48 protein-coding genes (1 of these 48 cut by a window edge) are annotated in these 57,671 nt (G+C 49.0%); 15 read left to right on the top strand and 33 right to left on the bottom strand.

Annotated elements, in window-relative coordinates:
* Positions 1-282: 282 nt before the first annotated feature.
* The 4 genes from ACYVC2_RS03435 to ACYVC2_RS03420 all read right to left on the bottom strand — a co-directional run bounded on the left by ACYVC2_RS03435 (position 283) and on the right by ACYVC2_RS03420 (position 6,917).
* Positions 283-1,164 (bottom strand): class I SAM-dependent methyltransferase, encoded by an 882-nt coding sequence (locus tag ACYVC2_RS03435; protein ID WP_461100877.1) that lies wholly within the window; start codon positions 1,162-1,164, stop codon positions 283-285.
* A 72-nt stretch (positions 1,165-1,236) separates the two neighbouring features.
* Complete coding sequence (mnmG, locus tag ACYVC2_RS03430; protein WP_461100890.1) at positions 1,237-3,099, bottom strand: tRNA uridine-5-carboxymethylaminomethyl(34) synthesis enzyme MnmG; 1,863 nt, start codon at positions 3,097-3,099, stop codon at positions 1,237-1,239.
* Between the two features lie 151 nt (positions 3,100-3,250).
* Positions 3,251-6,553 (bottom strand): DUF4175 family protein, encoded by a 3,303-nt coding sequence (locus tag ACYVC2_RS03425; protein ID WP_461100876.1) that lies wholly within the window; start codon positions 6,551-6,553, stop codon positions 3,251-3,253.
* 19 nt (positions 6,554-6,572) lie between these two features.
* Positions 6,573-6,917, bottom strand: a complete 345-nt coding sequence (locus ACYVC2_RS03420) for a hypothetical protein (protein WP_461100875.1) — start codon at positions 6,915-6,917, stop codon at positions 6,573-6,575.
* 66 nt (positions 6,918-6,983) lie between these two features.
* Here ACYVC2_RS03420 and ACYVC2_RS03415 point away from each other — a divergent pair, with 66 nt between their 5' ends.
* A complete protein-coding gene (locus ACYVC2_RS03415) occupies positions 6,984-7,691 on the top strand; it encodes a ComF family protein (RefSeq protein ID WP_461100874.1) in 708 nt (235 codons plus the stop codon).
* A gap of 82 nt (positions 7,692-7,773) precedes the next feature.
* Here the strand turns inward: ACYVC2_RS03415 and gldJ are convergent, their stop codons facing one another.
* From gldJ to pdhA, 7 genes are all read right to left on the bottom strand, one after another.
* Positions 7,774-9,030: a gliding motility lipoprotein GldJ gene (gene gldJ, locus ACYVC2_RS03410; protein WP_461100873.1), complete on the bottom strand. Its 1,257-nt coding sequence runs from the start codon at positions 9,028-9,030 to the stop codon at positions 7,774-7,776.
* Positions 9,031-9,069: 39 nt separating this feature from the next.
* On the bottom strand, positions 9,070-12,423 hold the full coding sequence (mfd, locus tag ACYVC2_RS03405; RefSeq protein WP_461100872.1) for a transcription-repair coupling factor: 3,354 nt from the start codon (positions 12,421-12,423) through the stop codon (positions 9,070-9,072).
* A 103-nt stretch (positions 12,424-12,526) separates the two neighbouring features.
* Complete coding sequence (locus tag ACYVC2_RS03400) at positions 12,527-12,976, bottom strand: barstar family protein (RefSeq protein WP_461100871.1); 450 nt, start codon at positions 12,974-12,976, stop codon at positions 12,527-12,529.
* Positions 12,977-13,168: 192 nt separating this feature from the next.
* Positions 13,169-13,465, bottom strand: a complete 297-nt coding sequence (locus tag ACYVC2_RS03395; protein ID WP_405516358.1) for a muconolactone Delta-isomerase family protein — start codon at positions 13,463-13,465, stop codon at positions 13,169-13,171.
* A 34-nt stretch (positions 13,466-13,499) separates the two neighbouring features.
* Positions 13,500-14,129 carry an alpha/beta hydrolase gene (locus ACYVC2_RS03390; RefSeq protein ID WP_461100870.1) on the bottom strand — a complete coding sequence of 210 codons (630 nt, stop codon included), beginning with the start codon at positions 14,127-14,129 and terminating at the stop codon, positions 13,500-13,502.
* Positions 14,130-14,187: 58 nt separating this feature from the next.
* Positions 14,188-15,126 (bottom strand): ring-cleaving dioxygenase, encoded by a 939-nt coding sequence (locus ACYVC2_RS03385; protein WP_461100869.1) that lies wholly within the window; start codon positions 15,124-15,126, stop codon positions 14,188-14,190.
* Positions 15,127-15,278: 152 nt separating this feature from the next.
* Entirely contained in the window at positions 15,279-16,322 is a 1,044-nt protein-coding gene (gene pdhA / locus ACYVC2_RS03380; protein WP_461100868.1) for a pyruvate dehydrogenase (acetyl-transferring) E1 component subunit alpha, read from the bottom strand.
* Positions 16,323-16,486: 164 nt separating this feature from the next.
* On the opposite strand from pdhA, the gene recF reads away from it, so the two are divergent.
* From recF to ACYVC2_RS03335, 9 genes are all read left to right on the top strand, one after another.
* Complete coding sequence (gene recF / locus ACYVC2_RS03375; protein ID WP_461100867.1) at positions 16,487-17,590, top strand: DNA replication/repair protein RecF; 1,104 nt, start codon at positions 16,487-16,489, stop codon at positions 17,588-17,590.
* A 195-nt stretch (positions 17,591-17,785) separates the two neighbouring features.
* The gene (locus ACYVC2_RS03370) at positions 17,786-18,397 is read left to right on the top strand and encodes a TetR/AcrR family transcriptional regulator (RefSeq protein WP_461100866.1); all 612 of its coding nucleotides are present in this window, start codon (positions 17,786-17,788) and stop codon (positions 18,395-18,397) included.
* A complete protein-coding gene (locus ACYVC2_RS03365; RefSeq protein WP_461100865.1) occupies positions 18,387-19,766 on the top strand; it encodes a TolC family protein in 1,380 nt (459 codons plus the stop codon). Before ACYVC2_RS03370 ends, ACYVC2_RS03365 begins: the two co-directional genes overlap by 11 nt.
* Before the next feature lie 100 nt (positions 19,767-19,866).
* Entirely contained in the window at positions 19,867-20,994 is a 1,128-nt protein-coding gene (locus tag ACYVC2_RS03360; protein WP_461100864.1) for an efflux RND transporter periplasmic adaptor subunit, read from the top strand.
* A 119-nt stretch (positions 20,995-21,113) separates the two neighbouring features.
* Positions 21,114-24,548: an efflux RND transporter permease subunit gene (locus ACYVC2_RS03355; protein ID WP_461100863.1), complete on the top strand. Its 3,435-nt coding sequence runs from the start codon at positions 21,114-21,116 to the stop codon at positions 24,546-24,548.
* 138 nt (positions 24,549-24,686) lie between these two features.
* On the top strand, positions 24,687-25,967 hold the full coding sequence (locus ACYVC2_RS03350) for a metallophosphoesterase (protein ID WP_461100862.1): 1,281 nt from the start codon (positions 24,687-24,689) through the stop codon (positions 25,965-25,967).
* A 150-nt stretch (positions 25,968-26,117) separates the two neighbouring features.
* Positions 26,118-26,978 (top strand): dienelactone hydrolase family protein, encoded by an 861-nt coding sequence (locus tag ACYVC2_RS03345; protein ID WP_461100861.1) that lies wholly within the window; start codon positions 26,118-26,120, stop codon positions 26,976-26,978.
* Between the two features lie 149 nt (positions 26,979-27,127).
* The gene (locus tag ACYVC2_RS03340; RefSeq protein ID WP_461100860.1) at positions 27,128-27,550 is read left to right on the top strand and encodes a hypothetical protein; all 423 of its coding nucleotides are present in this window, start codon (positions 27,128-27,130) and stop codon (positions 27,548-27,550) included.
* An 81-nt stretch (positions 27,551-27,631) separates the two neighbouring features.
* The gene (locus tag ACYVC2_RS03335; RefSeq protein WP_461100859.1) at positions 27,632-27,928 is read left to right on the top strand and encodes a hypothetical protein; all 297 of its coding nucleotides are present in this window, start codon (positions 27,632-27,634) and stop codon (positions 27,926-27,928) included.
* 81 nt (positions 27,929-28,009) lie between these two features.
* Here the strand turns inward: ACYVC2_RS03335 and ACYVC2_RS03330 are convergent, their stop codons facing one another.
* The gene (locus ACYVC2_RS03330) at positions 28,010-28,423 is read right to left on the bottom strand and encodes a gamma-glutamylcyclotransferase family protein (RefSeq protein ID WP_461100858.1); all 414 of its coding nucleotides are present in this window, start codon (positions 28,421-28,423) and stop codon (positions 28,010-28,012) included.
* Between the two features lie 85 nt (positions 28,424-28,508).
* Here ACYVC2_RS03330 and ACYVC2_RS03325 point away from each other — a divergent pair, with 85 nt between their 5' ends.
* Together ACYVC2_RS03325 and typA are read left to right on the top strand one after the other, a co-directional pair.
* Positions 28,509-28,715 carry a hypothetical protein gene (locus ACYVC2_RS03325; protein ID WP_461100857.1) on the top strand — a complete coding sequence of 69 codons (207 nt, stop codon included), beginning with the start codon at positions 28,509-28,511 and terminating at the stop codon, positions 28,713-28,715.
* 229 nt (positions 28,716-28,944) lie between these two features.
* Positions 28,945-30,759, top strand: coding sequence for a translational GTPase TypA (gene typA, locus ACYVC2_RS03320; RefSeq protein WP_461100856.1), 1,815 nt, complete (start codon positions 28,945-28,947; stop codon positions 30,757-30,759).
* An 83-nt stretch (positions 30,760-30,842) separates the two neighbouring features.
* On the opposite strand, the gene ACYVC2_RS03315 is transcribed toward typA, so the two are convergent.
* The 9 genes from ACYVC2_RS03315 to ACYVC2_RS03275 form a co-directional block, all read right to left on the bottom strand.
* Entirely contained in the window at positions 30,843-31,013 is a 171-nt protein-coding gene (locus ACYVC2_RS03315) for a hypothetical protein (RefSeq protein ID WP_461100855.1), read from the bottom strand.
* A gap of 255 nt (positions 31,014-31,268) precedes the next feature.
* Positions 31,269-31,847, bottom strand: a complete 579-nt coding sequence (locus tag ACYVC2_RS03310) for a hypothetical protein (protein ID WP_461100854.1) — start codon at positions 31,845-31,847, stop codon at positions 31,269-31,271.
* 7 nt (positions 31,848-31,854) lie between these two features.
* On the bottom strand, positions 31,855-33,141 hold the full coding sequence (locus ACYVC2_RS03305) for an LVIVD repeat-containing protein (protein ID WP_461100853.1): 1,287 nt from the start codon (positions 33,139-33,141) through the stop codon (positions 31,855-31,857).
* Between the two features lie 130 nt (positions 33,142-33,271).
* Positions 33,272-33,703 carry a hypothetical protein gene (locus ACYVC2_RS03300; protein WP_461100852.1) on the bottom strand — a complete coding sequence of 144 codons (432 nt, stop codon included), beginning with the start codon at positions 33,701-33,703 and terminating at the stop codon, positions 33,272-33,274.
* A 2-nt stretch (positions 33,704-33,705) separates the two neighbouring features.
* A complete protein-coding gene (locus ACYVC2_RS03295) occupies positions 33,706-34,164 on the bottom strand; it encodes an META domain-containing protein (RefSeq protein ID WP_461100851.1) in 459 nt (152 codons plus the stop codon).
* A 3-nt stretch (positions 34,165-34,167) separates the two neighbouring features.
* Positions 34,168-34,608, bottom strand: a complete 441-nt coding sequence (locus ACYVC2_RS03290; protein WP_461100850.1) for an META domain-containing protein — start codon at positions 34,606-34,608, stop codon at positions 34,168-34,170.
* Positions 34,608-35,852, bottom strand: coding sequence for a serpin family protein (locus ACYVC2_RS03285; RefSeq protein WP_461100849.1), 1,245 nt, complete (start codon positions 35,850-35,852; stop codon positions 34,608-34,610). The genes ACYVC2_RS03290 and ACYVC2_RS03285 overlap by 1 nt, the downstream gene beginning before the upstream one ends.
* Positions 35,853-35,959: 107 nt before the next feature.
* Positions 35,960-37,573, bottom strand: coding sequence for an anti-sigma factor (locus tag ACYVC2_RS03280; RefSeq protein WP_461100848.1), 1,614 nt, complete (start codon positions 37,571-37,573; stop codon positions 35,960-35,962).
* A gap of 15 nt (positions 37,574-37,588) precedes the next feature.
* Positions 37,589-38,143 carry an RNA polymerase sigma factor gene (locus tag ACYVC2_RS03275; RefSeq protein WP_461100847.1) on the bottom strand — a complete coding sequence of 185 codons (555 nt, stop codon included), beginning with the start codon at positions 38,141-38,143 and terminating at the stop codon, positions 37,589-37,591.
* A 157-nt stretch (positions 38,144-38,300) separates the two neighbouring features.
* Here ACYVC2_RS03275 and ACYVC2_RS03270 point away from each other — a divergent pair, with 157 nt between their 5' ends.
* Together ACYVC2_RS03270 and ACYVC2_RS03265 are read left to right on the top strand one after the other, a co-directional pair.
* Positions 38,301-39,158, top strand: coding sequence for a sugar phosphate isomerase/epimerase family protein (locus ACYVC2_RS03270; protein ID WP_461100846.1), 858 nt, complete (start codon positions 38,301-38,303; stop codon positions 39,156-39,158).
* Between the two features lie 53 nt (positions 39,159-39,211).
* Positions 39,212-42,352, top strand: coding sequence for a PVC-type heme-binding CxxCH protein (locus tag ACYVC2_RS03265; RefSeq protein WP_461100845.1), 3,141 nt, complete (start codon positions 39,212-39,214; stop codon positions 42,350-42,352).
* Between the two features lie 37 nt (positions 42,353-42,389).
* Here the strand turns inward: ACYVC2_RS03265 and ACYVC2_RS03260 are convergent, their stop codons facing one another.
* Entirely contained in the window at positions 42,390-42,971 is a 582-nt protein-coding gene (locus tag ACYVC2_RS03260) for a peptidylprolyl isomerase (protein ID WP_461100844.1), read from the bottom strand.
* 251 nt (positions 42,972-43,222) lie between these two features.
* Here ACYVC2_RS03260 and ACYVC2_RS03255 point away from each other — a divergent pair, with 251 nt between their 5' ends.
* Entirely contained in the window at positions 43,223-49,576 is a 6,354-nt protein-coding gene (locus ACYVC2_RS03255; protein ID WP_461100843.1) for an alpha-2-macroglobulin family protein, read from the top strand.
* An 8-nt stretch (positions 49,577-49,584) separates the two neighbouring features.
* Here ACYVC2_RS03255 and ACYVC2_RS03250 read toward each other — a convergent pair whose 3' ends face one another.
* The 11 genes from ACYVC2_RS03250 to trpD form a co-directional block, all read right to left on the bottom strand.
* Positions 49,585-49,959, bottom strand: coding sequence for a RidA family protein (locus ACYVC2_RS03250; protein WP_461100842.1), 375 nt, complete (start codon positions 49,957-49,959; stop codon positions 49,585-49,587).
* A gap of 40 nt (positions 49,960-49,999) precedes the next feature.
* Positions 50,000-51,373: a flavin monoamine oxidase family protein gene (locus ACYVC2_RS03245; RefSeq protein WP_461100841.1), complete on the bottom strand. Its 1,374-nt coding sequence runs from the start codon at positions 51,371-51,373 to the stop codon at positions 50,000-50,002.
* Between the two features lie 90 nt (positions 51,374-51,463).
* Complete coding sequence (locus ACYVC2_RS03240; protein ID WP_461100840.1) at positions 51,464-51,799, bottom strand: phage holin family protein; 336 nt, start codon at positions 51,797-51,799, stop codon at positions 51,464-51,466.
* Positions 51,800-51,883: 84 nt separating this feature from the next.
* Complete coding sequence (hisIE, locus tag ACYVC2_RS03235; protein ID WP_461100839.1) at positions 51,884-52,492, bottom strand: bifunctional phosphoribosyl-AMP cyclohydrolase/phosphoribosyl-ATP diphosphatase HisIE; 609 nt, start codon at positions 52,490-52,492, stop codon at positions 51,884-51,886.
* Positions 52,493-52,509: 17 nt separating this feature from the next.
* Positions 52,510-53,316: a tryptophan synthase subunit alpha gene (gene trpA / locus ACYVC2_RS03230; RefSeq protein WP_461100838.1), complete on the bottom strand. Its 807-nt coding sequence runs from the start codon at positions 53,314-53,316 to the stop codon at positions 52,510-52,512.
* An 85-nt stretch (positions 53,317-53,401) separates the two neighbouring features.
* A complete protein-coding gene (gene trpB, locus ACYVC2_RS03225) occupies positions 53,402-54,601 on the bottom strand; it encodes a tryptophan synthase subunit beta (protein ID WP_461100837.1) in 1,200 nt (399 codons plus the stop codon).
* 54 nt (positions 54,602-54,655) lie between these two features.
* Positions 54,656-54,871 carry a hypothetical protein gene (locus ACYVC2_RS03220; RefSeq protein ID WP_461100836.1) on the bottom strand — a complete coding sequence of 72 codons (216 nt, stop codon included), beginning with the start codon at positions 54,869-54,871 and terminating at the stop codon, positions 54,656-54,658.
* A gap of 140 nt (positions 54,872-55,011) precedes the next feature.
* Positions 55,012-55,230, bottom strand: coding sequence for a hypothetical protein (locus ACYVC2_RS03215; protein ID WP_461100835.1), 219 nt, complete (start codon positions 55,228-55,230; stop codon positions 55,012-55,014).
* Positions 55,231-55,286: 56 nt separating this feature from the next.
* Complete coding sequence (locus tag ACYVC2_RS03210; protein WP_461100834.1) at positions 55,287-55,925, bottom strand: phosphoribosylanthranilate isomerase; 639 nt, start codon at positions 55,923-55,925, stop codon at positions 55,287-55,289.
* On the bottom strand, positions 55,922-56,746 hold the full coding sequence (gene trpC / locus ACYVC2_RS03205; protein ID WP_461100833.1) for an indole-3-glycerol phosphate synthase TrpC: 825 nt from the start codon (positions 56,744-56,746) through the stop codon (positions 55,922-55,924). The genes ACYVC2_RS03210 and trpC overlap by 4 nt, the downstream gene beginning before the upstream one ends.
* A 5-nt stretch (positions 56,747-56,751) precedes the next feature.
* Positions 56,752-57,671: the 3' portion of an anthranilate phosphoribosyltransferase gene (gene trpD / locus ACYVC2_RS03200; protein WP_461100832.1), read on the bottom strand. It continues 67 nt past the right edge of the window; the window shows 920 of its 987 coding nt (coding positions 68-987); its start codon lies beyond the right edge, outside the window; it ends in the stop codon at positions 56,752-56,754.

The raw sequence follows: 57,671 nt of genomic DNA, 5'->3' as shown, positions 1-57,671 counted from the left end.
GATTTGTTAATAATTTCTGTGCACAATTTCTGCTGGGGAAAAACTGTGGAACTGATCGTGATATGTTGCCGTTTCTCCACAAAAACTTTAACCTTGCTAGGCACTGTGGATTACTTATTCATTCTTCCACACTCTATCGATACCATGTCAACAGATTTTCCACGAACATGCCATAGTTATACACAAGGTTATTCACATAAAATTTTCACTTTTTTAATTTAGAATTGACCTTTTACTTATCTAATCAAAAGGCGCTCACTTTACGTACAATCAGTACAATATCTATGCCTTCTTAAAGATGTATATCAAGCTGGATGAATCACCAGTATGTTTTGCTTCATTATTAGAAGTTAAACCGATTTGCACGCTCTTAACATAGTCGGTTTTACCAGTTTGATAGCGAGTGCTTAACATAGCAATGTAAAAAGCGTCGAAAACCATTGGCCTTTTCTGCATCAACGCGAAGCCATGTTTCTTGAAGAGTGGTTCAACTGTGGTGGGTGTAAAATGGTACAAATGACGAGGCACATCATAAGCGGCCCAATATTGTTTAAAGTAGCGAGCATCGTATGAATTAGAATTTGGTACTGCAATTAATAGATGGCCTTTACTTGCCAGCAACTTATTTAGTTGGGTTATCGATTCGTTTAAATCAGGTATATGTTCAAGTACATGCCAGAGTGTTATGATATCATAAGCATGAGACCTAGCTACAGCGCTTAAATTAGGTTTAAGCTCGATACCCAACTTGCTTTGTGCGATGGCTCTGGCGTCATTATCAGGTTCCATACCCATTACCTCCCATCCGCCTTTTTTACAGACTTCTAAAAAGGCACCCGTCCCGCTTCCAACATCTAATATACGGCCCTTACCCTTGTTAAGCTCGTTGATCAAACCTAGCTTGGATCGGAGCGTGTAATTTCGCACCAGTTTATAAGCCGTGTTGACTAAACCCTTACTTTCATCATTGTGGGAAATGTACTGCTCTGATTGGTAATACTGCCCTATTGAATTAGCATCTGGACGAGGATTTGTCAGACGGAAACCACATTGTTGGCACACTTGTATGCTAAAATCCTGATTGCTTACCAGATAATCCTTACAGATTAGAAATGGTAAGAATGATGTATTGTTACAAACAGGGCAGTTGCTTACGGTTTCCAAAATAGATGTTAGAGTTTAATAAAAAATAAAAGCCCATAACCTAGTTTAAGGTTATGGGCTAAGGTAGATACCTTATCGACCCATATAAACTAATAAAATTGAAACGTCCGATGGGCTTACCCCACTAATACGCGAAGCCTGGCCAATAGTTGACGGGCGTAACCGTTTCAATTTTTCTTTTCCTTCAAATGAAAGGGCTTTTAATCGATCATAATCGAATGTAGGATTTATGGAGAGGTTTTCCCATTTGTCCAGTTTCTCTGCAGTCTGTTTCTCCCGATTTAAATAATCTTCGTATTTTATTTCAATAACTGTCTGCTCAATTACCTCCTCCCCTACCCCATCAGGAACGTTTGGCACAAGTGATAGTAGAGCTGTCATGTCATTTAACCCTATTTCAGGACGTTTTAGTAAGGTATATAAACTCCCTTTTTCACGCAAAAGAGCACTTCCTTTAAGGGTAAGCCAGTCGTTAATCTCTTCGGGCTTAACTTTCGCTTGTCTAATCGATTCTGTTAATTGATTGGCTCCATTTCGTTTTTCAAGCATCGCTTCATATCGTTCCTGAGAAGCTAAGCCGATTCCATATCCTTTCTCAGTAAGCCGCAAATCGGCATTATCCTGTCTTAACAACGTTCGGTATTCAGCTCGAGAGGTAAACATACGATAGGGTTCCTCTGTACCTTTAGTTATTAGATCGTCAATCAGTACTCCAATATAGCCTTCAGATCGTTTGATCGTGAATTCGGCTTCGTCAATCGCATTTCTATGTGCGTTTATTCCTGCGATTAATCCTTGGCAGGCAGCTTCTTCATAGCCTGTAGTTCCATTGATCTGACCGGCGAAAAAAAGATTTTTGATCAATTGGGTTTCAAGGGTTGGCTTTAACTGCGTCGGCGGAAAAAAGTCATACTCAACTGCATAACCTGGGCGAAACATTCTTACATTTTCGAAACCTGGAATCTTGCGCAGTGCATTGTATTGTACCATTTCTGGCAGCGATGTTGAAAAACCGTTTACATACACTTCTACGGTATCCCATCCTTCGGGCTCGACAAATATTTGGTGACGATCTTTATCCGCAAACCGATTTATCTTATCCTCCACAGATGGGCAATACCGTGGCCCTAAACCTTTGATACGACCCGTGAACATGGGCGATTTTTCAAATCCTTTTTTTAATTCATTGTGTACGGCTTGGTTAGTATAAGTAATCCAGCAGCTACGTTGAGTTGTTAGTGCGGGAGTATTTGTATAAGAAAATTTTCCAGGATTTTCATCGCCTAACTGTTCTTCCATAACCTCATAATTCAAACTACGTCCATCGACACGAGGTGGCGTTCCTGTTTTCATACGTCCGGCTTCGAAGCCTAACTGGACAAGCTGTTCAGTCAATCCTGTAGCAGCCCGCTCAGCCGTTCTACCTCCACCAAAGACTTTTTCACCGATAAACATTTGGCCATTAAGGAAAGTCCCGTTTGTCAGTACAACTGCTTTTGCAGAGAACTCGACGCCCAGATTTGTTTTTACACCGACAACCTGGCCTTTCTTTATAATGATTTCATTAACTGTATCCTGCCAAAAATCAATATTTCTATTCTCTTCTAGTGTCTTACGCCATTCCCATGCAAACTGGTTTCGATCACTCTGGCATCTTGGGCTCCACATGGCTGGTCCTTTTGACCGATTTAGCATCCGAAATTGAATCATGCTTTTATCGCTGATAATACCGGACATCCCTCCGAGGGCATCGATTTCCCGTACTATTTGCCCTTTGGCCACCCCACCCATAGCTGGATTACAGGACATTTGGGCTATTGTTTGCATATTCATTGTAATAAGCAGAATACGCGATCCCATTCTTGCTGCAGCATGTGCGGCTTCACAGCCAGCATGTCCGGCGCCTACTACTATGACATCGTAATTGGAATGCATTTCTAATGATTTTGAAAAATGTTTCACGTGGAAACTTTTCACAAAATTGTTGAAAGTTGATGAAAAGTTAAAACCTCGTGGAGTGTGATAATTAGCCAACAAAAAACCGCTGACCTTTGTGCCAGATCAGCGGTTAAATAAAAACGAGCTCTTATTTACTCACTCGTTGCAAATATTGGTTCGCTTCTTTCTTATAGAATAAATTGTAGTTAGGCGTAACCGACCGAAGTACTTCAACTTGTTTAGTTTTGTTCTGGAGATTCACAGAATCAAAGAAAGGAGGAGTACTGTGCTTACTCGATTTCGCTGTTTCAGCTTGCCGCTTAGGGTCTTCTTCCTGTTGTTTAAGGGCTTTTTCAGATTCGAGTAAACGGGTTAGAATTTCGTTCTGCCGATTGATGAGATTCTGATTGACGCGTTTGTTGACTAAGTCGGTTTCAGATTCATCCATTTTTTCCATTAAATCTTTAATTTGCTTTTCCTGTTGCTTACCAGTCTCTGTACCTTTTGCATTTTCTTCAAGCTTCTTAAGCATTTGTCGGATCATAGCCTGTTCGGCCGCCATCTGAGACAATTCCTCAGAAAGCCCCCTACCCGATTTACCTCCTTTCTGAAGTTCCTGCATTTTGCCATTCAATTGCTTTTGCATTTCGCCTACGCCACTTGGATTGTCGCCTTTCTTGCTACCTTTTCCCTTACCGGGCATAGCCATCGCGTTCATCTGTTGCTGCATATTCTTCAATACATCGCTTAGCATTAAGGCAAGATTGTTAATCGATGTCATAGCAAACTGCTGCTTAGAAGAAGCCATACTCAAGCGTCTATCCCGGAGTTGCTGAACACTTTCGTCCATATAGGACTTCATATTCGTAAGCTCGCGGGTTACGAACGACTGGATTTGTACCACCCGGCTAGCTAAAGCGTTTAGACTGTCTTCTATAATTTTTGCATCATCCTGAAGCTTGAGCTGCTCCTGAGAAAGCTTCGTTACACGAGGATCCTGTAAACTCATCCCACGAAAATCTTTCATAACACGTTCCTGACCAAATGATAGGGTTATCAAGTTATCAAGGATATTACGCAGATCATCCATGTTTTCCTGCATCTCCTGCATTTCAGAAGATTGCATGGATTCTTTCATCGATTTGCTCATCTGCCGCATAGACTTGGCCGATTTTTGCTGTTTTGAGGAAGCTTGCTTACCCTGATTATTCTTCATATTCTTGGTAGCTTCCTGCATGTTGTTTTCAATATCCTGCTGCTCATTTTCCGAGGGTTCAGGTTTATTGAGGTCTTCTTTCTCTGCTTGCTTTTCTAGTTCTTTAAGTTGTTCCTGCGTGTTTTTAAAATCTTCCTGTGACTTTTCCTGCGCTTTTTGCTGATCCTGAGATGTTTCATTTTGCTTTGAATTTTCTTCAGCCTGCTTTTCTAGATTTTCGGCTTGTTTCTCAAGATTCTCAGCGATGTTGTTAACCTTCTGCTCCAACTGCATTTGTTTAAATAGCTTTAGAGCGCGGTCCAGATCTCGTTCCAGATTACGTTCTTTCCGACTAAGCTTATCGAGCATGTCCGACGCTTTCTCATCTTGTTTGCGCTCCAGCAACTGTTTGAGCTGTTCATACAACTGCTTTGATTCAGGATCAAGCAGGTCATTGAACAACTTTTTAAGTTGTTCCAATTTGTCCTGCATGGCCTGATTTTTCTCGGCAAACCGCTGTTGTGTATCGTTGGTTTGCTGGAACTGCTCCTGCAGTTTTTGAATTTCTTTGAGTAGCTCTTCACGCTTTTGTAAGATATCCTGGAGTTGTTTTTTGTCCTGAAAATCGGAAGATTTTTTAGTACGCATACGGTCTTCCAACTGACTCAACTCCTTCTTGATGGCCTGCGTCTTACTAAGTGCATTGTCAATTTGCTGCTCCGTCTTCTCCGCTGATTTGCTGACTTGTTCCTGAATTTCAGCATTCGAAGGCACGACAAAATTTAGCTGATTGGAGCGACTGGACTTTGGACCATTTACCCCATCATTATCCCAAACCTGAACAAAATATTCAAGCCGATCTTCCTGACCAAGCCTTAAGCTATCGAGTGACCAGTTATAAATAAAGTTCTGGCTCGTGGTGGATCGGTTGACCGGAATATCACGGCTGTATTGGGGAGAAGCCTTACCATTACGAGTGATTTTATAATTCAGACGGAGCTTTGAAAAACCGTAATCATCCGATACAAGTCCCGATAAAGCAATGTAGTTGTAGGTAACAGTGTCCTGAATTCGATCGACTGAAATTTGCGGAAAGCGATCAGGAATCACCTGAACATTGTATTGAATTACCGAAGGGGATGCAATCTGTTCGTTCTTTAGAGATACTGTATACAAGGAATTTTGCATTACCCGGCGGTTCAGCGCAAAAGTGTTATTATCAATTAATCGAGCAGAAACTGGCTTGGGGTCGGTATTAAAACGCAATAAGAGTGAGTCAGTATGATCGGCAGCAAACTCCCAGTTTACGACTGTTCCCTGTGGAACCAGTAGATTGCCTACATTAGAAAGCTGTTCGGTAGGCTTGTTCAGATAAGCCGGGTAAACGAGCCTGACGTTAAAGGATAAAACGGCTGGTCGATCAATCAATTGCACTTTATAACTTGATGAATTATATCCGGCTGCTTCCAGATGAAAATTCAAATCGCGCTGAAGATTATCGAAGGTATAATTAAACCGATCACCTGCCTGGTCTAATTTGAACCGGGTACCGTTAGCCACCACATAAACAGCCTGTGGAAGAGCACTACCCGTTAGCTTGACAGACAATGGGAAGTCTTCGTTTCGGAACGCCTTCAACGACTTATTCTGGACTACAAATTGAAAAGGAGCTTCATCAACAAACTCTTCATTATAATGAACAAGTCGGGTCGACGACTTTGCAAAAAAGGCTGGGTTAAGGATTAGAATCAGTAGAATTAAGGCCAGCGGAGGAATGGCATATTTTAAGAACTGTCGGTTACGACTGATCTGAATGGCACTCGCAAACCGATTGATGAGCAGTTGTTGTGACCGCTGATTAAGGCTGGCCTGAAGCAAATCACTTTGATCCGATGATATTCGCTGGAGCTGTAAAGTGTTTAGTAGCTTATCTCCTACTTCAGGAAAAAAAGTACCGATTTGCCGGGCAGCTTCATCGTTCGAGAGAGGTCTACTGAGCCCATATAAACTCATCAGTGGTCGAATAATCAAGAGATACAATCCGGCTAGAATACTGATTATAAAACCAAAGAATAGTGCGCCCCGGCCTATGGTATTGAAACGACCAATAAACTCAGCCGTGTTGATCAACAGGTATCCGGTACCAAGCAGAGCTATAAAAAAAAGACTGCCTTTCACCAACTGGTTCTGGAAGTAACGTTTTTTATACTCGTCAATACGTTGAAGTAACGTTGAATAAGCAGTTGATGATTGCATAGAATTCAGGTCTAAAAAGTTAAACCAAGAGGTTTTCGAAATACTGAATTACATACTGTTTTAAAAAATTTTCCTGAGCTAAAAGATCACCGTGTGGAACTGGCTTAAGTTGTAAATATTGGGGCCAGCCGTCTTTGTCATGTCCTTCAAGTTTGTAATAGCCATCCTGACTCAAGACCTGACAGACGGCTATATGCATTAAATCCTGTTTAGCTTCCTTTGAAAAACGTTTAGGCCCTGTGCCTAATTCTTGCACACCTATTAAAAACAAAACGGCATTTAAGTCCGCCGGTCGCTTACCAACCAGTGTCTGTAACTGATTAAGTAACTCTTCCCAGGATTTATTTATACTTTTTTCTTCCACAACGTTTTTTGAATTTTACTTCTCTCTAAATTACAACGATTTACGGTTATTTAACGAACAATTGGTATGTTTCGATTTATCAAAATGCTACTGGTTGATTTTATTGAGCTACTATTCCCGTCTTTATGCCTGGGATGTAATCAAATACTGAGTGCTAATGAAAAAATTCTTTGCGTTCATTGCCGGGTCAATCTACCTGAGACAGGACAACATCTTGAAGCAAATGATCGGCTTGTACTTAATAAGTTTGCCGGACGGCTATCTATCCGATTCTTAGTGTCTTACGCTTACTTTACCAAAGGCGGAATTGTTCAAAAACTAATTCATGCAATCAAGTACAAAAATCAGAAAGAAGCTGCAAAAGAGATTGCTAGCTGGTACGGCTCTCAGTTGAAAACGGAGAGCTGCCTAAGCAAAGAAATAGACGTGATTATCGGTGTTCCGTTGCACGAAAGCCGCTTGTTGCAGCGGGGCTATAACCAGGCGGACTGGATTGCTGAAGGGCTATCCGAAGTGCTCGATGTGCAGTGTCGAAAGGACGTGCTGATACGAACTCAATTCAAATCGTCTCAAACGCGCAAAAGTCGTTTGGAACGCTGGGAAAATGTAAAAACGGTATTCGCTGTGTCGAGCCCCGACATTATAAAAGACAAAAATGTTATGCTTGTCGATGACGTATTGACTACTGGAGCAACATTGGAAGCTTGTGCGCTGGAATTATTCAACTCAGGTTGCAAATCCGTAAGCATTGTTACATTGGCCGTTACGAAATAGGTACACCAGTTATTAAACGTGTTTCGAGCAAAATAAAAACGATCACCCATTGCTGAGTGATCGTTTTTATTTTGCTCAATTTCTATTTATTACGACCGACACCAATCATTGCGCAACGGAAGCCAATCATGGCAGTGGCTGAGTCCTGATCCAGGAACCGGCGTGTGCCAGGCGAAAGCCAGTAAGCTACGTCATTCCAGGAACCTCCTTTATAAACCCGCAGCTTGTCATCAATCAAAGACTGCTTGTTCTTGGTGTCATAGTTCTTCGATTCATCCAGATAGCCGTTCCGACGAATTGGGTTTAAGTCGTTCACGTCCTGATAAGATAACGGACGATACACGTCATAAACCCATTCGTTGACGTTTCCAGCCATGTTATACAGACCGAAGTCATTTGCCGGATAAGCGTATATCTCAGCCGTAATAATAGCCCCGTCATTCGACCGGCCAGCAATACCTGCATAGTCACCACGACCGCGTTTGAAGTTGGCCAGCATTTGACCTTGCTTACGTCCTTTTTTCGGATTACGAACCGACGAACCATCCCACGGATATATCCGCTGGTTGATTTGGTTTTCGTCCATGTACTGAGTACCTATCAATGCTTTGGCCGCATATTCCCATTCTGCTTCCGTTGGAAGCCGATAGTCAGGTAAAATCATACCACTCTCAAGACTTGGCTTGGCTGGAGCAGCTGATGCTTCAGCAAGTGCAGGTTCTTCGGCCGCTTTTGATTTTCGCTTCAACGAGAAACCTCCTCCTTTCTTCTTAGGGGCTCCTCCTTTTGCCAGTTCATTATTTACCGCATTGGATCGCCAAACCGCGTAGTCGCTTGCCTGAACCCAGGATACACCCACAACAGGATAGTAGCGGAAAGCAGGATAACGGAGATACTGGGTTACGTAAGAGTCATTAAATGAAAGTGGATTCGCCCAAACAGTCGTATCCGGTAGGGCAGCTTTAACCACTTCTTCCGACGAATCACGAGAAATAGCATTCAAGTATTCGAGGTAATGGACGTTGGCCATTTCGGTTTCGTCCATATAAAATGACTGAATTGAAACGGTCCGCTCACGGTTGTCGCGGCTATTCATGACATCTTCTTCGAGGGCACCCATCGTGAAACGACCGCCTTCAATGAAAACGAGGTTTGGGCCTGCTTTCTGCCCAGCAAATTTTTTAACCTGGAAACCGTCTTTCTGGTTGTAAGCAATCCCCGTCGCCGTACTCTTCTTGCCAGGCTGCACACTGGTCGGGTGCTTGGACTTACAGGATGCCAGGGCCGCCGTTGCCAGCAGCACATAAGCCGCTCGTTGCAGGTGATACTTTTGAATCATTGCTCTATTTTGTGTAAAACGTAGGTGCAAAAATCGTTATTAAATTGTCATCGCTCCCAATATTTCATCCAATTGTTCAACAGAATATACATCGGTATGAGTAAAAATGGGGCGTCCCTTGGACTCTTTCAGCGAACATTTGGTTGGGTTACGTTTGATGTAGTCGATTACCTTACCAAATTGGTCGGACTTGAAGAAGTCGTCGTTCCCGTTAGAAACGAAGTATCCTTTTAGGATATTATTCTTAAGCGTCAGTTTTTCAAGATATAAACGTTCTGCTTTCCAGCGGACATTGACCATTTTAATCAAATTCCCAACCTCTTCGGGCATAGGTCCGAACCGGTCCAGAATCTCCTGCCGAAAGGACTGTAATTCCTCATTGTTTTGCAGGCTGTCCAGGCGTGTATATAACGCTAGTCTTTCCGATATATTGGCAACATAACGCTCCGGTATTACAACCTGTAGATCGGTCTCGATAACCGTATCGGGAAGGGCCAGTTTTAGTTCGCCCGGTTTTGTTTCGAACAAATCTTTGAACTCATTTTCACGCAATTCCTGCACTGCTTCGTCCAGCACTTTATGGTACATTTCGAAGCCGAGGTCATTTATGAAACCGCTCTGTTCGGCACCCAGCAGATTACCCGCTCCCCGAATATCCAAATCTCGCATGGCAATTTTAAACCCTTCGCCCAAGTCAGAGAAATCTTCGAGCGTTTGCAGCCGCTTACGGGCATCGGCGGTCAGTACTGAGGGCGGGGGCGTCAACAAGTAGCAGAATGCTTTCCGGTTAGATCGCCCTACCCTTCCACGCATCTGGTGGAGATCGGACAGCCCGAAGTAATGAGCGTTGTTTATGATAATCGTATTGGCATTCGGTATATCCAGCCCCGATTCGATAATGTTTGTTGAGATCAACACATCGTACTCACCTTCGATAAATCGGGTCATCATCCGCTCTAAACGGTCGCCTTCCATCTGTCCATGAGCAACACCCACCCGAGCCTCCGGTACCAGACGCATGATCAGATTCCCGATCGACTCAATATCATTGATACGGTTGTGCACAAAGAATACCTGTCCGCCCCGTCGGACTTCATTACTGATGGCATCTCGAATTGTCGCTTCGTTGTAGGCATGGACTTCGGTTGTAACAGGCTGTCGATTTGGCGGAGGGGTAGCAATTACCGATAAGTCTCGGGCTCCCATAAGCGAGAAATGCAGGGTGCGCGGAATAGGCGTAGCCGTCAGTGTCAGCACGTCTACTTCGACCCGCATTTCTTTTAATCGGTCTTTAGTTTTCACACCGAACTTCTGCTCTTCATCAATAACCAGCAGACCTAAATCCTTAAACTTGATGTCTTTATTGACAATCCGATGGGTCCCGATCAGAATGCCAATTTCGCCCGAGGCCACTCCTTTCAGAATTTCTTTGATCTGAGCCGCCGTACGAAATCGATTGATGTATTCGATCTTTACCGGAAAGTCGGCCATGCGGTCACTGAAAGTTTTGAAATGCTGCATAGCCAGAATAGTCGTAGGGACAAGCACGGCTACCTGCTTGTTATCTGCTACGGCCTTGAAAGCCGCCCGAATGGCAACTTCGGTTTTTCCAAAGCCTACGTCGCCACAGACCAGCCGATCCATCGGGTGTGGGCGCTCCATATCGTCTTTTACGTCGTTGGTCGCTTTAGCCTGATCCGGGGTGTCTTCGTAGATAAAAGATGATTCTAATTCAGCCTGCAGAAAACTGTCGCGGCTGTATGCATAACCAGGCGCCGTTCTACGTTTGGCGTAAAGCGCGATCAATTCGCGGGCAATTTCTTTGACCTGTTTTCGAATTCGCGATTTCTTCTGCTCCCATTCCTGCGTGCCCAGTTTACTCATCACCGGTGGACCGCCCTCACGGCCGCTGTATTTGGCGATCTTATGTAAACTATGGATACTGACAAGCAGAATGTCGTTATCGCGGTAGATAAGCCGGATGGCTTCCTGGAGGTTGCCAGCGTGGTCTACCTTCTCAAGGCCCGCAAATCGCCCAATACCGTAATCAACATGCGTAACGTAATCGCCCGGCTGAAGCGTTTTTAGCTCACGAAGCGTTAGTGCTTTCGACTTTGAGAATTTGTCCTGAACACGATATTTATAATAGCGATCAAAAATTTGGTGGTCAGTAAAGCAGGCGATCTTCAAAGCTTCATCAACGAACCCTTCTCGCAACCCGATATTCATCGGCTGAAACTTTATAAATGGATCCAGCTCTTCGAAAATTGTTCGTAAACGGTCCAGTTGTTTGAACGATTCGGCCGCGATGATATTCGTGTACCCTTTAGCCTGGTTGTCGCCAAGCGTTTCTACGAGTCGCTTAAAATCTTTGTTGAAAGAAGGCTGAGGTTTGGCATTATATTGTTGCCGAGCGTCAGTCTTGAAGTAGAATTTGCGGCCAAACTCAACGGTTCGAAATGGCTTCAGTTCGTTGAGGAACGTACGGCGCGTCTCGAATAGTAACCCCGGGTCTGAAACAACCTGAATACCCCCGCTATTGGCGACAACAGTACTAAAACTTTGCTCGGCCTTTTCATAGCATTTCTCGATGATCTCCAGCGAGAACTCGATGTCTTTGGCCCATATCGTCGTTGCTCCAGGCAGAAAGTTGAAAAACGGTTCGCGGGTTTCCTCGACAAGTTTTGTCTGGATGTTCGGAATAATATTTATAAACTCAACTGGATCAGTCGAAAGTTGCGATTCTGGATTGAATTTTCGGATACTCTCGACTTCATCATCGAACAAATCGATCCGGAACGGGTATTCGCTGGCGAACGAAAAGACGTCGATAATTCCCCCACGTACGGAAAACTGACCTGCCTCGTAGACAAAATCCGTCTTCTCAAATTCGTAAGTCTGTAATAACTCCGAAACGAAATGCGTATCTAGTTTTTCGCCCACGCGAATGGTCAATGTATTGGCCTGCAGCGATCGCTTATTGATTACTTTTTCCGACAGTGCTTCTGGGTACGTCACCATCAATAAGCCGTCTTTAGGAGCGGGGTTCAGTTTGTTGAGCACTTCGGCCCGCATTAGTACATTGGCGTTTTCTACCTCTTCGTACTGATACGGTTTTTTATACGACATGGGAAACAGAAGCACTTCCCGACCCAGTAGGTTTTGTAGATCATTGAAGAAGTAAGCCGCTTCGTCACGGTCGGTTAGAATATATAGATGGTTACCCCCGACTGATTTAAAAATCGTAGCGGCTAACACTGCATCCAGACTGCCCGCCAATCCCTTCACCTGTAACCGCTGCGGTTCCGTAGCTTGCTTTCGGTTGAAGGGTTCAGCAAGCAATTTTATAAAACTATCGTCGGCATAAAGGCCAAGCAATTCTTCCGGTTTCAAATGAAGTTCAGGTTGTTTGTCAAACACGAAAAGCCGCTAGAAGTCATCCTCCAACGGCACGTATGGGTAACAGCAGGCTTTTGAAATTTGTTGCGTTGGAAACTTATTTCAAGGCTGATATTGACCCATAGTCGATGGCCTCTGTGTCGAGTAATTTACGAATGCGGGGGCTGTCTTCAAAAACTAAGATCAGTTCTTTTTTGTCGATGTTTTCTTCCTCTTCTACCCACTTCCAGTCCTCTGCCGCTGCTTCTAAAATACTTAGCACATTTCCCACTTTAGCCGGATCACGCTCCCTGGAAATCAGCTCACCGGAGTTCGTAAAGTAAAAGATTATCCGTTCGTCTTCTAGCCATTGCAGATCGTTCAGACAGTCGTTCAAGTCCTCTAACGTGAACCCGAAGGTGGCTGGAAATTCAAGCAGCTCCGCCATTTCCTCGTAAAATATTCGAAGCGTTGTTGCTCTTTTTCCATCGATATGAACAATGAAATCGTTCGCAAAATGGACTTCTAACTCGCTTTCCGATTGGCATATCAGCACGTTTGGTGTCATGTATTAATTATAAATTAAATGATATTTGACTAAGTTGAGATGTTTCACGTGAAAATTGAGAATCAACAAGTTACGATCTTATGTAACCAGTTTACTCCTGGTGACATATGGATACACAAATAGGTGGTTCGTGCAAAAATACAATTTACACCAATAAAAAAGCCCTCAATAATGAGGGCTTTTTCTACTAATTTAATTAAGTGAAAAGAGAGGTATTCGAGCCGCGATCATGTTATGAAACATTAACTCGGTAATCATTGGAGTCATGTATTTTATGAGCGGAAATTCTGAAATCGACTCCATCACTTCAAGTTCCGAATCGGCTTTAAAAATGCACCAAAGCTTTTGTCGATCTACAGAAAGCGAGTAGGATAACAGAAAACCTTTCTCCATCAATTCTTCTACTTTGAGCCGCTGAGCGGGAATTCGATTTTCGAACCCTTCATCCATCACGGCCGGCAGGTCAAACTCAACCATATACTGGCTCATAGGCATTGCTGTTAAATATCCAGGTAAGAGCTAATTAGGCTCCGGCTATCAGCAAATTAACAATGTTTAGTTCATCTTCGTTAATCGTGTGCGGAAAATTTGGATATAACTTTGCAGTGACCTTAGCGCCCATCGCCTGAAACACCGACTCTGATTCCAATACCCGCTCTTTCGGTACGTGCGGATCACGATCGCTACAGCCTAAAAAAACAGGCGTGTTGAGCAAGGAGCCTTCGTAAAGCCGAGGTGTAGATGGCGGTCCGATCAGTCCACCACTCAGCCCAAAAACACCGCCATATTCGGCCGCATGTTGAGCGATAAATTCAAGCATTAGACAGGCACCCTGCGAAAAACCTAACCAGTAAATCTGCGGTAATTTGAAATTGAAATCAGCCTGCAGACGACCCCGCAGACTTGCGAGTACACCCAATGCCGAGGATAGATAAGGCTCATTTTCTTCGGTGGGTCGTAAAAAGGAATGAGGATACCAGGTGTTGCCGTGAGCCTCGGGTGCAACAAAGGCAAATTCTTTGTCCTGGATGTACTCGGAAATCGACAGTATATCTCGCGCCGAACCACCCCGACCGTGAACCATCACCATCACTTTGGTCGCTTCTTCCAGCGGCTTTCCAGCCGTACGTATATTGTTAGGATTGTGTATCATGCCTGAGCATGGATGAAAACCCATCTATCAGTCGATAAAAGGGTTTCACCCACATTATTTATTTAAGGATGATAGCAGGAAGTTCTGCTTCGATTTTAGCCCGACGAGGTTCATACTGCGGGGGCAATTTCAGCGCGGTTCCTAATTCAGCAACAGGTTCGTCGACAGCAAACCCCGGAGGATTTGTCGCTACTTCGAACAGAATTCCACCCGGTTCGCGGAAGTAGATACTGTTAAAATAATTACGGTCCTGCACCGGCGTCACGTGATAACCCGATTCCGCTAACTGATGTTGAAGAACTAACTGAGTTTCGTCCGAATCCGTCGAGAAAGCTACGTGGTGGACCGATCCGGCACCCTGCAGGGCATGTACATCTTTCGGCGAGTGCAACACATCGACGTAGTTCCCAGAACCGCCTTTACCAGCTTTAAACCGGAAACGACCTTCCTCCTCCCCTACCAGCGTATGCTGAAGGATCTCGGTCAGTAACTTGATCGTCTTATCAGGGTTTGATTCGTTCAATGTAACTGTGTGAAAACCCCGTACAGCAAACTCTGCCGGAATCCGGCCGTTATCCCAACCTAGTCGTTGATCCTCATCGGTAAAGACAAGTTCGATACCCATCCCATCGAAATCTTCGAAGCGTAGAAAGGTTTCCGAGAACCGTTTGTAGGGACCCGCATAGGGAATGTTGCGTTCATGAAGCCGATCCATCCAGAAGCTGAGCGACGCAGTAGGTGCAGAAAAAGCCGTGTAAGTCAACTGTCCCACTCCTTTCCGACCGCGGGGTAAATTGCCGTATGGAAAAAAGGTCAGGATCGTACCGGGTGAACCTGTCTCATTCCCATAATAAAGATGGTAAACATCGGGGGCATCAAAATTGACTGTTTTCTTAACGAGCCGTAAACCAAGAATGTCAGTATAATAATCGACATTTCGTTGGGTATCACTGGCAATCGTTGTCACGTGGTGAAGACCATTTACGAGCGTTTCCATAGCTTTGAAAAGACTTAAAGGGTGAAAATGTTTTACTGTTAAATTTAAATGTAGATACATTTGATGTATATACATTTAAATTTATAAAATCGTTCACACAAAAAAAAGTCCGAATCTTCAGATTCGGACTTTTTACTGATACATATAATCGATTACTCCATTAGGAAAGGGTAATCCTGTTGCATATAAACGTCTTTAAACGCTTCATCGGCCGAAGGATAAGGCGACTCTTCGGCAAACTTGACGGCCTCATCGACGATACCCTTTATTTTCTGGTCGATAGCTGAAAGCTCTTCTTCCGTAGCAATTCCCTGTTTCAGAATATGGTCTTTAACCTGCTCGACTGGGTCACGCTGTTTATATTGTTCTACTTCGTCTTTAGAACGATACTTTTGCGGATCCGACATAGAATGGCCCCGGTACCGATACGTACGGAATTCAAGGAACGTCGGGCCTTCGCCGGCGCGTGCACGTTCGGCAGCCCGGCTAACGGCTTCGTGAACCGCTTCGACGCTCATGGCATCGACGGGTTCGGAAGGCATATCATAAGCTTCAGCCAGGGTATATAGATCCGTGACGTTAGATGTACGAGCTACGGAAGTACCCATTGCATACCCATTGTTTTCTACGACGAAAATAACGGGTAGTTTCCAGAGCATGGCCATGTTGAAAGCCTCGTGTAAAGCACCTTGCCGAACAGCCCCATCGCCCATAAACGTGATGCAGAGGTTTTGGGTCTTATTGTATTTTTCCGCGAAAGCAATGCCAGCTCCCATCGGAATCTGAGCCCCCACGATGCCATGACCACCCATAAAATTGACCGACTTATCGAAGATGTGCATAGACCCTCCTTTACCCTTCGATGAGCCCGTTTGCTTCGCAAACAACTCGGCCATCACGGCCTTCGGATCGGAACCCAGCGCGAGCGGAATGCCGTGATCACGGTAAGCAGTTATCCATTTGTCGTCTTTTGTCAGGGCTGTAAACGAACCCGAAGAACAGGCTTCCTGACCAATATAAAGGTGGCAAAATCCCCGGATTTTCTGCTGCCCATAGAGTTGCCCGGCTTTTTCTTCGAATTTCCGCTGCAATTGCATGGATTCGTACCAGTACATATACCGCTCTTTGGAGTGCTGCGTTTTTGCTGCTGCCGGAGCCTTACCATTCTGTTTGGAATTCTCTTTGACGCTTGCCATGAGGAATGAATTTCGATAAAATCAGCAATCGTTGTGCCAATCAGTTACGAGGCCTGTATACCTAACAAACCGGCCATATCTTTGTTGCCAATATCAATTGCTGGTCGACCAGCAAACGATTGACAGCCGCGAAATTACGCAATATCGCGTTACACGCTATACCTATGCACCTCGAAAAACTTAGCCTGACAAATTTTAAGAATTACGAAGACGGCCGGTATGCATTTGGGCAGCAGATAAATGTAATTGTGGGGCCAAACGGGAGCGGAAAAACGAATCTGCTCGATGCCGTTTATTTTCTGGCGCTCAGCAAAAGTGCCTTTCAAAGTCAAGATGCACTGAGTATTCTGCACGATGCCGATTACTTTATCATCGACGGTATTTTTGAGGAGAATGAGCGTACGGTACAGATTACCATTAGCCTGCAGCGCGGACAACGTAAGGTGTTGATGGCCGATAAAAAACCGTATGAACGAATTAGCGAACACATAGGCCGGTTTCCGGTGGTTCTGATTGCTCCGAATGATACCGATCTGGTTCGCGAACACAGTGAAGATCGTCGCCATTTTTTCGACGGAGTGCTTTCCCAACTTGATGCCGATTACCTACGCAATTACCTGATGTATCAGCAGGTCTTGAAACAGCGAAACAGCCTGCTCAAGCTGTTTGCTGAACGGAACCAGGTCGACAACGATATGCTGGACACCTACGACCAGCCGCTGCTCGAACTGGGTCAGAAAATACACGACCGCCGGAAACAATTTGTCGAAGAGTTTTTGCCGGGCTTTCGTACGCACTACGCTTACCTGAGCGACGAGCGCGAAGAAGTGAATATTGTCTATGAGTCGGAAGTAAGCGCTCCTGACTTCGCCGAAGAGTTTAGGCACTTTCGTCGGCGCGACACAGTACTGCAGCGTACAACTATGGGTATCCATAAAGACGATTACTCATTTCTGATTGGCAGCGGCAGCGATCAATCCGTACCACTGAAAAAATTCGGCTCGCAGGGACAGCAAAAAACGTTTGTCATTGCACTGAAACTCGCACAGTTCGACTCGTTACAAACCGAAAAAGGCGTAAAACCTATTTTACTGCTAGACGATATCTTCGACAAGCTGGACGACCAGCGCATTGGCAAGCTAATTCAGCGTATGGACGAAGGCGCTTTTGGTCAACTCTTCATAACGGACGCCCGACCCGAACGCACGCGGGAGCTACTTAACTCGGTCAAAGCCGACGTTCGCTTCTTCGATATTGGCCATAGTTAGCCTGCATGATGAGGTAAGTCAGATCGTATTTATACTCCCCTGTGCCCAAAAGCCCGACAGACCTCCAGGTTCGTCGGGCTTTTGGGTTGTTTCGCACCAGTTTTTAGGCCGTTCATCATTAAAATGAAATTAAGCTGGAAACTGCGAACTATATTTGAGTTTCCGAAGTTCACCCAGCAAAAGTTCTATTTTTTGATGAAGGAAAGAATCTTGTCGGAGGCTGAACGACTGTTTTGGAAATACGGAGTCCGATCCGTAACGATGGAAGATATTGCTAAACAACTTGGTATTTCTAAGAAAACGATTTATCAACATTTTATTGATAAAGAACAAATCTTATCCCAGGTTATTCAGGGTAAAATCACTAAGGATCAGACCGAAATGACCTGTATGGCGGTCGAAGCTGATAATCCGGTGGAAGAAATTATGCACGTACTATCTCTGATTCAGAAGCATGCCGACCAGGTTAGCCCAAATCTGCTGATGGACGTAAAGCGGCATTATCCACAGGCTTTTGCCCTTTTCAAGCAATATAAAGAAGATGAAATTTTGAAATCTATTCTTGAAAATATACAAAAAGGTGTTGAGCAGGGTCTGTACAGATCCGACATGAATCCGGCTATTTTAGCCCGGCTCTGGGTTGAACAGATCGAGCTCACCTTCAACAACGATATTTTTCCGAGCGAGCAGTATTCCATGCGCGAAGTTCAGACTGAACTGATCAATCATTACGTGCGGGGTATGCTGACGGAGAAAGGCTTCACCATTTACAATCAGTATGTTAATCAGTACAACCATGAAGTTTGATCTACTAAAAAGGTCAGTAATCATCTGGCTGCTCACCCTCGTGGGAAGCACCAGTACGCTGCTGGCTCAGAACCGACAGGAGTTCTCGCTAAACGAAGCGATCAAGTTTGCCGTCGAAAACAACATTAACGTCAAGAACACAGCACTGGATGCCTTGAGCGCCGAATCCCGGATTCAGGAAGTAAGAGGAACGGCTTTGCCACAGGTAACGGTAGCGGGCCAGGTAACAGACAACCTAATTATCCAGCGGGTTTTTCTGCCAGCTGTATTTTTCGATCCGAAAGCCTCGGAAAGCGATCCGCCCCGCCCGGTTCAATTTGGCGTAAATTATGCGGGTAGCCTGGCCGGAAACTTAAGTCAACTCCTGTTCGATGCTTCGTATCGGTTAGGGTTGAAGGCGGCTGAAACGTACCGTCAACTGGCTCAGAAGAATATAACAGCGTCGAAAATTACGGTGGCGGAGCAGGTTGCCAAAGCCTATTACGGCGTATTGGTCAATGAGCAACAGATTAAACTACTCGACCTGAATATTGCCCGGGTCGATACGCTGTTCCGCAATACGCAGGAATTGAACCGGCAGGGATTTGCCGAAAAAATCGATGTGAGTCGGCTGGAAGTACAGGTAAACAATTTGAAAGCGGAGCGTCAGAACGTCAAAAATCTGGTAGATCTAAGTTATTACCTGCTCAAATTTCAGATGGGCCTGGGTATCAACGACAACATTACGCTGACAGAGCAGATTCAGGATATCGACCTCGACTCTGTTGAGCGGGCCAATGCGCAGGCAGTTGCTGAATTTGATTATACCCAGCGTATTGAATTCTCGACGTTGCAGTCGCAGATTCAACTGGCCGATCTGGACGTTCAGAGTATCGCCAAGCAGTATTATCCCCGGCTGTCGGCTATCGGTAACTACGGTTATAACACGGGTAGGAATAAGTTTAGTGATTTATTTGCTTCACCCTGGTTTAACTCAGCCATCATTGGCATTAACCTGTCGGTCCCGGTTTTCGATGGATTCCAGAAGAAATACCAGTCACAGCAGAAGCGATTTGCATTGCAGAAAGCCCAGAATAGCAGCCTGTTACTGAAAAACACCATCGATCTACAGATTCGTCAGGCAACGATTACTATTGGTAATAGCCTGCAAACGCTTCGGACCCAGAAACGCAACGTCGAACTGGCGCAGGAAGTAGCAAGGGTGACGAAAATTAAGTATCAGGAAGGTGTTGGCTCGAATATCGAAGTGCTGGATGCTGAGAACTCTTATCGGCAGGCCCAGAATAATTACTTCGTTTCACTCTATAACTTCCTGCAAACGAAGGTCGATGCCGACAAAGCCAATGGAAAACTTTACACAGGCCAGTAATTTTTAATGAATAGTGGACAATGTAAAACGAACAATTATCACAACTGAGCCCAGGCTCAATCATTTTCTGTGCTTTTACATTGTTCAGCACTCCAAGCATATGAAACCATACTACATCATTGCCCTCGCGAGCTTGCTAGCTGCCTGCTCGCAGGAGAAAAAGTCAGACCTGCAAAGTAAACGCGATGAACTCGCCGAGTTAAAATCGCAGCAGACCGAACTGACCACAAAGATTAAAGCGCTGGAAGCGGATGTCGCAAAACTCGATCCGAAAAAGACGGACGAAACGCGCGTAAAAGAAGTGACTGTAGCCCCACTGGCGGCTTCTACCTTCAAGCATTTCGTAGAATTGCAAGGTACCATCGACGCAAAAAACAACGTACAGGTATCGCCCAAATCGGGTGGTGTGGTTACGGCTGTATACGTGAAAGAGGGTGATCAGGTGCGGGCGGGACAGCCCATTGCGAAGGTCGATGACCAGTTATTGCGCGAATCGATAGCCGAAGTGAAAACCCAGCTTTCCCTGGCCAACACGGTATATGAAAAGCAGGCCAATCTCTGGAAGCAACAGATCGGTACCGAAATTCAGTATCTACAGGCGAAAAACAACAAGGAATCGCTGGAGCGCCGACTGTCGACGCTGGACGCACAACTGAGCCAGTCGACGGTAACCTCCCCTATTTCGGGGGTTGTCGATCAGGTCAATGTCAAGATCGGTCAGTCGGCCATGCCGGGTGCCGGTCTGGTTCGGGTCGTGAACCTGTCGCAACTGAAAGCGGTCGCAAAAGTATCGGATACGTACTCGGGTAGCGTTCGGAAAGGTGATGCCATCACGGTTGAGTTTCCGGATATTAACAAGAAGCTCAACTCCCGGATCTCGTTTGTTGCAACGATGGTCGATCCGCTAAGCCGGACCTTCACGATCGAAGCGCCACTGCCGTCTGACAATGCCTTGAAACCGAACATGCTGGCTCGTATCCGAATAAACGACCAGACCCAGGCAAACGCCATCGTGATCAACCAGAATCTGATTCAGGATACTGAAAATGGCAAACTCGTTTATGTGGCCGTTAACGAAGGCGGTAAGAAAATAGCGAAAGCAAAAACGGTGAAGACGGGTCAGGCCTACGGTGGTCAGATCGAGGTGACGCAGGGGTTACAGTCTGGCGACCAGATTGTAACGGCTGGTTATCAGGATCTGGTTGATGGACAGCCGATAAACTTTTAATGTGTAGCGACGCCAGGGATGGCGTCTAACGACCGAATGGCTCAACAGCTTGACGGTTTTAGCCGACGCATAGGAGACGCCATACCTGGCGTCTCTACAAAACGAAAACCTATTTCATTATGAAATTTGAACAGTATAAAACCCTCGGATTTACCAACTGGTGCGTTGAAAACCGGACGGCGATTTACATTTTCACCTTCCTGATAACACTGGGCGGGCTGTTCGTGTATAATAATCTGCCGAAGGAGCAGTTTCCCGATATTAAAATTCCACAGGTATACATCAATACCGTATATGTGGGTACGGCTCCGGCTGATATCGAGAACACGATCAATAAGCAGATCGAGAAGCAGCTGAAATCTGTTTCGGGCGTCAAGCGCATCAAATCGAATGCGTTGCAGGACGTATCGGTTATTCTGGTCGAGTTTAATCCGGATGTGCAGTCGGCAGAAGCTCTGCAGCGCGTTCGGGATGCTATCGACAAAGCCAAACCCGACCTGCCTCAGAAACTGGATTCAGGACCGACCGCCCAGGATGTCGACATTTCGGAGGTGCCGATCATGAACATCAACATGGCCGGGAATTTCTCGCTCAAGCAATTGAAAGAGTACGCGGAAGATTTACAGGATGTCATAGAAGGAATGCCTGAAATCCGGCGTGTAGACATCATTGGTGCGCTGGTTCGTGAAATTCAGATCAACGTCGATTTGCCGCGTATGCAGTCGGCCGGGCTGGCTTTCAGCGATATTCAGCAGTCCATTCAGGGGGAAAACATCAACGTATCGGGTGGTGAACTGAGCCTCGATGGTGTTCGTCGGACGGTACGGGTAAAAGGTGAATTCACCGAAGTTTCCCAAATCCAGAATATGCAGATCCGTACCGCAACGGGTGCCACCGTTCGGCTGGGCGATATTGCTGAGGTACGCGATAATTTTGAAGAACAGCAGGATTTTGCCCGGCTGAACAACAAGTCGGTTGTTACGCTGAACGTAATCAAACGCGCGGGCGCCAACCTGATCTCTGCGGCCGACCGGATCGAGAAAACCATCGATGAGTATAAGGAGTCGCGTTTTCCGGAAGGTCTGGAGGTGAAAATCACCGCCGATCAGTCGGAGCGGACCCGCGAAAACGTCAATGACCTCATCAATACGGTTGTCCTGGGCTTCATCTTCGTGGTACTAGTGCTGATGTTCTTCATGGGCGTTCGCGATGCCATTTTCGTCGGCTTATCCGTACCACTGTCGGCACTGGTCGCGTTTGTGATGATGCCGGTACTGGGACCCGTCGTCGGTACGTCGTTTACGCTGAATATCATGGTATTGTTTGCATTCCTGCTGGGCCTGGGTCTGGTGGTAGACGATGCCATTGTGGTTATCGAAAACTCGCACCGCCTGTTCAACGAGAATAAAAACTGGAATATCAGACAGGCCGTAAAAGCAGCTGCCGGTGAGGTATTCGTACCGGTACTATCGGGAACGCTTACGACCATCGCGCCGTTCTTCCCGCTCCTGTTCTGGCCCGGTATCGTAGGTGAGTTCATGAAGTTTCTGCCCCTTACGCTCATCCTGACGCTGTTTGCCTCGCTGTTTGTTGCCTACATCATCAACCCCGTCTTTGCGGTCACCTTCATGAAACGCCACGAAGACGATAATCATGCCGACCGTCAGACATTCGCTGAGATTAGACGTCCGCTGATGATCATGACGGTGCTGGCCGGTATCGGTTACGTCATCGACCGGGGTATCGGCAACCTGTTTGTGCTGTTCATCATTCTGTATGTGTTCAACCACTACGTACTGACGCCGAAGCTGATCGTACCGTTCCAGGAGCGGCTGTTGCCCGGTCTGAAGAATGGCTATCGGCGGTTAATTTCGTGGGTATTGACGGGCTGGCGTCCAGTGATTTCTATTGTGGCCGCTTTCGGTCTGCTTATTCTGACGTTCTTTATCGTTGGTATTGCCAAGCCCAAAGTAGTGTTCTTCCCGAGTGGTGAGCCAGATTACGTATATATCTATAATGTCATGCCGGTCGGCACCGATGCACGAGTGACGGATTCGGTTACCCGGGTAATCGAGAAACGGGTTTTCAAAGTTCTTGAGGACAACAAGGCTACAAATATCGTCAACTCGGTCATTTCGAACGTCGGTAAAAACGCGGGTGATCCACAAAATCCGGATCGGTCGGCAACACCGCAAAAATCCAAAGTGACGGTAGCTTTCAAAGGCAATGAAGAGCGCGAGGGTATATCGACGGATTCTTTGCTAGCGAAGGTTCGGGTAGCGATGCGTGGTCTAGCCGGCAGCGAGATTTCGGTTGAGCGCGAATCCAACGGCCCGCCGACGGGTAAGCCGATTGCCATTGAAATTGCGGGTGAAGAGTTTAACGAGCTGAAAAAGCTGGAAAAACAGGTCATGCAGAAAGTAAACCAGGCCGGTATTCAGGGCATCGACCAGTTGAAATCTGACTTGATCACCAACAAACCCGAAATTGTGGTCGATATCGACCGGGATAAAGCTGAACGGGAAGGCATTTCATCTGGGCAGGTTGCCATGGCGATCCGGACCGCTTTGTTTGGGCTGGAAGTGTCGAAATTCCGGGATGCCAAAGATGAATATCCGATTATGGTTCGTTTGAAACAGGATGACCGGAGCCAGATCGACCGACTACTGAGTCTGAATGTTGTTTACCGCGACATGGTCATGGGCGGTCAACTGCGGCAGGTGCCCATTACGTCGGTGGCGAACATCAGTTATTCGACCACGTTCAGCCAGATCAACCGCAAAAATCAGGAGCGGCTCGTTACGATCAGTTCCGACGTAATACCAGGTTACAACGCCAATGAGATTGTAGCGCAGATCCAAGAACTGATTAAGGATATCGAGGTTCCGAACGGATACACGGTCAAAATGGGTGGTGAGCAGGAAGATCAGAAGGAGTCGATGGACTTCCTGGTATCGGCGTTTGGGATCGCCATGCTGCTGATTTACCTGATTATGGCGACGCAGTTCAACTCGGTTGTGAAACCGATGATTATCTTCGTTACCATCCTGTTCTCCCTGATTGGAGTACTGCTGGGCTTTGTCATTGCCGGAAAAACCTTCTCGATCATTATGTCGGGTATCGGTATCATCGCTCTAGCCGGTATTGTGGTGAAGAACGGGATTCTGCTGATCGAATTCATTGAGGAGCTGCGTGGTCGGGGTGTACCGCTGCGCGAAGCCATTATCGAAGCGGGTGGTATTCGTCTGACGCCGGTATTGCTGACGGCTTCAGCCGCTGTACTGGGTCTGATTCCGCTGGCATTCGGGATTACCGTCGACTTCGTAGGCCTTTTCCGCGACTTCGATCCGCACATAGTCATCGGGGGTGACAGTTCGGTATTCTGGAACATCCTGGCCTGGACGATCATCTTCGGGCTTACCTTCTCGACCGTACTGACACTCGTTGTCGTGCCTTGTATGTACTGGGTGAACGAGCGGATTCGGATGAAGTGGTTCGGCAAGAAAGACCCGGCACTCGAACCCAAGGAAGAACTTGAAGAAGAGCTGGTCTAGTTATAAATCCGGTAATTGATACAAATGGGTAATTAAGTTGATCGTCAGACAGCCTAATTACCCATTTTGCTTCCTAACTTTTTCTACAATTCCGCTGTTATCCAGTTTCTTTGGTTCCTACGTTCTGCATTATTCATAATGAACCGTACTGTACTGTTTTTCATTCTGCCCGCTATTTTGCTGCTGATCGACTGGTATGTTTTTCAGGCTATCAAAACCCTAAGTCGAACCGCTACCGAAAGTACCCAGCGAACAATTGCCCTCCTTTTCTGGGGCTTTACGGCCTTGTCACTGCTGTTGTATGTGGTTATGCAACTGATGCCCCCTGACTCCATCAGCCGGAATACCCGTACGTTTCTCTGGGCAGCTATTGCCATTCCTTACTTCTCGAAAATTTTTGCCGTCCTTATTATCCTGATCGATGACATTGGCCGGTTTTTTCGCTGGATCGTCTCCTTATTCTACAAACCGGAGGTGCGCGAAGCCGTAGAAGACACGACCCGCACGAGTATGCCCGCTACAGACTCGATTTCCCGATCGGATTTCCTGATGAAAACGGCGTTAGTCGTCGGTACTGTTCCGTTGGTTGGCTTTACCTGGGGTATACTCTCGGGCGCCCATGATTACCGCATCCGTCGGATCAAGCTACCGCTGAAAAACCTGCCGTCGGGTTTCAATGGCATGACGATCGCCCAAATTTCGGACATTCATTCGGGTAGTTTTTTTAATAAAACGGCGGTAAAAGGTGGAGTAGAGATGCTGCTTGGTCAGAAACCCGATATGGTCTTTTTCACTGGCGATCTGGTCAACAGTCATGCCGAAGAAGTAAACAGCTATATCGATGTGTTCAACAAAGTGAAAGCTCCTTTGGGTGTTTACTCGACCTTAGGTAACCACGATTATGGCAAGTACGTGCAATGGCCAAGTGCACAGGCAGAGCGCCAGAATGTGCTGAATGTGGTAGCCGCCCATAAGCAAATGGGCTGGAATATTATGATGGATGAGAATAAGATTCTCGAACAGGGCGGAGACAAAATTGCGCTGATCGGTGTACAGAATCTCGGCTTTGGCCCGGCCGCCTTGCGAGCTGGCAATCTGGCTAAAGCGTACCGGGGCGCTGAAGATTATCCGGTAAAGCTTCTTCTCTCCCACGACCCTACCCACTGGGATGCTGAAGTCCGACCCAAATACGGCGACATCGATGTTACGTTCAGTGGGCATACTCATGGAGCACAGTTCGGGGTCGAAGTTGGCGATGTGCGCTGGAGTCCGGCCCAGTATTTCTACAAGCAGTGGGCTGGTTTATATCAGGAGGGTGATCAGCGTCTGTATGTAAACCGTGGCTACGGCTATATCGGCTATCCCGGCCGGGTAGGCATCTTACCGGAAATTACCATTTTCGAACTCGTAAAAGCCTGAAAAGCTTATTAAAACAGTCTACAGATTTGCTGTTGGATATAACAAATGGGTAAATTGTTCGCAGATTGCTAACGATTTACCCATTCGTCATTTAACTAAAATCTAAATCAGTCAGTTACCGAATCGACTACAACTAACTAGCAAACACGTATGAAAATCACGTTTATTACCGGACTCTCTTTTTTTATGTCGCTATGGTACTACCTGTACCCAGTCCAAAAGGCCGAAGAAACCAAGATTCCGCTTTGCCACGGACCTGCCAACGATATGGCCGCCCTGGCGGCTGACCCGGCGTTTCAGCGGCTGCATCCGGCGCCCCTACCCTTTACCTACGTGGGCGCTGGTGAGATGATTAAGTTTTCGACCCCCGATGGTCAGCAGGCCAACGGCTTTTTACTGAAAGCAAAGAAACCATCGGATAAATGGCTGCTGGTTTATCAGGAGTGGTGGGGTCTGAACGACAACATAAAAAAGGAGGCCGAAACTTTCTATAATGACCTGAAAGATGTAAATGTACTGGCCGTCGATATGTACGATGGAAAAGTCGCTACCGAACCTGCCGAAGCGGGAAAACTGATGCAGGCGGCCAGTAAAGATCGGCTGAGCAGCATCATGAAAGGGGCGATTGCCTACGCGGGTCCCAAGGCTGAATTTGCCAGTGTGGGCTGGTGTTTTGGTGGTATGCTGTCGCTCCAGTCGGCTCTACTGGAAGGCCAGAAAGCCAAAGGATGCGTCATGTACTACGGTCGGCCGGAGCAGGATGTTGAAAAGCTGAAAACCCTCAATACGGACGTGCTGGGCTTTTTCGGTAGTCAGGATAAGGGCATCAAGCCGGAAGATGTGAAAGCTTTTGAGGAGAATATGCAGAAAGCGGGTAAAAAGGCGACTGTGAAAATGTACGATGCCGGTCATGGATTCGCTAACCCCAGCAACCCGGTATATAACAAAACCGCTACCGAGGATGCCTATAAACTCGCTTTAGGCTATCTGAAGAATAAACTGAACGCTTAAACTCTAGCTGGAAATCGTTTGCAAAAGCCTGACTATGTTCTCATGGTCAGGCTTTTAATTAAACTTTAACGCCTGTCTGGACGTTTTGATTAAACGTAGTAGTTGATCAGTTGTCTAACTGACAAAACGAGCGAAAACTCACTACAACGATGAAAACGAATAGATGGATTGGCATACTAACTGGCCTGTTATTCGGTGCAGCTACGGTTAGTTTCGCGCAGTATGGACCGGGTAGTGGATACGGACCAGCTTACCCAAACGGAAATGGTTATAGCCCGGCTTATCCGAATGGATACGGACAGGCTTATCCGAACCAACCCTATCCGAATGGCTATGGCAGGCCTTATCCTAATGGCTATGGACAAGCTTATCCGAATGGAGGTTATTATGGCTATGGCCCCTATGGCCAACCCTATCCGGTACAGCCGCCGGTAGTCGTTGTTCCTCCACGGGTTATCGTCACTCCTCCTCCGGTTGTAGTGGGTCCTCCTGTTGTCATTCGACCTTATAACTACGGTTACGGATACGGTCACCGGGGTGGTCGCATAGGCGGGGGCTGGCGTCGATGGTAAGTAACGGACAACCTATTTCAGATAAAGCCTGTTAAGGGTGATAGAAGTGAGTGATTCAACAAATAAATCTCGATGAATACTATGAAAACGATAAAAGTGATGCCTCTGCTGACGGCCATTCTTCTGGTCGTTGTAATGGCTAGTTGCGGTCCTGCTTATGTAAGTACAGGCGTGGGCTACGCTCCTCGCCCCTATTACGGATATGGTTATGGCTACGCTCCCTACGGCTATTATCGCCCGTATTATCGTCCACCGGTTGTCGTGGCTCGTCCACGCTATTACACCCCTGCTCCCCGCTACAGAGGAGGCAGCCCAAGCGCTCGCGGTGGTTACGGTGGCGGTTTCAATGGAGGTGGCCGTTCACGTGGTCCAAGGTAGATTTTCAGTATAGCCAATAAATCAGGTACCGGCATGACGTCATGCCGGTACTTTTGTTTAATGAATGTCAGACGCAGGCGGTTATTGACGGCCTGTGTAGTTTACATAATCTCCCGATTCGATCAGACACCGGCCAGTTATTTCCAAATTATACAGATAAGTCCAGCAACTGACTTCCTGGCCATTCCAATCGATAGGTAGAATGAATCGAAGGTATTCGGTGGGCTGCGGAAACTGGGGGCCAATGCCTTCATATTCGTCTAGATAAGCAAGCAATGACCACTTGTGCTGATGAATGGCGTAAATAGTGCCCACGACACTGGTGTAAGCCTCTGGCTGATAAATAGCACCTGGATAATTGCCTAAATCGTAAAGCTGACCAGAAAATCTGCCTTCACCAACATACTGGCTATGCCGGTGTAAATACTGGGCAAATGCGTTCTCGAAGGGAGGCCGTAGCGTGCCGTAAACAAACAGGTGGTCAGAATCGATCATTATGTTTCTTTTGAACTAAAAATCTTTAACTTCAGTCTCACTAACAGCGCTATTTATGCGTTAAAGAGTAAATCAGGTTGTGATCATGAAAAAGACAAAAGTTATTCTGCTCGTCGCTGCATCTCTCCTGCTGATTGAGGTGCCCTTGGAAACGATGGCTTTTTCGGCCAGAACAACCACCGAAACATCCATCTTTGGCCGCAAGCGAAAAGGGTATAAACCAAAGCGAGGTGGTTTATTCAACACAGGACTTTTTCGCAAGAAAAACCCCTGTGGTTGCCCGAATCATTAAGCAATTGTTAAGAAATTGTATTAATACGATAACCAGGCCCTCTTTTGGGCCTTTTTTCGTTTTATTAGTTGTAAAAATCTGTGTTTCAGCGTAAAATTTCGTACCTTTGCGAAAAAATTGACCAGGAATTATCTACTTATTCTGATTACTCCGATTAGCTTTTTAAAAAAGTAATTCGAATACATTATAGTCGGTCAAAATAATCATAAAAATTCGGGTCCAGACTCGTATGCAATCAATTCGCAATATAGCTATCATCGCCCACGTCGACCACGGCAAAACGACCCTGGTTGACAAAATTATTCATGCGTCAAAACTCTTTCGGGAGAATCAGGAATTCGGCGACCTGATTCTGGACAACAACGATCTCGAACGGGAACGGGGAATCACGATCGTTTCGAAAAACGTATCGGTTCGTTACAAAGATGTTAAAATCAACATCATCGACACACCAGGCCACAGTGACTTTGGCGGTGAAGTTGAGCGCGTGCTGAAAATGGCAGACGGGGTTTGCCTGCTGGTCGATGCGTTTGAAGGAGCGATGCCGCAAACGCGTTTTGTACTGAGCAAAGCACTTCAGCTTGGCCTCAAACCGATTGTGATCATCAACAAGGTCGATAAAGAGAACTGCCGCCCGGACGAAGTTCATGAGCAGGTTTTCGACCTGATGTTCAACCTTGGTGCCACTGAAGATCAGCTGGATTTTCCGACCGTATACGGTTCGTCGAAACAAGGCTGGATGGGTCCCGACTGGAAGAAACCGACGGATAACATTACGTATCTGCTCGACACGATTGTAGAGAGCATACCCGCTGCGCCAATCAACGAAGGGTTGCCGCAAATGCAGATTACCTCGCTGGATTATTCGGCCTTTGTGGGTCGGATAGCTATCGGGCGGGTGCACCGCGGAACCCTGAAAGAAGGTGTTAGCATGGGGCTGGTTAAGTCCGATGGTTCGCTGAAACGCGTACGGATCAAAGAACTGCATACGTTCGAAGGGCTGGGTAAACAGAAGGTTGCCGAAGTTCAGTGCGGTGATATCTGCGCAGTAACTGGTCTGGAGGATTTCGAAATCGGCGATACGCTGACCGATTACGACGCTCCTGAAGCAATCGAGCGTATCGCGGTCGATGAACCGACGATGAACATGCTGTTTACGATCAATAACTCGCCATTCTTCGGTAAAGAAGGGAAGTTCGTGACTTCGCGTCACCTGCGTGATCGGTTGTATAAAGAAATTGAAAAGAACCTTGCCCTGCGCGTTGAAAATACCGATAGCGAAGACCGCTTCCTGGTCTATGGCCGGGGAATACTCCACCTCTCCGTATTAATCGAAACGATGCGTCGGGAAGGGTATGAATTGCAGGTTGGTCAGCCACAGGTACTGTATAAGGAAGATGAAAACGGTCAGAAACTCGAGCCGGTAGAAACGCTCGTAGTAGACGTGCCGGAAGAAACTGCCGGAAAAGTAATTGAACTGGCTACCCAGCGCAAAGGTGAGCTGTTGATTATGGAACCCAAAGGCGACCTACAGCACCTGGAGTTCGAAATTCCGTCGCGTGGGCTGATTGGTCTACGATCAAACGTTCTGACAGCCACCTTCGGTGAAGCTGTAATGAGCCACCGGTTCAAAGAATACCAGGCGTTTAAAGGGCCAATTCCAGAGCGGATCAACGGCTCATTGATATCGATGACCAGTGGTGTGGCTACGGCTTACTCGATCGATAAACTTCAGGACCGGGGTGTGTTCTTCATTGAGCCAGGTGATGAGATTTATACCGGCCAGGTAATTGGTGAACACAACCGTCAGAACGACATCGTGGTGAATGTGCAGACGGCAAAGCAATTGACTAACATGCGAGCTTCTGGTTCGGATAACAACGTTAAGATTGCGCCGAAAATCTCGTTCTCGCTCGAAGAGTCGATGGAGTACATTCAGAAAGATGAATACCTCGAAGTAACGCCTAAATCGATGCGGATTCGTAAGATTTATCTGGACGAAAACGAACGCAAACGCAACCAGAGTAAGTTTGTCATGGCATAACTAAGTTTAAATAAAGCAAAAGCCCCGTTGACGCTCAACGGGGCTTTTGCTTTATTTAAACTTAGTTCGTGTCGATTACTCGTTTAGAATGCAAACGTTGGCAGTGCTTTCAAGGGAAGCACGACGGGGGCTTTTGCATAAGCGGGCTTGGTCAATGCGCTTTGTGTGGCTGCGTATTCTGCCTGACGACGGGTATAGCTGTAGCCAGCTATGAACAGAAGCGTGCCCAAAATGACCATGATGATCCTTTTCATAATGTTAAGACTAACTTTCGATTGCAGGGGTGTGACGATAGTGGTGCTAAGGTAAGACCTTCCTAACCAATACCTTCTCATAAATTATTCTACGGCGATCGATAAATAAATTGACTCGTACATAAAAGACGTAGAAAGTACAGCGTGGTTACATAGGGTCTTGTTTTCATGCCTGCGTAATTCACTCTGTAGAACAAAAAATACGGTTGAAGGTTTTGACTTCGGCCTCAGAAAAACGGCTTTTTCGACCAACCGTTAAAAACTGACGCCGATTCGTACGGCCAGGCGATTATAAATCCGATGCTCATCACGCTGAATATCGTTTCCAAAAATAGGTTTCTGAACATCTACCAGCTGGCGTTTATAACTCAGCGACATAATAAACGCCGAGGATGACGGTCGGCCTATCCGCAAAGCAATTCCCGGATTGACCATCCATCCCCCACTGACCTCGTAACCGGTAGAGCTTTTATTGATCCAGGCAAAACCGTAGCCCCCATCGGCTATAGCCAGCAACCGAACATTACGATTTGGCCGGGCCAGATCGAACCGGATACCAGCGCCAATTGGCAGCAGCTGCGCGGCTTTATACCAGTCGATTCCAATTAACCCGCCTACTGCCAGCCGCTGCGTTACCTGGGCGCCGTTGAAGGTCTGAGCCGTAAAACTAAGTTTGTTTTCAACCGTCTGAGCAGCTGTCGTTCCGGAAGCTACCCGCCCGAATAAGCCACCCACCTCGGTATAGTTTACGTACATCGGTTTCCAGGGTTCAAACTGGGCCTGCGCTGTACTGATACCTAAGCCCATACCGATCAGAAAAAGTAGTCCTTTCATATTCAGATCAGTAATAGCTTGGACGACTGACAGGTATTCGGCTCAACTGGCGTAGCTGGCGAGGATTGCTGGCATCGAACTGATAAAACCCATCTTTGCCAATCAGGAGTAATGTCTTTTCCAGAGGAATGACATCAAAAGCGTTCAGGTCTTCGATATAATCCAGCAGGTTACGGTCGATGTTCATCGGATCGCTGATATCGAAGGATTTAAGCCCATAAGCACCTTCACAGATAAACAGATTCGGATAAGCTACGCCCAAACCGTGTGGGTTTCGCATGGGGTAACTTTTCAGCAATCGCGGATTGACGACGTCTGTAATATCCACCACATCCAGTTGATTCGTAAACCCACCACACTGGTTTCCGGAACGCAGGGTCACGTAGGCCGTGTTGTCATTCACTACGACCGGATCGCACACCCGCGCGTGCTGGAAAACAGACAACCGCACGGGGTTTTCGGGGTTTGCGTTATCGTAGATGTACATACCCGCCTGCGAGCCAATAAACAGCTTGTCTTTGTACGGAAAAATGGTCTCGATACCCCATCCCATCTGAATCTGATTACCGATTTTCGGATCAGCTGGGTTTTTTATATTGAACAACTGCATGGTCGACTGGCTAACCGTGTATAGGTAGTTGTCGTAAAGGGCAAACCGCGCCATTGAACCGGCCACGCCATTGGTTTTCGAGGTACCATCTGCGCCCGATGCAACAGAATTGAACTGAGTACTCGCCAAAGCCCAACCAACTGGGTTGACAGGTGTTCCTTCATCACAGTTGGTTTGAACAGTCTCCGTTACATAACTGACCTTCTGGTCATAAATCATCTGGTTGGTGGCATCATAGCTCCACCAGCCGCCCTCAAACGAGCCGTTCGGAAACACGTTCTGTACCCGATTGACTGCTTTGACCGATTGAGGGTTGCTAATGTCGAAGGCAATCAGGTCCATGTAGCTATCGGCATACAGAATATTGTTCCGAATGGCGATATCACCGTTGCCCGGTATTCGGATAAACGCAACGGGTTTGGGAGCCGACGGATTACGGTTATCGATGATATGGATCCCCTGTTTCAGCTCATTGATAAACAGAAACTGGTCTTTCGCGTATATTTTTCCGGGATTGACCAGCGGCTGAGCCGGTTCTGCCTGAACACCCAGTCTGAGCTGGTTGGCGGTAAAGTTTACGGACGTGTATTTCCGATAGGTGCGTGTCTCTTTGCAATTATCCGTACAGCCGGTCAGGATAAGATTGGCCACAAAGAGAACAGAAAGTAGAATATTTGCTTTCATAAGGTATAGGAGTTGAAATCATATGAATAAGAGTCCAACTGAATTGAAAGCGTTGGAAATGAGGAGAAATAAAATTGCCCGGCTGTCCTGATTACGGCCGGGCAATCCTGATCTTACACAAAAAGGGCAATTATTGTCGTTGATATTCGAAGGTAGACCCATCGGCGATGGTCCCTTCCTGACGACCACGCTGGTAAAGAAATAAATGACCATCGTGGAAGGAATAAGGCTGGGTCGTTTTATCCTCCGGATAAAGAATGGCCTGCTTCTCGCCCGTCTGGGTAGGATTGGGGCCTGTGTAAAACGTACCATTTTCTTCCTGCTGGCCGCTCTGTCTGGTCGTAACGCGCAAATACGTTCCGTCTGCCTTATAATCCAGCGTTTCGGAATAACCGGCGGCTTCAGGTGTTTGGTTGATCTGGGCGAACCCGTTGACGATACGAATCAGCTTCCACTGGCCAACCACCTGCGAATCGATCGGCGCAACGCTGGAATTTTTCTGTGAGCAGGAGAAGCCGATTCCTATGCCAAGCATGAAAAGAAAAGCGATTACGACTTTCATACTCATTTTATCTTTTTATAAATCAGGGTCCCTGGCTTCTCCCCGCCATAATGCAACCGGAGTTGCGTTGCTGTGGGTAATTCGTACCGGACAACTGCTCTTAGGTTGTTGAAATAGGTTTGTTCATACGTCATTGCCTGCGTTGGCCCCGCTTTTTTAGTACTGCTAAGCTGATCAAACGTCATCGTACCGTCCAGAACCGCAAACATGCGGGCTCCGTATTCATTGATAGACGACACGCCACTGGCAATAAACGGGGTGACATCGTGCGGAGGATTATCGGTGTCCAGCGCCAGTACCAGCGTGACAGTGTAAGCCGAATCTGGTTCAGTAAGCTGCCATGTGCCCACTAGCGGAGCTATATTCGGCGCCAGAACCGTGTCTTCTTTTTTGCCACACTGCGTCAGGAATACCAGCAGAAGCGAACCGATAATAAATTCTATGATGTTGCGTCGTTGCATGACTCAGTTGGTTTTTGTGTAAATCAGCACCCCGCCATTGTAATAAAGCTGCAATCGGTTATTCTCCGTCAATTCGTAACGAGTCACGGTTTTAAGATTGTTATAATAGTCTTCATCAAACTGCGCGGCCTCCGCTGTTCCGGCTCGGTATGTACCAGAAATTGAACCTATACTAATTGAACGCTGATTGCGGGCCACGTAGCTAAGCGACGAACTATACTGATTTACAGCAGATATACCTGACAAGCTAAACACCTGAACTGGTAATTTTTCCCAGGTTTGAACTATGGGCTCAATATGCAGGGTAACAGGGTATTTGTCTGGCTGAACTAAGAGCCATTCACCGAGTAAGTCGTAGACATCGATTGGTTCGACGTTCGATTCTGGTTTGCACCCTGCCAACAATATCACCACTGCTGCTGTAAGAAAGAGCCGCGTTTTCATTAATTACTTGTTTTGCCCGGATCCGCAATTTTACCAACAAACAAAATGGTTCCGGTCGTTTTTTCGTGAATCACGAACACAAAAGGCCGATCGCACAGGGTTGCTTGTGGCATGGAAGTAGTCGAGACGCCCCCCGTTGTAACAGCAGCGGCTTCGGTACCCTGCTCGTCTATCGCCACAAATGTATTTTGCTTTACAAAGCTAAGCGTTAAGCCAGTCTGAGTACTTATTTTGCTGAAATCAGCGCGGTCGGTAAAGGCCGTTGGCATGCCCATATCGCTCAGTGCTTTGTTGAGTAGGATTTCGTACGTCAGCGTGAACTTGGGTAGCCCAAAATCAACATTACTCAGCGTCATGTCTTTCTGCAACTGGGCCCATTCGGCACTGGTCAGTCCGTTGATCAGTGCATCTGCAGTGGTCGTTTCGCTCGGAAGCAGCACCGTCATCGAGAATTTGTCGGAACCATAGGGCAGCTCGATTGCCTGATAAGTAGAGCGATAAGCACGCTTCAGGTTCGCATTCAGGCGCATCATTCGTACGTTTGTCGTACCACCCGACACCAGCTTGAAAGGCGCGTCGACCGTTTTGGCTGGATCGAACTGAGTTTTCCAGCTGCCTTTGAAATATAGGGCATTCAGCAGAAACAGAACATTGTCCGGCTGAATCTGATCGATCACTTTCGGAATTTTGCCATTGGTCTTTGCACTAGCCCAGGCGTTGATTTTACCGACTGTGGCTGGGTCGTTGAAATTCTCGGCCGATACATCTGCTTTAAACGTCTGCTTCAGCAAATCCTGAAAGGAAGTGGCAACGGTGAACGTGTTGCGATACCAAACCGAATTGGCCAGATTCAGCGTCACTTTCGGATCGACACCCGGCAAGTTCTCCATTAGATTCTGGTACGTCTGGTTAGCCTCCGCCAGCGTTTGAGCATCTAACTTCAGCGTCTTCTGAATTTCCTGCGCCGTTGCGCCGTTGGCTCCGTTCATAATCATCCCCAGCGCAATGTGCAGGCTGAGTGGAGAGATAAAAACGTTTTTGTCCTGACCTTCCTGCGTTGTAACACGCTTCGTTACGTCGAACGCAAACTGTGAGGTCTGATCGGCAAAAGGTGCCGATACGCGCAGGTCTCCGCTTGTACCCGGTTCCGGATCGGGTATCGAGTCCGAATTCTTACAGCTAACGGCGGTCAGTAAAACACCGGCTGTAATTGTCGTTAAGATCGAAAAAAGGGTCGTTTTCATAACATTCCTCGAATAAAATAAGCAAAACACGTTTATACGAGTAAAAGTCGAATCATGGTCTTTTGTCAATTATAACTTGTTGCCGCGCCTTTTAGAGTCAGTCTAGCCTAAAAATGATAATCGACGCCAAAGCTCATACCGGTTGAGGTTGGGCGAGTCTGTACCTGCGAATTCGACTGCGTACCAACCTCCAGGGAAGGTTGGTATAAACCAGCCAGTGAAGCCGACCATCGGCCCGATGGCCGATACCGGAACCGAGCCCCCATCGAAGCGGCCAGCGAAACCGGCCGGTAAACGCCATCCTGTGCTGTCACGACTAAATCTGTACCGACAGTATTGCGTACGAAAATATTCGTTAGTAAGCCGCCCAATACCGCCAGACTCAGCCGCTTCCGGGGCCGTAACTGATACCCAACCTGGATGGGTACCTGCACATACTGATAATCGTTCGTCAGGGTTTGCAGGCTCTGGTTGGCGTTGTTACCCTGGGTAAGATAAGCGTAATTGTTGCTCGGCGTTGCGGCACTGGCTCGTGGATCGTAGTTGGCCAGATTACTGGAAGAACTGTTCTTCAGCGCATCGGCATAGAGGTTATTCGCTGTACCCCGATCGGCCCCGGCGCCCTGAATCAGACTAGTTACTGCCGACTGAGCGGGCGTTTCAACAGTCGAGTGGCCTGCCAGATAGCCAATCCCTGACTCGAGCGACCAGCGCTCGGTCAACTGAACTCCTGCGCCAGCCTGATAAGCGACGGAAAAGCTGCCCCGACTATTTACGGACGACGAGTTTCGGCTAGTCGTATTGGCGACCAGTGTATTCGCATAGCTGGTCTGCATTGCAGGCACTGAAACCATCGGATTGAAAGCCCCCGGCATCACGCTGGCCGAAGCCCACATTTCCCGCTTTTTGTGCGATTCTTTCGACATCTCTGGCTGCCGGTCTAAGTCGGCCGGTCGATACCACACGATTCGCTGAATTGGTCCGGGCGAACGCATCCGGATTGGTTTTCGGAGCAGTTCTTTATAAACAGCTGATACCGCGCTGGCCGATGGGCTACTTTCGCCGAATGAACTACTCGAGGTGTACGATGCAGCTGCCATGCGGTTATCGGGTGGTAGTAGCGCTAGCGTAGCTGTCGCCGGTCGATCCGATAAGGAGGAAGTAGAAGTACCGGATGTTGCTGTGGCAAGTCTGCGAAGCGAGTAGCGCTGTTGAGCTGATGGTTTCATGCTCTGAGCCATTGCTTCCCCTTTTGAGTGCATACCAGTCCGGTCTACTGTCGAACTAGCCGAACCCGCCAATAGCGTAGCGGGTTTTTCCGCTGATGCAGTGCCAGATACATTAACGTCGTTTGTTTGCCGCTGGCCGTTGGTATTGGCCTGAACAGTGGATGTGGCTGCGTTTGAGCCTACATTTTCCGGATTATTTCCTTTTCCGGATACATGAGTCTGAGCAACAGCTCTGCCATGATTGATAACTGGGGTGTCGATAGCCCACCAGCCGACGAAGAGCAGCGCCAGCGCTGCTGCTACGCCGGTTCCCCAGATAAATGGTCGCGACGAAGCTAGCCCCGAACCCCAGAGTGGAAGAATCTTAGGCCCATTGGCCTCATCTAATTCCCGCTCGATGGCGTCCCAGACCCGAGAAGGCGGCATTTCGGCGGATTCGTCGAATGTCTTTCGCCAGAAATCGTCTGGAATATTTTTTTCTAACTCATCCATTTTCTTACTGTTTCTTCATAGAGGGTGTCCCTGTGCCGGGCGCCCATCGGATTGTAATTTTTGCTGCAAAAGCATACGTGCTCGTGCGTATTGTGATTTAGAAGTGCCCTCGGCGATGTCGAGCATCTCGGCAATCTCCGGATGGTTATACCCTTCGATTGCATAGAGGTTAAACACGGTTCGACAACCGGGCGGCAATTCCTGAATTAGCTGGAGTAAGTATTTGTAGTTCAGTGTCGGTAAGCTTTCGTCGGCCTGTGGCAGAACAGGAGCCAGGTCCTGTACGTCGCCTATGTTTTCCCAGGGTTTCTGTTTACGAAGCTGTTTAAGGGCTGTATTGATCACGATTCGCTTCAGCCAGGCTTCCAGAGGGCATTCAAAGCGAAATGAATCGATGTTCCGGTATATTTTTACGAACGCATCCTGTAGAACATCTTCGGCTTCGTCGGGGTCTTTTATGTATCGTTTGCAAACGACAAAGAGCTTTCCGGCAAACCGCTCATAAAGCTGTCGCTGCACAATCCGGTCCTGCCTTCGGCATCCTTCTACTAATGCGTATTCATCCTGCATATCAACGCTGATGCCCTAATGATCTGCTTTAGAAGCAAACGGTTGGAAGTCAACTGAAAAAAATTCGTTTTCTTTCCAAAAGTATAAAGGGTCTAAGAATAATTAATGTTCGATGCCTCATTGCTACGTACCTTTGGTGGTTTAGCTAAGAAGTTACATGAATCGTCGGAACGCACTTCGGTCTTCATTGGGTATTGGTCTAACTGCACTCACGAAGGCAGACTTCAACTGGCTGGCTATGACTGAAGCGCGCTTCAAAATTGGCGCCTGCGACTGGTCGATAGGGCCTGCCGGCGACATACACGCCTTCGCAGTAGCCAAACAGATCGGCCTGGATGGCATTCAGGTTAGCCTGAACACCCTGTCGGATCAGGAACACCTTCGGCGACCCGACGTGCAAAAAGCCTACCGCGAAGCGGCCCGCCAGTCGGGCGTTGCGATCGGTGGGTTAGCCATTGGTTTACTGAACGAAATTCCGTATAAATCAGATCCGCGTACCGACCAGTGGGTGCAGGATAGTATCGATGTCGCTCAGGCACTGAAGGTCAAAAATGTTCTCCTGGCTTTTTTCTCGAAAAACGATCTGCGCGATGATCCACACGGCAGGCAGGTCGTCATAGATAAACTGAAAGCAGTGGCGCCGAAAGCCGAAAAGGCCGGTGTCGTGCTGGGTATCGAATCTTGGCTGTCAGCCCCTGAGCTACTGGCTATACTGGATGCCGTCGGGTCGCCAGCTGTCCAGGTTTATTACGACGTCTGCAATTCGACCGACAGAGGCTACGACATTTTCAGGGAACTGCGTGACCTCGGAAAAGACCGTATCTGCGAAGTTCACCTGAAAGAAAACGGCCACCTGCTGGGTCAGGGCAACGTTGATCTGAAGAAAGTCAGGCAGGTGCTGGACCACATTGGCTATTCGGGCTGGCTGCACATGGAAGGAGCCGTTCCGAAAGGTAAACCCATACTGGAAAGCTACCAGGAAAATAATAAGACCGTACGATCGCTATTTAGTTGATGCGGGCACAGAGGCTCGGTCATCAGTTCTGTACCACTGAATGTGAAACAAATATGAAAACAATTTTTTCGCTAACTCCTTTTCCACTCGCCTTAACAACGGTTGGCCTACTGTATCTGGCCGGACCAACGCTTCAGCCAGTGCGGTGGTCCGCTGCTGTACCTGAACCGGTGCAACAGACGAGTATTGTGATCGATAGCGCTGCCAATAAATTATACCTGCCCGACGATCTGGAAGCTACCCTCTGGGCCGAATCGCCCATGTTTTACAATCCGACGAATATGGATATCGATGCGAAAGGGCGGGTTTGGGTAACGGAAGCTGTCAATTACCGTAAATTCAACAACAAGCCCGAGGGGCGGCTCGACCATCCGGAAGGGGAGCGGGTGATGATCCTGGAAGATACGAATGGAGATGGAAAAGCCGACGACAGTAAGGTATTCGTGACCGACCCGGACCTGATTTCTCCGCTGGGTATTGCCGTCATCGGCAACAAAGTGATCGTTTCGTGCGCACCGAATATCGTCGTATACACCGATGAGAATGGCGATGATAAGCCAGACAGGAAAGAAATTATGCTCAGCGGCTTTGGTGGCGTCGATCACGACCATTCCCTGCATGCTATCGTGGCCGGGCCAGACGGTAAGTATTATTTCAACACCGGTAATGCGGGTCCACACGTCGTGAGCGACAAGGATGGCTGGACACTCCGATCGGGGAGCATGTACGTCGGCGGAACTCCATACAACAAAATTAACCACGGCAATCAGGTCAGCGACGACGGGCGCGTGTGGGTGGGAGGGCTGGCCTTACGGATCAACCCAGATGGGTCGAACCTGAAAGTTATGGCCCAGAACTTCCGGAACAACTACGAAACCGCGCTCGATTCCTATGGCAACATGTGGCAGAACGACAATGACGATGAGGTGATGGCCTGCCGCACGAGCTGGGTCATGGAAGGGGGGAATGCTGGGTATTTCAGTGCCGATGGAACCCGTAACTGGAAAGGTGATCAACGACCTGGTCAGCCGATCCCAACGGCGCACTGGCATCAGGAAGACCCTGGCGTTATGCCCGTTGGCGACATTACGGGGGCGGGTTCTCCGACAGGCATGGTCGTGTACGAAGGCGATGAACTCGGACTTTCTTACCGGGGTATGTTGCTGAGTGCCGAAGCTGGTCGAAACGTAATTTTTGGGTACAAACCCGAGGTGTCGGGGGCGGGTTACCGAATGCCCCGCACCGACTTTATCAGTACGTTTCCGCGGGTCGATGAAAACTACAAATGGAATGATGTCAATAACGACAGCCGCAAGTGGTTTCGGCCGAGCGACGTAGCCGTGGGCCCCGATGGTGCGATTTATATTGCCGACTGGTACGATCCGATCGTGGGTGGCCATCAGATGCAGGACCGGCAGGGATACGGCCGTATTTACCGCGTTACACCCAAAGGTAAAAATCTGAAAGTACCCAGGATTGACCTACGCACCACCCAGGGGCAGATTGCCGCTCTGCTCAGTCCGGCGGTGAATGTCAGGATGTTGGGCTTCGATGCGTTGCGGGAACAGGGTGAAAAAGTGATTCAGCCCGTCATGGCGCTGCTAGCGTCACCTAACCCATACCACCGGGCCAGGGCTATTTTTCTGCTGGTACAACTGGGGGGCGAAGGTCAGTTCGAAGTCGAGCGACTGCTTAAAGCCGATGACCCGATGACCCGCATCACGGCCTTGCGGGCCATCCGGAGCATCACTCCGGAGAATAACAAATCGAATCCGGGGCTGACCGCTTCGCAGGAAGCCGTGCTGCCCTTGCTCGGAAATTTATCTCTCGACCGAAATCCGGCGGTCCGACGCGAAGTAGCCGTGGCTTTACGGGATGTTCCCTACGATGAATGCCGGGTTATGCTGCTGAATCTGGTTAATGGCTACGATGGCAAAGATCGGTGGTATCTGGACGCCCTGGGCGAAGCGGCCGATGGCAAGCAGGAAGCGCTGTTCGCGGATATGACCTTACCCGAAGATCCCGTGAAATGGGATCAGCGGACGGCTAATCTGATTTGGGAGTTCCACCCAGCTTCGGCTGTCGGTCTGTTAAAAAAGCGGGCCTCCGCGCAGGCGCTCTCACCCGAAACCCGTCAGCAGGCCATAACGACCCTGGCGTTTATTAAAAGCCAGCCAGCCGCCAAAGCGATGGTTGAGCTGACAAAATCGCCGGACAAAGAAATCGCAGACCAGGCCAACTACTGGGTCGATTTCCGACGCGGCAACGACTGGGCTAAGTTTTTGAACTGGAACGAAGTTCGGCCGGTGACGGTCTCCGCCGAAGAGCAGAAAATGCTGGGCAAGCGGAAAGAATTGCTCGACGACACAAAAACTGACTCTGAGAAACGGAAAATAGCCATCGACATGTCGCGGGATGCCGAAGGAGCTAAGATTCTGATCGGGTTAGCGGCTGAGAACAAGCTGTCGGACGATCTGATCAAAGCGGCCGGCCCCGGTATTCGAACCAATAAAGATCAGACCGTTCGGACCATGGGCAAAGAATATTTCCCCTGGAAGCGCCCGACCCAGCCCGAAACGGCTTCCGTAGCCGCTACGCCAACAGCCGGATCGACGACTCCGGAACCTGCGCGCGTTGCTGAAGAAAAAGAGCCCGTCAAAACCCCTCCCGTGTCGACCGTACCTGTTCAGGCGCAGCCGACATCGGTTGACGCGGCTCCCGCAAAAGTCTCCGCGACAACCGATGTCAACAAAGCCAATTCGCCCATTGCGCAGATTGCGCTGCTTACTGGCGATGAACGAAACGGCCGAACTATTTTCAAGGTTAATTGTGCGACCTGCCACCGGCACGGCCAGCAGGGCGAGGATATCGGCCCTGACCTGACCAAAATCCATCAGAAGTTCGACAAGAGCGGGCTTCTTGAGGCTATCTTGTATCCAAGCGCGGGGATTGCATTTGGGTATGAACCCTATATGATTACCACCACTAAAGGCCAGATGTATTACGGTTTTCTGGTCAGCGACAGCGATCAGTCCGTCACGGTGAAAGGCATTAAAGGCATTAAGCACACGATCCCGGTCGGCGAGGTCTCCTCCCGAAGGCAGTATAAGAACAGCCTGATGCCCGACCCCACCCAACTGGGGCTGAGCCAGCAGCAACTGGCCGATCTAACCGCATTTTTATTGAAGCAGTAGTACCGACCGTCCTGGTCGGTATCACATAATGCCAGGGCTACTTAACCGAGTAGCCCTGGCTTTTTAATTCCGCGGCTGTCAGATTAAGGACATTGACATCCAGTTTGATCGGAGAAAGGGGCGTGTTGGTCGAGTCGGTTTTAACGGCCACAATGGCGTCGATCACCTCCATGCCTTTAAAAACCTGCCCAAAAACCGTGTACTTGTCGTCGAGTCGATGCTCGCCTTTCCTGTTCTGAACGATGTAAAACTGGCATCCTGCCGAAAGCATCTGCGGGTTGTTGTCGCGTCCGGCGCCGACAGCCCCGTATACGTGCCGGATTGCTGGTCTGAATTCGGGTTTCAGCAAGTACGGCGAGCCAGCGAAACCGGCCGGTGTATCCGGGCAGCCACCCTGCGCGACAAAATTTTTGATGACCCGATTGAAGGTCAGCGTATCCCAATAACCCGCCTTAGCCAGTTTGACGAAACTTGCTTTATGATTGGGCGTCTCATCGTACAGCCAGAAAAGCACGTCACCCTTATCGGTTTTGATCTGACCGACTGGATACGTTTTTTCGGGCCTGGGTAAAAGCGACGTACAGACAAGACAGGCAAATAGCAGAAAAATAGCGGGCATACGATCGGTAGTTAGAAGGCATTCGACGTTTTAACTCGGCACCGAGCTAAAACGCTATCAATATAGCTATCAATATACCGGAAGAATCAAAACACTAGACACAAACCCCTGAAATAAGGAGTGAGCCCAGTTCATGGCTCTGTATACGCCAGCCGATTAAACCCTTCGCTATAAACCAGAGTCATAGAAACAAACGTTGTGGAAAAACACCCTACCTGTCATCTATCCCAGCGATCGTTTTAATACAGACTATGCATCCATTCCTAACTATCTTTTTAATTCTGTTTACGTTAGCCGCTTCAGCGCAGAATAAACCGCTGCCAGACTACGCCCGCGACTGGCGACGCGCAGACTCACTGGCCTCTAAAGGCTTACCAAAATCGGCGGTCGAGATCGTTGACCGAATCTATAAGGAAGCCAGGGCTCAGAAGAACTACCCTCAACTGGCTAAAGCTGCTATTGCCCGTACAGTATACCGGGCTTATTCGGATGAAGATGCCTTTAAAATCCTGATTCGTTCTTTACGGGCCGACATTGTCGAAACGCCCGAACCGGCCAAGTCTGTTCTGCAATCAGTGCTGGGTGATGTGTACTGGCAATATTTCAGCCAGAATCGGTATAAATTCTACGAACGGACGACGGTGAATACGTCGGGAGCGGATAACGTAACAACATCAACGGATTCAACGGCCGATTTTACAACCTGGGATGCGCGTCAGTTGGTAGAAGCCGCTACGACGGCCTATCTGGCTTCGGTGCGGTCGAGAGATGCCTTGCAGAAAATTCCGATTGGCACGTACGATATGCTGCTGGAAAAAGGCGATCCGGATGCGCGACCCCTGCGACCGACGTTGTATGACCTGCTGGCACACCGCGCTATACAGTTTTTCCAGAACACGGAACCTGATCTACTAAAGCCTGTTTTTCGGTTTGAGCTGAACCAGCCCGCTTATTTTGCCAGCCCAGACGTGTTTGCCCGGCTAACGATTCATAGCCAGGATTCATTATCCGGGCGTTATCAGGCGCTCCTGCTTTACCAGCAACTATTGGAATTTCACCTGACCGATAATCATCCTAATGCATTAGTCGATGCCGATGTCTTGCGACTGACGTTTGTACATCAGCACAGCAATCTGCCCGAGCGTGATTCGTTATACCGAAAAGCCCTCGAACGCCAGCGGAATCAGTATAAAAATAGTCCGGCCGAGGCCGTTTATGCGTACCAACTGGCTGAGTTTCTAACCGCCTACGGTCCTGTTCGTCCACCCGACGACGCCGAAGAGGCCACCCCCAGTACCACCGACCCGAACCGCTGGAACCGCAAACAGGCGGCCGATATATGCCGGGAGCTAGTCAGCCGATATCCGGAAACGCTGGCCGGTAAGCAGGCCGCTCAGTTACTGAATCAGCTTTTACTTCCGAGTTATTCGTTTCAGATCGAGCAGGTCAATCAGCCACAGCAACCGTTCCGAGCGCTGGTAAGCTACCAGAACGTCAATAAGATACGGTATCGAATCATTCGGATAACCCTGACAGAACTACAGGCCTATCGCGAGAATCGGGCTGATGAAAGTCAGAAGAGAAAATGGTTTAGCGCCTGGTTGAAACGGCCTGTCATCGATGAGAGCTCGGTTGTTTTGCCAGATGACGGTGATTTGAACCGCCATTCGGTCGAGATACCCATTAAGGCTTTACCGATGGGAAGTTACCTGTTGCTGGCGACAACCAACAACCAGTTTCAGGAGAAAACGGAATACCTGAACATGGCGACGTTTAGCATATCCGAGCTTTCTTATCTGGTTCTCCCCGCTACAAATCAGGGCGTTGCCCAGACTGTCATTGTGGCAAACCGGCTGACGGGTGAGCCGCTGAAGAATATAGCTGTTTCGATTGTGGGCATTTCCTCAAAGCTACCCGCCCGCCAAAAATCATACCGAACGGATGCCAACGGCTGGGTGAACATCGCTCCCGCTGACCTGTTCAATGAGCCAAACTTTCAATACCTGATCGCGCATGGTGCCGATACCGTTCTTTCGGATCGACAGTATTTTTACAACGGTAATATTGGTCGGGGTGAGGAAACGGCTCAATCTTATGTCAAGTTGTTTACCGATCGGGCCATCTACCGGCCGGGGCAGGCTATTTACGTCAAAGGACTGCTATACAGTGGTAAAACCAACGCGTTCGCTGTCGTGGCCAATCAGGATGTTACCATCGATTTTCTGGATCAGAACGGCGAGCAGCTGGCTGAGCAGACGCTAAAGACCAATGAGTTCGGCACCTTCAGTGCCAGTTTTACAGCCCCGGTCGGACGGTTGACGGGAGAAATGAGTCTGCAAACCGCTCAGGGAAGTACGAGCATTCGGGTTGAAGAGTACAAACGGCCAACGTTCGAAGTAAAAGTCCAGCCAATCAGGCAGGCCGTCAAACTAGGGCAAACCGTTACGCTGAAGGCGGATGCCAAAACATTTTCGGGCGCTATTGTCGAAGGCGCTGCTGTACGCTATCGGGTTGTTCGCCGGCTTCGGCCACGCTGGAGTTGGTGGTACATGCCGCGCCGTACCGGCCAGACCGAGATTACCAACGGCACAGCTCAAACGGACGGGAAAGGGAATGTCAGCATTACGTTTACGGCGACACCCGATCGCGAGCAGGCGCGCGAAACCAATCCGGTTTTTGATTTCGAAGTAACCATTGACGTAACTGACCGGGCTGGTGAAACCCGTAGCGCAGCCCAAACCTTGCCCATCGGTTACTCGGCGTTGCAGGTAAGCCTCGTCATTCCGGAGGCAGTGGAACAGGATAAACCCGCCAGCTTCCCGATTCGGATTACGAACCAATCGGGCGAAAAAGTGTCGGCTACCGGCCAGCTTACTGTGTATCGTCTGCAACCGCCCGCCCGCTTACTGCGAAATCGGCTCTGGAACCGGCCAGATCGGCAACTGATAAGCCGGGAAGAATTCGAAAAACTGTTTCCGAACGATTTGTATGCCAACGAAAACAACCCGCGCTTCTGGCCAAAAGGTGAGGCCGTGCAGCAACTGTCGGTTAAGGCGCCAGCAGATTCGCTGCTCAAGCCTGATCTGAGCCGCTACACGCCGGGGGAGTATGTTGCCGAACTTAGCGTCACGGATTCCCTGGGGGAAACTACCCGAGAGCAGGTGTTTTTCTCCGTTGTAAACGACAGACAACCAGTGGCCTCCCGTAGACCTGAAGGCTGGCTACAGGCCCGAAAAACTACGGTCGAGCCAGGTGAGGAGGCTGTTTTCTGGGTTGGCAACAGTCAGCCGGGCTGGGTGCAGATGATGGTAGAAGAAAACCACAGGTTTGTACGGCAGGAATGGCTGAAAACCGATGGGAAGCCCCGGCGCGTTGCCTTGCCCGTTTCAGAACAGCAGCGGGGTGGGTTTGCCGTGTATTTTGTCATGGTGCAGAATGGGCGGATGTATCAGAAATCGCAGACCATTACCGTACCGTTCACGAATAAGCAACTGACCATCGAAACCCAGACATTACGGGACAAACTCAAACCTGGCTCACGCGAAGAGTGGACACTTCGCGTGAGCGGCCTGGCCAAAACCTCTGCCGAACTCGTTGCAACGCTTTACGATGCCTCGCTGGATGCCTTCGACCGGCTGGCCTGGCCAACGTCGTTTTATCAGCCCTATATGCCATTCTTTGTCAACTGGTACTCGGGGAGCTTCAGCGTGCAACCAGGGTATGTATTCTTTTATAAACCGCAACCCGAAATTGCCGCTCCGACGCGCCAGTACGATCAGTTGAACTGGTTTGGTATTCGGAATGACGCCATTCGGATTTCGCTCGTAAATGACGGGAAAACGATTTCGGGTACGCTAAAATACAAATACGGAGTCGGCGTTGCTGGGGCTTCAATTATTATTAAAGGAACATCAACTGGTACCAGCACCAACGCTAAAGGAGAATTCTCGGTGAAAATTAAACCGAGTCAGTCGCCCGTCACCCTACTAGTTTCCTATATCGGTTACCAAACTCTGGAAATAGCGGTATCGCCGGGAACAATGTCTTCACAGATGAATCCGGATGCGCAGGCCCTAAACGAGGTTGTCGTCACCGGCTATGGGCGCCCCGGAGCAGTCGGACCTATACTGGCATCGGGCAGAAAAGGCATGGCACGCACGGCAGCGGCCAGTCCGATGATGATGAAGTCTGAAGCGACTCTGGCTGCCAGCGGAGCAGCAGCTGATAAGGCAACTAATTCTACAGATGAACAGCCCCAGACTCCTTTATCACCCGCGATCAGCCCGCGCCGGAACTTCAACGAAACCGCTTTCTTTATGCCACAGCTCAAAACCGACGAGCAGGGGCGGGTAGTGCTGAAATTTACGATGCCTGAAGCACTTACTCGCTGGCGATTACTGGCATTTGCGCACACGAAAGATGTGAAAACCGGTACGCTGGAGCGCGAAATCGTTACCCAGAAGGAACTGATGATTACGGCCAATGCACCCCGCTTCTTCCGCGAGGGCGATACCATTCAGGTGCAGGCCCGCCTGACGAATCTGTCAGAAAAGCCGCTCAACGATATCAAGGCCAATCTATTACTGACTAACGCCCTGACCGGCGAACTGCTGGTCCGGCCCCAACTGACCAGTGGTCGTGAAAACGAAACGCTGGCTCCTGGTCTGAGTACAGCGGTCGGTTGGACGATCGTTGTGCCTAAAGGAATTGAGCTGATAACCTGCCGGCTTACGGCACAGTCGGGGCTTTTTACCGATGGCGAAGAGTTCACGATTCCTGTGTTGACTAACCGCATGCTGATCACGGATTCGCAACCTTTCTGGGTGAATGGTAAAGAGACGAAGGAGTTTAAACTGAAACCACTGACGAGCCTCAGTCCGGAACTGCCGGTTCAGCACGAGCGATTGACGGTTGAGGTGACCAGCAACCCCAGCTGGTATGCGCTGCAATCGTTGCCTTATCTGATGGAGTATCGCTACGAATGCGCTGAGCAATTATTCAGCCGGTTGTATGCCAATAGTCTGGCGGCTCACATTGTGGGGAGCAAACCTGTGTTCCGACAGGTCATTGCCGAATGGCAGAAAAACCCGGCCGCTAAAAGTCCGTTGCAGTTGAACGAAGAACTGAAAGCTGTTACACTGGAAAACTCCCCCTGGTTGGCCGATGCACGCTCTGAAGCCGAACGGCAAGCCAAACTCGGGCAACTGCTGGACGCGAACCGGATGGAACAGGAACAACGGCTTGCGTTCGCCAAGCTTGAGCAACTGCAAACGACCGACGGCGGCTTCCGCTGGTTTGGCGGAATGCAGCCAGATTTGGCCATGACATTGCACATTCTGAGCGGGTTCGGTCATCTGCAGAAACTAGGCGTTCGATTCCCCGACGACCTGCAAACGAAAATCGTTGATCTGCAGGCAAAAGCCATTCGCTACGTCGATGGCGAAATGGTACGCTGGATGAAGGATCAGAAGAAAGAGCAGCAAAAACGAAAAATCGTAGGAGCCTGGTACTTTTCAGCAACGCAGTACCTATACGCCCGTAGTTTTTACCTCGATAAACCGGTTGATACGGCCGTGTTGAGCTACCTGAAACAGTATGTCGTTGCCGACTGGCAAAAGCAGAGTTTGCAGGGACAGGCACTGTCAGCGTTGGCGCTTCACCGATTCGGCGACGCCCAAACGTCAGATCATATCCTGCGTTCTCTGCGCGAACGGTCGCGTGAATCGGATGAATTGGGGTTATACTGGCCGGATAACCAGAGCGGTCTTTACTGGTATCAAACGCCCATCGAAACCCAGGCCTATCTCATCGAAGCGTTCGACGAAATCAAAGCCGACCGAGCCAGTGTCGACAAGATGAAGCGGTGGCTGTTGCGCCAGAAACAAACACAGTCGTGGTCGTCGACAAAAGCCACTACAGAAGCCGTTTATGCCTTATTGCTACGCGGCAGCGACTGGCTGGGAACGGGCGTTACCACTCAGGTAAGTCTGGGTGGGCAGCCGATCGAAAATCGGGTAACCAAAGCGGATGCCATTACGGGTTATGAGAAGGTAACCTACGCAGCTACGGAAATCAAACCCGAGATGGGGGTGATCAAGGTAACAAAGAGTACGGATGGCCCGGCCTGGGGTGCGTTATATTGGCAGCACTTCGAACCACTCGACCGGGTGATGGCGGGGAGCACAGGCCTCTCGGTTCAGAAAACCCTGACTGTGCAACACGATTCGCCCAACGGGCCGATTATTTCGCCCGTTACTGCCAGCACATCGCTCAAGCCCGGCGATCTGATCAAAGTGCGGCTGGTGTTGAAAACAGACCGGGTAATGGAATATGTGCACCTGAAAGACAGCCGGGCTTCGGGGTTTGAGCCAGTAGCTGCGTTATCAGGCTATAAGTATCAGAACGGGCTAGGATATTATGAATCCCCTCGCGATGCCAGCACCGATTTTTTTATAGGCTATCTGCCTGTCGGCACGCACGTGTTCGAATATGACCTGCGCGTTGCTCAAACCGGCGACTTTTCGGCGGGTGTGGCCACCGTACAATGTTTCTACGCCCCCGAATTTTCGGCACACTCCGCTGGTGAGCGGGTAAAAGTGAAATAGCGTGCCCGTCAGACCACAGCAATGGCTTCGAGTTCCAGACTTAGTCCGTAATGAAGCGGACCGACGGGCACAATGGACCGGGCGGGACGATGATCGCCGAAAAACTGCGTGTATAATTCGTTGACGGTACCCCAGGCCTGAATGTCGGAGACAAAAACCGTAACTTTCAGAACGTTCTCGCGTTTGCTACCGGCAGCCTGCAGAATTGCGTCGAAATTGGCCAATATTTGCTGGGTTTGCTCGGCAATCGTCGCATCGGTTAGTTTCCGCCCATTCGGGGTTATGGGCAAAATCCCGGATAAGAAAACTAAATCGCCGTGTATGGTGGCCTGCGAATAATGCCCGCCCGGAGCCGGAGCGTTGGGGGTTTGAATGAATTCCATACGTATGGTATTACCAGCCAATTGGTCGAATGTTGATTGATCAGATATGTCCTACTGCTTCTGCCGACAGGATTTCCTGAACTACTCGTTCCCCTGAGCGGATGGCACCTTCAATATAGCCGTTCCAAACCGCCGATGTTTCGGTACCGGCCCAATGAATTCGACCGACGGGCGCTCGCAAAGCCGGACCGAGGGTTGTCCAGACTCCAGGACCCATTAGGCCTGCATAACAGCCGCGAGACCATTCTTCATTCATAAAACTATGGTCTATATAGCGAATAGGCTCAAGGGCTTCCGGTCCAAAGAACGTAGCGAAGGTCTGCAGCGCTGATTGTTGTCGGTCTTCATCCGATAGCGTAGAAAATTCCTTTGCCTGATTTCCCAGAACAAATCCCATCATGACCCCCAGGCTCCCATCTTTAGGTGAGTTGTCGAACGTAACCGTTATGTGTCCGTCGGGAGTAGCAGCAAGCCCATTCAGGCCCTGTCGACGCCAGAACGGTTTGTCGTAAATCGCGAAACATTTCCAGACAGAGCCCATCGGCATCCGCTGAAGTAGCTGGACCCGTTGTGCCGGGAGAATTGGCTGAAAATCGATGCGGTTTTGCAAGGCAGGTGGTACGGTTACAATAACACGCCTGGCCTGATAAGTGGCTTTTTCGGTCACGACCCGTACCCGGTCATTTTCCTGTAGAATAGCCCGGACAGGCTCACTAAAGCGAATCTGATCGGCAAACGTAGCCGCCAGGCGATCGGCTATGGTTTGGGCTCCGCCAGCAAAGCGTTCTTCCTGAGCGCCGTTTCGAATGTTCATCAGCGTGTCCAAATCCCGGCCGGATTTACAGTAGAATAGCGCGTGAAGCAGGGATATTTCCGCGGGATCGGCCGCCCAGATGGCCTCGGCTGCAATTTTAAAAAACTGGCGTGCCGTGGTGAAGTGCATTTGGTGGTGCATCCAGCTGGCCAGGGTCATCGTATCGAAACGCTGAGCGTTTGGGGTTGTCCAGGGTTCAGTCAAATCGACCGTTTTAGCCAGTTTATTCAGTTTTTTTATAGCCCCATCCAGACTCAGCAGCGCGCCAAGCGGTAGGGGAGGAATCAACCCGTTGTAGCGCTTTACCTGACCGCGAAAAAATTGCGTACTCTTGCCCTCATCGTACGTTCGGAAGGTTTCGACCCCGAATTCGCGGGCTAGTGCATACAGCCGATCCTGCGTTGGCCCTACCCACGCACCACCCAGATCGACGTAAGAGCCATCGGCAAAGCGTTGTGTCCAGACCCGGCCCCCCACACGGTCGCGGGCTTCGAGCAGTAGAACGTTTTTTTTGGCTTTTCTAAGCTCATGCAGAGCCGTCAGCCCTGCATACCCCGCACCAATCACGAGGATATCGTAGGTAGAGTTATGGTTGGTCATCGGGTAACAGAATCGACGCAGTAAGCTACAAAAAAAGCGAATGCCACGACACCTAACCAGGTCGTGGCATTCGCTTTTATACGTGCTCGACTATACGATAGCGTCGATGAGGGCCGTCACGATTGAAACCACAAAACTGAACAGCAACGCAGCAATAAAGCCCGTTACATGAAAATTAGGAACTAAGTAAGAGGTCAGGTAAACCATCAGTACGTTTAGAACGAGCAGAAACAGGCCCAGCGTAACAATAGTGATTGGGATGGTCAGAACCGTCAGAATGGGCTTAATGAACGCATTGAGGAAGCCCAGTACAATCGCTACAATCAGATAGGTACCGGCTCCGCCAGTTACGGAAACCCCTGGAATAAAATAAGTAGCCACCCAAACGGCCACAGCGCTGATAAGAATACGGATAATTAGTCCCATGAAACGTGATTATATTAGGTGAGTGAATTCTGAGCAAATACCACACTGGCGACTGCTGACGTTCAACAAACCCCAAACCCGAATCTATTGTTTTTGATGGCGGGATTGTAAGACGGCAACAATATCGTCAAGGTCCATATTTTTCTCTTCCAGCAACACCAGGAAATGGAATAATAAGTCGGCGGCTTCTCCTTTGAACAAATCGGCGTTATCGTCTTTGGCTTCAATCACCAGTTCTACCGCTTCTTCACCGACTTTCTGAGCAATTTTGTTGACACCACGTTGAAAGAGCGTAGTTGTGTAGGATTGCACGGACGGATTGATCTTCCGGTCGTGGATGATGCCCTGCAGGTAATTTAGAAACTGACCTTTACCTTGGTTGACTTCGTCGAAGCACGTGTCGGCCCCCGTATGGCAAACAGGACCCACCGGATTGGTTTTGATCAGAATGGTATCGCCATCGCAATCCAACAGGATCGTTTGCACATGCAGAAAATTGCCCGAGGTCTCGCCTTTCGTCCAGAGTCGCTGCTTACTGCGGCTGAAAAAAGTAACGATGTTGTCGGCAATGGTTTTGTCGTAAGCCTCACGGTTCATGTAGCCCAGCATCAGCACTTTGCCCGTTTCGGCATCCTGAATGACCGCCGGCAGGAGGCCATCGGGGGATTTTTCGAAATTAATCTCGGAATTCATGCCGTAAAGGTAAGCCACTACGCCCGAATCGTCTGCACAAATGCCCGGATGCTCTCGGGAGATATTCCGTTTTCGTCCAGATGCCGGATAAAGGCACTGCCTACAATGGCCCCGTTGGCATATCGACTGGCAGTATCGAAGGTTTCGTGGTCATTGATGCCAAAACCGATCAGGCGCGGATTGCGCAGATTCATGTCCTGAATTCGTTTATAGTAAGCCCGCATCGAATCGCTGACACCTTTGGTCGAGCCGGTGATGCTGGCCGACGAAACCATGTAAATAAACCCGTCAGATTCTTCGTCGATGCGCCGGATGCGGCTCTCTGCTGTTTGCGGAGTAATCAGGTTGACGTTTAGGATACCGTATTGGCGGAACGTAGGTGCATAATCGGTTAGGTACAAATCGAGAGGCAGGTCGGGTAAAATAACACCATCTACGCCAACTTCCTGACATTTCCGGCAGAAGTTTTCCACGCCGAATTGCAGAACGGGATTAATGTAGCCCATCAGTAGGATAGGAACGGTAATCGGAGTACCAGACGGATCGTTTCGACAGTCGGCTAACTGCTCAAACAGCTTCTTCAACGACATGCCGTTGTCCAGAGCGCGCTCGTTGCTCAACTGAATGGTTTCGCCATCGGCAACGGGGTCCGAATATGGCATACCAATCTCGACCAGATCGACACCAGCCGCCTGCAAGCCGCGCAGAACGGTCAGAGTATCTTCCAGATTCGGAAATCCGGCAGTAAAATAAACGTTCAGCAGCCGCTCACGCTTATGCGCAAACAGGTCCGTAATGCGGTTTTGGGTTAATTCCTGGATCATATCAGTATCGCGGACTTTAGTCCGCATAACCATGATTGAAATGGGTCTGTAACGTTCAGGCGGACTAAAATCCGCGATACAGCCTCTACAAATGTTTTGAATAGGTGCTTAAATCTTTATCGCCCCGCCCCGACAGGCAAACTACAACAATATCACTGGGTTTAAGGTCCATTTTTGACAGAGCCGCCAGCGCATGAGCCGACTCCAGCGCCGGAATGATTCCTTCGAGCTTGCTGAGCTGAAAACCGGCTTGTAAGGCCTCGTCGTCGGTAATGGCGTAAAAATCACCGCGGCCCGAGTCGAAGAGGTGCGCGTGAAGCGGCCCGATACCCGGATAATCTAGGCCTGCGGAGATGGAATACGGCTCGATGACCTGACCATCTTCGGTTTGCATCAGAATTGTGCGACTGCCGTGCAAAACACCCGGTTTGCCCAGAGCCGTCGTTGCCGCCGAGTGCCCGGACGTCACTCCCTGACCAGCCGCTTCAGCAGCTACCAGCCGCACCGAGGGCTCGTGCAGGTAATGAAAGAACGTACCGGCGGCATTGCTGCCTCCGCCCACGCACGCAACCACGTAGTCGGGGTTTTCGCGACCGATTTTCGCAAACAGCTGCTTTCTGATTTCTTCGGAAATGACCGACTGGAAACGCGCGACCATATCGGGGTAGGGGTGTGGCCCAACCACCGAGCCAATGATGTAATGCGTGTCGACCGGGTTGTTGATCCAGTGACGCATCGCTTCGTTGGTCGCATCTTTGAGCGTTTGGCTGCCCGATGTAGCCGGAACGACCGTAGCCCCCAGCATGCGCATCCGGTCGACGTTGGGTTTCTGGCGTTCCATATCGATGCTGCCCATGTAAACGATACATTCCAGACCCATCAGCGCGCACACGGTTGCGGTAGCTACACCATGCTGCCCGGCTCCAGTTTCGGCCACGATGCGCTTTTTCCCAAGCCGTTGCGCTACCAGAATCTGGCCGATGGTGTTGTTAACTTTATGCGCTCCAGTATGACAAAGGTCTTCACGCTTGAGGTAGACGGTCGCGCCAACCTGCTCCGACAGACGTTTTGCTAGAAACAGGGGAGTCGGTCGCCCGACGTAATCTTCCAGCAGTTGCCAGAATTCCGCCTGAAAACCTGGATCGGAAATAATGTTTAGATAGTTCTGTCGAAGCTCTTCGACGTTTGGGTAGAGCATTTCGGGAATAAACGCTCCGCCAAAGCGGCCATAAAACCCTTTGTCGGTGACGGCGAAGGAGGCTTGGGGGTCAAGCGTGGTTTGCATATGAATTAGTGCTTAATCAGGCGCAGTCCTAAGGCTGGCAGGTGATCGAAATCGTTATCGGTGGGTGTGGAGTTCCATATCCAGATAAAGGTCTGTTGCCGTAATCCAGATCGGTCGGCCGCTGCCGTCGTTTTTGCCCATATTGCGGGCGGAAAATTTCAGGGGTGCCGTTTTTAGTCTCCCCTGACTAAATGCATCGATTTCTGCGTAATATTTTACCAGATCGTATGTGATATCGACATTGGGATAGCGAGCTACCATATTCATCATGAACTCGACTTTTTGAATACCCCAGTCAGACTTCAACGCGAAAGCTTCCAATTCTCCAATTGTCACAATCGACAAAATAGTCTTTATCGGTGGTAGTCATTGCTGGCGGATATAAGCGATCAGTAAGTTTGTATCATAAATCATACAGCACCCTTATCGCCTTCAGCTAATAATTCATCCATTTTTCGATTTTCCTCCTCGGTAAATTCCGGAAATATGCGATTAAATGGATCTTTTACAACTGTTGCTTCTAAAAACCGCTCTACACCCCAGCGACGTATATCTTCTGGCTTGTAGCTGTTTAAATGTCCTGACTTCATAGGAGGAATTTCAGCGTCAATCTCCTTTGTCGTTTCCATTCGTATGGTTGTTTTGTTGAATAACAGGACTAGGTGCGGAAAGATTTTGCAGCCGCTTAGACGATCTCTTCGACGGGACGCACCCGCTCGATAAGCGCTTTCACTTTCGCTACATCCTTGACCCCCGGCGCTGTTTCGACCTGGCTGTTTACGTCTACACCGTACAATTTCATGCCTTTCAACTGGGCAAGCTGATCGAGGTTGTCGAGGCCTATGCCACCACTGATGAAAAACGGTTTTTCGTTGTCATACCGCTTCAAAATACTCCAGTCGAACGGAACACCGTTGCCGCCGGGCTGGTCACCTTTGGCATCGAAGAGAAAAAAGTCGCACTGGGCTTTGTAGTTGTTCAGCATAGAAAAATTAAAGGATTCGTCGACGCGGAACGCCTTGATGATGTTGATGCCCCGATTCCGCAGGCTTCGGCAATATTCCGGGGTTTCGGTGCCGTGCAACTGGACATACTGAAAATCGTACTTTTTCACCGAGCGCAGGATGTAATCGGGGCTGGCGTTGACAAACACCCCTACTTTTCGGATGGATTTGGGAATGGCTCTAACCACTTCTTCGTCCAGCTCTTCACCGACAAAACGGGGCGACTGATCGTAGAAGATAAACCCAATGAAGTCGGGGTTCAGCGCAGTAATTTCTTTCAGGTTGTCGGCGTCGCGTAGACCGCACACTTTAATTTTCATAGGCTGGAAGAGTTGATAAAGGTAGGCATGCGGGAAGTGAAATCAGTGACTAATCGGTGTAAGGCTGCGGCTGGATCGGCGGTTTTCATAAACGCTTCGCCAATCAGGAACCCATCGAAGCCCGCCCGGAAGAGCGTCTGCATCGTTTCGGCGTCATGTAGCCCGCTTTCGGTAATTTTAGCAAACGTGTCAGGGATGCGCTCGACCAGCCGTAGCGACGTATCGATCGAAGTCGTAAAGGTTTTCAGATCGCGGTTGTTGACTCCAACCAGATCGACTGAGTGGGTCAGCGATTGATCGAGTTCGGCTTCGTCATGCACTTCGAGCAGTACCTGTAGCCCCAACTCCTGGGCCTGCTGGCTGAGTTCGGCTACTTCGGCTGGTGTCAGACAGGCCGCGATCAGAAGAACCACATCGGCACCCCAGGCTTTGGCTTCGAGAAGCTGGTACTGGTCGACCACGAAATCTTTGCGCAGAATCGGTGTGCCGGGATTGGCCAGGCGAGCCGCCTGTAAATCCGCCGGCGTACCGCCAAAGAACGGCTCGTCCGTCAATACCGACAGCACAGCTGCCCCGGCTCCTACATACCCCTGTGTGGTAATAGCAACGTCGGCCTCAGCATTGATTACACCTTTCGAAGGCGACTTTCGTTTGAACTCAGCAATGATGCCGGTGGAGCGCAGGTCCTGAATCGCATCGCGCGCCGACAGCGGCTGCCGTTTGAAATCAGGCATTTGTTCAAGTACAGCGATCGGAACCTCGGTCTTCCGTTGTGCCACTTCCACCCGCTTTTGCGCGATAATCTGGTCAAGTATGGTCATTCTGGCTACTCAATCAATTTCTTAAAACAGGCCAAGGCTCGGCCACTTTCCAACGATTCGCGGGCCAACGCGACGGCTTCCTCGCGGGTTTGGACTTTTTCGGCGGCCAGCAGCGCCATAGCGGCATTCGCCAGGACGGCCTGCTTCTGAGCCGGAGTTGCTTCGTCGTTGAGCACATTCAGGAATATCTGGGCCGACTCATCGAGCGTCTGCCCGCCGGCCAGTGATTCAGGCGTCAGCGTATCCAGGCCTAACTGCCTGGGTTCCAGTACTTGCTCTGTCTGATTGCTGATCACTTTGAATACGCCCGTCAGTGAAATCTCATCGTACCCGTCCAGCGCATGCAGAATCATGAACCGCTTGTCGGTTTGCTGATAAAGGTACGCATATAATCGCGCCAATTCAAGGTTAAAAACCCCAACCAACTGTTTTTGAGGCTTCGCCGGATTGATCATTGGCCCCAGAACATTGAAAAATGTCTTTACGCCTAAATCCTTCCGAATCGGAGCTACGTTCTTCATCGCTGGATGAAAAAGCGGGGCATGAAGGAAGCATATACCGGCCGTTTCGACTTTCCGTTGAAGTTCGCCGGTGTCGTTTGTGAATCGGTACCCCAGTCGTTCCATAACCGTCGAGGAGCCTACCAGCGACGACACACCGTGATTGCCGTGTTTGGCTACCCGCTGCCCGGCTCCCGCAACGACGAACGAGGCCAGGGTCGAAATATTAAACGTATCCTTCCCGTCGCCACCCGTTCCGCAAAGATCCATCGGGTCGTAAGCCGCCAGATCGACCGGAAGGCAAAGCTCCAGCATGGCATCCCGAAAACCTTCGAGCTCTTCCAGGCGCAGGCTGCGCATCATGTAAACGGTTAAGAATGAGGCAATTTGTGCCGGGTTGTACTCCCCCCGTCCAATGCCCAGCA

Source organism: Spirosoma koreense (assembly GCF_054777875.1).
The sequence above is the reverse complement of the archived record's forward strand: the minus strand, read 5'-3'. Positions and strand labels throughout refer to the sequence as shown.

What these genes read in the sequence shown, in the direction of transcription:
- mnmG (WP_461100890.1), bottom strand. Translation starts at nt 3,099, where the DNA reads ATGCATTCCAATTACGATGTCATAGTAGTAGGCGCCGGACATGCTGGC.
- ACYVC2_RS03425 (WP_461100876.1), bottom strand. Translation starts at nt 6,553, where the DNA reads ATGCAATCATCAACTGCTTATTCAACGTTACTTCAACGTATTGACGAG.
- ACYVC2_RS03415 (WP_461100874.1), top strand. Translation starts at nt 6,984, where the DNA reads ATGTTTCGATTTATCAAAATGCTACTGGTTGATTTTATTGAGCTACTA.
- gldJ (WP_461100873.1), bottom strand. Translation starts at nt 9,030, where the DNA reads ATGATTCAAAAGTATCACCTGCAACGAGCGGCTTATGTGCTGCTGGCA.
- ACYVC2_RS03400 (WP_461100871.1), bottom strand. Translation starts at nt 12,976, where the DNA reads ATGACACCAAACGTGCTGATATGCCAATCGGAAAGCGAGTTAGAAGTC.
- ACYVC2_RS03395 (WP_405516358.1), bottom strand. Translation starts at nt 13,465, where the DNA reads ATGAGCCAGTATATGGTTGAGTTTGACCTGCCGGCCGTGATGGATGAA.
- ACYVC2_RS03390 (WP_461100870.1), bottom strand. Translation starts at nt 14,129, where the DNA reads ATGATACACAATCCTAACAATATACGTACGGCTGGAAAGCCGCTGGAA.
- ACYVC2_RS03385 (WP_461100869.1), bottom strand. Translation starts at nt 15,126, where the DNA reads ATGGAAACGCTCGTAAATGGTCTTCACCACGTGACAACGATTGCCAGT.
- pdhA (WP_461100868.1), bottom strand. Translation starts at nt 16,322, where the DNA reads ATGGCAAGCGTCAAAGAGAATTCCAAACAGAATGGTAAGGCTCCGGCA.
- recF (WP_461100867.1), top strand. Translation starts at nt 16,487, where the DNA reads ATGCACCTCGAAAAACTTAGCCTGACAAATTTTAAGAATTACGAAGAC.
- ACYVC2_RS03370 (WP_461100866.1), top strand. Translation starts at nt 17,786, where the DNA reads ATGAAGGAAAGAATCTTGTCGGAGGCTGAACGACTGTTTTGGAAATAC.
- ACYVC2_RS03365 (WP_461100865.1), top strand. Translation starts at nt 18,387, where the DNA reads ATGAAGTTTGATCTACTAAAAAGGTCAGTAATCATCTGGCTGCTCACC.
- ACYVC2_RS03360 (WP_461100864.1), top strand. Translation starts at nt 19,867, where the DNA reads ATGAAACCATACTACATCATTGCCCTCGCGAGCTTGCTAGCTGCCTGC.
- ACYVC2_RS03355 (WP_461100863.1), top strand. Translation starts at nt 21,114, where the DNA reads ATGAAATTTGAACAGTATAAAACCCTCGGATTTACCAACTGGTGCGTT.
- ACYVC2_RS03350 (WP_461100862.1), top strand. Translation starts at nt 24,687, where the DNA reads ATGAACCGTACTGTACTGTTTTTCATTCTGCCCGCTATTTTGCTGCTG.
- ACYVC2_RS03345 (WP_461100861.1), top strand. Translation starts at nt 26,118, where the DNA reads ATGAAAATCACGTTTATTACCGGACTCTCTTTTTTTATGTCGCTATGG.
- ACYVC2_RS03340 (WP_461100860.1), top strand. Translation starts at nt 27,128, where the DNA reads ATGAAAACGAATAGATGGATTGGCATACTAACTGGCCTGTTATTCGGT.
- ACYVC2_RS03335 (WP_461100859.1), top strand. Translation starts at nt 27,632, where the DNA reads ATGAAAACGATAAAAGTGATGCCTCTGCTGACGGCCATTCTTCTGGTC.
- ACYVC2_RS03330 (WP_461100858.1), bottom strand. Translation starts at nt 28,423, where the DNA reads ATGATCGATTCTGACCACCTGTTTGTTTACGGCACGCTACGGCCTCCC.
- ACYVC2_RS03325 (WP_461100857.1), top strand. Translation starts at nt 28,509, where the DNA reads ATGAAAAAGACAAAAGTTATTCTGCTCGTCGCTGCATCTCTCCTGCTG.
- typA (WP_461100856.1), top strand. Translation starts at nt 28,945, where the DNA reads ATGCAATCAATTCGCAATATAGCTATCATCGCCCACGTCGACCACGGC.
- ACYVC2_RS03315 (WP_461100855.1), bottom strand. Translation starts at nt 31,013, where the DNA reads ATGAAAAGGATCATCATGGTCATTTTGGGCACGCTTCTGTTCATAGCT.
- ACYVC2_RS03310 (WP_461100854.1), bottom strand. Translation starts at nt 31,847, where the DNA reads ATGAAAGGACTACTTTTTCTGATCGGTATGGGCTTAGGTATCAGTACA.
- ACYVC2_RS03305 (WP_461100853.1), bottom strand. Translation starts at nt 33,141, where the DNA reads ATGAAAGCAAATATTCTACTTTCTGTTCTCTTTGTGGCCAATCTTATC.
- ACYVC2_RS03300 (WP_461100852.1), bottom strand. Translation starts at nt 33,703, where the DNA reads ATGAAAGTCGTAATCGCTTTTCTTTTCATGCTTGGCATAGGAATCGGC.
- ACYVC2_RS03295 (WP_461100851.1), bottom strand. Translation starts at nt 34,164, where the DNA reads ATGCAACGACGCAACATCATAGAATTTATTATCGGTTCGCTTCTGCTG.
- ACYVC2_RS03290 (WP_461100850.1), bottom strand. Translation starts at nt 34,608, where the DNA reads ATGAAAACGCGGCTCTTTCTTACAGCAGCAGTGGTGATATTGTTGGCA.
- ACYVC2_RS03285 (WP_461100849.1), bottom strand. Translation starts at nt 35,852, where the DNA reads ATGAAAACGACCCTTTTTTCGATCTTAACGACAATTACAGCCGGTGTT.
- ACYVC2_RS03280 (WP_461100848.1), bottom strand. Translation starts at nt 37,573, where the DNA reads ATGGATGAGTTAGAAAAAAATATTCCAGACGATTTCTGGCGAAAGACA.
- ACYVC2_RS03275 (WP_461100847.1), bottom strand. Translation starts at nt 38,143, where the DNA reads ATGCAGGATGAATACGCATTAGTAGAAGGATGCCGAAGGCAGGACCGG.
- ACYVC2_RS03270 (WP_461100846.1), top strand. Translation starts at nt 38,301, where the DNA reads ATGAATCGTCGGAACGCACTTCGGTCTTCATTGGGTATTGGTCTAACT.
- ACYVC2_RS03265 (WP_461100845.1), top strand. Translation starts at nt 39,212, where the DNA reads ATGAAAACAATTTTTTCGCTAACTCCTTTTCCACTCGCCTTAACAACG.
- ACYVC2_RS03260 (WP_461100844.1), bottom strand. Translation starts at nt 42,971, where the DNA reads ATGCCCGCTATTTTTCTGCTATTTGCCTGTCTTGTCTGTACGTCGCTT.
- ACYVC2_RS03255 (WP_461100843.1), top strand. Translation starts at nt 43,223, where the DNA reads ATGCATCCATTCCTAACTATCTTTTTAATTCTGTTTACGTTAGCCGCT.
- ACYVC2_RS03250 (WP_461100842.1), bottom strand. Translation starts at nt 49,959, where the DNA reads ATGGAATTCATTCAAACCCCCAACGCTCCGGCTCCGGGCGGGCATTAT.
- ACYVC2_RS03245 (WP_461100841.1), bottom strand. Translation starts at nt 51,373, where the DNA reads ATGACCAACCATAACTCTACCTACGATATCCTCGTGATTGGTGCGGGG.
- ACYVC2_RS03240 (WP_461100840.1), bottom strand. Translation starts at nt 51,799, where the DNA reads ATGGGACTAATTATCCGTATTCTTATCAGCGCTGTGGCCGTTTGGGTG.
- hisIE (WP_461100839.1), bottom strand. Translation starts at nt 52,492, where the DNA reads ATGAATTCCGAGATTAATTTCGAAAAATCCCCCGATGGCCTCCTGCCG.
- trpA (WP_461100838.1), bottom strand. Translation starts at nt 53,316, where the DNA reads ATGATCCAGGAATTAACCCAAAACCGCATTACGGACCTGTTTGCGCAT.
- trpB (WP_461100837.1), bottom strand. Translation starts at nt 54,601, where the DNA reads ATGCAAACCACGCTTGACCCCCAAGCCTCCTTCGCCGTCACCGACAAA.
- ACYVC2_RS03220 (WP_461100836.1), bottom strand. Translation starts at nt 54,871, where the DNA reads ATGATGAATATGGTAGCTCGCTATCCCAATGTCGATATCACATACGAT.
- ACYVC2_RS03215 (WP_461100835.1), bottom strand. Translation starts at nt 55,230, where the DNA reads ATGGAAACGACAAAGGAGATTGACGCTGAAATTCCTCCTATGAAGTCA.
- ACYVC2_RS03210 (WP_461100834.1), bottom strand. Translation starts at nt 55,925, where the DNA reads ATGAAAATTAAAGTGTGCGGTCTACGCGACGCCGACAACCTGAAAGAA.
- trpC (WP_461100833.1), bottom strand. Translation starts at nt 56,746, where the DNA reads ATGACCATACTTGACCAGATTATCGCGCAAAAGCGGGTGGAAGTGGCA.